This is a genomic window from Marmoricola sp. Leaf446, from assembly GCF_001424755.1.
Classification (GTDB): domain Bacteria; phylum Actinomycetota; class Actinomycetes; order Propionibacteriales; family Nocardioidaceae; genus Marmoricola.
The window spans coordinates 1,042,903-1,098,823 of the sequence record NZ_LMRF01000001.1; the positions used below are offsets into that span (position 1 = coordinate 1,042,903).

Sequence of the window (55,921 nt, forward strand, 5' to 3'; positions counted from 1 at the left end):
CGGCGTCCGGGGCGAGCGTGACCGTCACGGCGGCGCCGACCGGGTGACGCTCGCGTCCTGAGGTCCACACGCTCACGGTGCGTCCCGAGCGCAGCACCACCTCGTGGGTGGTGCGCGCGCCGACGTACTCCACCGACGTGACGTGGCCCGGGGCGCCGAGGAGGCCCGTCGTGGCCGCGAGGCGCAGCTCGTGCGGGCGCAGCATCACCTCGAGGCCGTCGCCGGCGCCGGCGGGCGGGTCGAGGGGCAGCGGGCCCAGCTCGCAGCGGACCTGGCCGTCCACGACGGTGGCCGGCACGAACGTGGCCTCGCCCAGGAAGGTCGCCACGAAGCGGCTCACGGGCCGCTCGTAGACCTCCTCCGGCGCTCCGACCTGCAGCGCCCGGCCGGCGTGCACCACGGCGACGCGGTCGCCGAGGGCCAGCGCCTCGGTCTGGTCGTGGGTGACCAGCAGCGCCGCGCTGCGCGAGCGCCGCAGCGCGGCCAGGGTCTCGGCACGGACCCGCGCTCGGAGGTTCTCGTCGAGGCTGGAGAAGGGCTCGTCGAGCAGCACCACCGAGGGCCGGGGCGCCAGTGCCCGGGCCAGGGCGACGCGCTGCTGCTCGCCGCCGGAGAGCTCGTGCGGCAGGCGGGAGCCCAGGTGGGGCAGGCCGACCAGCTCCAGCGACTCGGCCACCCGCGCCGCCCGGGCGGCGCGGGGGAGCCCGTCGAGCCCGAAGGCGACGTTGCGGTCGACGTCGAGGTGGGGGAACAGGGCGTGGTCCTGGAAGACCATGCCGACCCGGCGGCGCTCCGGCGGCCGGTGCCGGTGGCCGTCGTCGACGACCTCGCCCCCGACGCCGACCACGCCCGCGTCGGAGTGCTCCAGGCCGGCGACCAGCCGCAGCAGCGTGGACTTGCCGCAGCCCGAGGGGCCGACCACGGTCACCACCTCGCCGGGCGCGACGTCGAGGTCGAGCCCCCGCACGGCCTCGACCGCGCCGTAGGCCTTGCGGACCCCGCGCAGCGAGAGCGCGGCGTCGCTCCGCGCCGGGCCGGCGTGACCCGCGGTCACCGTCGACCACCGCCGGCGTGCCCGTGGCGCAGCAGCAGCGCGACCGGGACGACCGAGAGCGCCACGATCAGCAGGGCGGGCAGGGCCGCGCGCTCCCAGAAGCTCTCCGAGGCGAGCTCGAAGACCCACACCGACAGGGTGGTGAAGCCGAAGGGCCGCAGCAGCAGCACCAGCGGGAGCTCCTTGACCGCGTCCACGAGCACCAGGGTGGCGGCCACCGCCACGCCGGAGCGCACCAGGGGCAGGTGCACGCGTCGCAGCACCCGCGTCGGTCCCGCCCCCAGGGTGAGCGCCGAGGCGGTCAGCGAGGGCGGGACGTGGGAGAAGCTCGCGTCGAGGGCCTGGTACGCCGGGCCGGTGAACCGCACGACGTAGGAGACCAGGATGCCGAGCACCGACCCGGTGACGAGCAGGCCGGTCCCGCCGTCGACGCCCACGGCCTCCAGCAGGTCGTCGAGCCAGGCGAAGCCCGCGAGGACGCCGATGCCGATGACGGCGCCCGGCACGGCGTACCCGACCATCGTGAGCCGCGCCGCCCCGCCGACGACCCGGCCGCCGCCGAGCCGCTCGGCGTGGCTCATCACCAGCGCGACCAGCACGCACGCGACGGCGGCCAGCGCGGCCAGGGTGGCGCTGTTGGCCAGGTGATCGCCGAACCGCTCGTCGGCGAGCGTGCCGTCGACCCGCGCCGCCTCCAGCGCCCAGGCGACCAGCCGCGCGACCGGCAACACGAAGGCGGCCGCGACGACCGCGCCCGCGGCGGCGGTGGCGGCCCACCCCCGACGCCCGGTCAGCCGGCGCCGCGCGAGACCGCGCCCGGCCCCGCCGCGCTGGGCGAACCGCGCCCGGCCCCGCAGGCCGCGCTCCAGGGCCAGGACCGCCACCGCGAAGAGCAGCACGAGCACGGCGACCGCGACGGCCGAGCCGATGTCGAAGCTGCCCTTCCAGGTCAGGTAGACGCCGACCGAGACGGTGCGGACGCCGAAGTACTGCACGGTGGCGAAGTCGGTCAGCGTCTCCATCATCACCAGCGCCAGGCCGGCCGCCAGCGAGGGCCGGGCCAGGGGCAGCAGCACCTCGCGGAAGGCGCGGCCGGGGGAGGCGCCGAGCGTGCGGGCGGCGTCCGCCGCGGCCGGGGCCAGCTCGGCGCACGCGGCGCGGACGGTCAGGTAGACGTAGGGGTAGAGCGTGAGGGTGAGCACGACGACCGCGCCGCCGAGCGAGCGCACGGGCAGCGCCGGCGCCGCCTCGCCGAGCACCGCGCGCAGCGTGGACTGCACCGGACCGGCGAAGTCGAAGGTGGACAGGAACACGAAGCCGAGCACGTAGCCCGGCATCGCCAGCGGCAGCACGAGCAGCACCTCGAGCACCCGGCGACCCGGGAACTCGTGGGCCGCGACCAGCCACGCCAGGCCGGTGCCGAGCACCGCGGTGCCGAGGCCGACGCCGAGCAGCAGGCCGACGGTGGTGAGCACCATCGCGCCGATCCCGCCCGGCAGGTCGACCCGGCCCTGGGCCAGCGCCTGGACGGTGACGGCCACGACCGGGCTGGCGACGAGCGCGGCCAGGACGACCACCGCCAGCGACCACAGCGGCCTCCCGGAGCCGGCCGGCCGGCTCCGGCGTACGGGGGCGGGAGCGGGGTCCGCGAGCAGCTCAGCCACGACGCGGCGCGCCCGGGGTCACCGGTAGCCCGCCTCGTCGAGCAGCTCGACCGCCTCGGCGTTGCGCGAGCCGTACGCCGCCGCGTCGACCGGCATCCGGTCGAACTCGCCGAACCCGGCGATCAGCTCCTCGGGCTCGACCTCGGGGTTGACCGGGAACTCGTGGTTGCCGTCGACGAAGTCGCTCTGCCCGTCGGTGGCCAGCCACTCCATCAGCTCGCGTGCCGCCGCCGGGGCGTCGGAGCCCTCGACCACGCCGGCGCCGGAGATGTTGACGTGGGTGCCCTCGCCCTCCTGGCTGGCCCAGTAGGGCTTCACCCCGAAGTCGGGGTCCTCCTCCATCAGCCGGGCGAGGTAGTAGTGGTTGGTGATGCCGACCTCGCACCCACCGGCGTCGATGGTCTCGAGCAGCTCGACGTCGTTGCTCATGATCTGGACGTCGTTGGCGACCCAGCCCTCCACGGTCCGCAGCGCCTTGTCGCGGCCCTGGAGGTCGATCAGGCTGGCCACGAGCGACTGCACGTAGGACGAGGTCTCGTCGCGCATGCACAGCCGGCCCTTCCACTTCGGGTCGCCCAGCCCGGCGTAGCTGTCGACGGGGTCGAAGTCGGCCGGGTCGACCTGGTCGGGGTCGTACATCAGCGTGCGCGCGCGCATCGCCAGGCCGGCCCAACGGCCCTCCGGGTCGCGCAGGTCCTCGGGCACGGCCTGCTCGAGGACGGGGGAGTCCAGCGGCGCGAGGACGCCGTCCTCGCCCGCCTTCCACAGCATGCCGGCGTCGACGGTCACGAACAGGTCGGCGGGGGAGTCCTCGCCCTCGGCCTCGAGGCGCTGCAGCAGCTCGGCGTCGTCGCCGTAGAGGAACTCCACGGTGGTGCCGGTCTCCTCGGTGAAGTCGGCGAACGCCTTCTCCAGGTCGTAGTGCCGGGCCGAGTAGACCTGCAGGTCCGCGTCCTCGCCGCCCCCGGAGGAGAACACCCCGCACCCGGCGGTCGTCAGGAGCACGGGGGCAGCGGCGAACAGGGCCAGGAGTCGGGTGCGCATGCGGGTTCCTCGTCGACGGGGAGGGGCGGGGCCCCAGGGTAAGGCAAGGCTTACCTCGCTCGCAGCGGCGTACCCCTCCCCGTGGACGGCCGCGCCTGGCCGGGGGCACCACCGCCGGTGGGGGATGCTCACCGGTGTGGAGCGACGACTGGCCTGGGGTGCGGCGCTGTGGCTGGTGCGGCCGGCGTACGTCGTGCTGGAGCTGGTCGTGGCCGCCGCCACGACGGGCGACTACCGGCTGGGCCGCGACACCGTGAGCGACCTGGGCGCCCTGACCTGCGACCCCCGGTCCTGCTCGCCGTGGCACGACCTGATGAACGCCACCTTCGTCGGCACCGGGCTGCTGCTCGCGCTCGGGGCGGGACTGCTCGCCCCGCGACTGGGACGCGTCGTGACGGTGCTCCTGGTCGTGGCCGGGCTCAGCTCGGCGGCGGTCGGCCTGGCGCCGGTCGACCAGGACCCCGGGCTCCACTTCCTCGTCGCCGCGCCGCTGTTCGTCGCGCAGCCGCTCGCGCTGTGCCTGCTCGGGGTCCGGCTGCGACGCCGGCACCGCCTGCTCGCCGGGGCCGTGCTGGCCACCGGCGCGGTGACCGCGCTCGCCGCCCTCGGGTTCGTGCTCGGAGCGCCGGGCGCCGGGGCGCTGGAGCGGCTCGCGCTGTGGCCGGTGATCTTCGCGCTGGCGGCGGTGGGGTCGCGACGGGCCCGACCGGCGCGAGCGGGGGTGCGTGGGACGATGGGGGCGTGAGCGTCACCCCATGAGCGACCCGTCGTCCCGCCCCGTCGCGCCCAAGCGGTCGCGGCACCTGCTCGACCCCGCCGACCTGCACGCCCACCACCAGCGGTCGCAGGGGTCGATGGAGTCGCTGACGCGGGTGCAGACCTGGGTGATCTCGATCCTGGCCGTCTCCACGATCCTGCACCTGTCCGTCGGCGCGGTGTTCATCGCCTACTTCTCCGACGCCGACCGGCTCGACGCCCGGATCGGCGCCAACGTGATCGCCTCGCTGATCGGGGTGCTCGCCGTGGCCTGCGGGATGCTGATCCACCGGAGGTCGCCGATCTCCCCGTGGCTCGCGCTGGGGCTGCTCCCCGGGATCGTCGGGGCCGTGCTGACCTTCACGCGGGGGTAGGTGCGCCGGGGGTTCGCCGGTCAAAGGGGGTACGTGGCGGACATGACCTCCACCCCCTCCTCTTCCTCGTCTCCCGAGTCCGCCGGCCTGCTCGTCCTCGGCAGCGGCCCCGCCGGCGTCCACGCCGCCACCGCCTACGTCCGCGCCGGTGGGGCCGGCCCCGTCGTGCTGCTCTCCGCCGACCGCGACGAGCCCTACCAGCGCCCGCCGCTGTCGAAGTCGGTCCTCGCCGGCGAGGAGGCCCCCGAGCCGACGCCCGTGCTCGAGGACGACGAGGACCTCGCCGCGTTCGAGCAGGTCGACCTGCGGCTCGGCACCCGCGTCACCGGCGTCGACACCGGCAGCCGCCGGGTCAGCACCGACGACGGCGGGTCGCTGTCCTACGAGCGGCTCGTGGTGGCGACCGGCGCGTCCCCGGTCGAGCTCGACGGCGTCGAGGCCGGTGCCCGGGTGTTCCCGCTGCGCACGCTCGAGCACGGCAAGCAGCTGGTCGAGGCGCTCGGCTCGGCCTCCTCGGCCGTGGTGGTCGGCTCGGGCTTCATCGGGTGCGAGGCGGCGGCCTCGCTGGCCGGGCGCGGGGTGCGCACCACGCTGGTGACCCCGGAGCCCGCGCCCCAGGCGGCGCGGCTCGGCGACTGGGCGGGGGAGCGGATCGCGGGGTGGCTGCGCGACGCCGGGGTGGAGCTGCGCACGGAGCGCGAGGTGACCTCGATCGGCGCCCCCGCGACGGTGCGGCTCGACGACGACTCCGAGGTCGAGGCCGACCTCGTGCTCGTGGCCGTCGGGGTCGCTCCGTCGACCGGGCTGCTGGACTCGTCGCTGACGACCGAGGACGACCGGGTGCTCGTCGAGGCGTCGATGCAGTCCTCCGACGAGCGGGTCTGGGCGGCGGGCGACGTCGCCAAGTCGCAGCACCCGGTCGCGGGCCGGGCGCTGTCGGTCGAGCACTGGTACGACGCGGAGGCGATGGGCCGGACCGCCGGCCGCAACGCCGCGGCGTACGGCTCGGGCGAGGGGTCCTCGGACTCGCCGGAGGAGTGGTCGGAGGTGCCCGGCTTCTGGAGCGACATCGGCGAGCACACCCTGAAGTACTCCGCCTGGGGCGACGGCTACGACCACGCCGAGACCGTCGACCACGGTGACGGCGCGTTCACGGTCTGGTACGCCGACGCGGCCGGCCGGCTGGTCGGCGTGCTCACCCACGAGCGCGACGAGGACTACGAGCGCGGCGGCGAGCTGATGGCCGAGGGCGCGACGCTCGCCCAGGCCACGAGCGCCGGCTCCGGCTCCGGCTCGTGAGTGACCTCGAGCGGTTCGTCGCCGCGCAGGACGAGGGCGGCACCTACGACCGGGCGCTGGCCGAGCTGCGCGCCGGCCGCAAGACGAGCCACTGGATGTGGTTCGTGCTGCCGCAGGTGTCGGGGCTGGGGCACAGCGAGATGGCGCAGCGGTACGCCGTCGCCGACCTCGCCGAGGCCCGCGCCTACCTCGCCCACCCGGTGCTCGGCCCACGGCTGCGGGAGTGCTGCGAGGCGCTGCTCGCCCTCCCGCCCGACGCGACCGCCACGGGCGTGCTCGGCGGCATCGACGCGGTCAAGCTGCGCTCCTCGATGACGCTGTTCGTGCGGGCCGACCCCGAGGAGCCGCTGTTCGCGCAGGTCCTGGAGCGCTACTCCGACGGTCCCGACGCCGCCACCGACGCCCGCCTGGGTTAGGCCGGACGAGTCCCATCCGCACCTCAGCCCCACCCGCCACACCCGCCCCGGGTGTTCTTCTGCCGGACGCCTGCAGGAGGTGCGGGGTGGGGCTTGCGGTCTGCGCGTACGGGTACGTCTTCGCACCGGTCAGACCTGGGAGGGCTGTGGGATGAGGGAAGACGTACGTCGATGGACCGCCAGACGGTCCTACCGCTCGGACTCGTGGACCGCAGCACAGCTGGCCCGGGAGAAGGCAGGCACCCGCGTGAGCGTGGTGCTGCCGGCCCGGGACGAGGCCGCCACCGTCGGGCTCATCGTCACCGCCATCCGCGAGGCGCTGGTGGATGCGGTCCCACTCGTCGACGAGATCGTGGTCCTCGATTCCCACAGCGCCGACGACACCACTGCGGTGGCGCGGCGAGCCGGGGCGGTGGTCCACCACCAGGCCGACGTGCTGCCCGAGCTGGGCGACCGGACCGGCAAGGGCGAGGCGCTGTGGAAGGCGCTGCACGTGACGACCGGCGACGTGGTCGCCTACGTCGACGCCGACCTGCGCGACTTCGACCCCCAGTTCGTCGTCGGCCTGCTCGGACCCCTCCTGACCGACCCGGGCGTGGACTTCGTCAAGGCGTTCTACGACCGGCCGCTGCACTCCGGCGACGTCGTGCTCCCCGCCGGTGGCGGGAGGGTCACCGAGCTGGTCGCCCGGCCGCTGCTCAACCTGCACTGGCCGGTGCTCGCGGGTGTGGTGCAGCCGCTGGCCGGGGAGTACGCCGCCCGACGCGGGCTGCTGGAGCAGATCCCGTTCGTCGCGGGCTACGGCGTCGAGATCGCGATGCTGGTCGACGTCGTCGAGCGCGACGGTCTCGGTGCGATGGCGCAGGTCGACCTCGGCGTACGGCGGCACCGCAACTCCGACATCGACGCGCTGGGCCGGATGGGGGCGCAGGTCCACCTCGCGCTGCTGTCCCGCCTGGAGCGGCACGGCCGGATCGTGCTGGCCGAGGAGGTGTCGCCGCTGCTGACGCAGTTCGTGCGCGACGGCGAGGGGTTCCGGCCCGTCACGACCGACGTGTCGGTGGGCGAGCGGCCGCCCATGGCCACGGTCGCGGCCTACCAGCGCCGGACCCGGGCGCCGGCGTGAGCCAGGTGCGCAGCGTCCTGGTCAACGCGGGGCCCTGGCTCCCGGTGCCGCCGACGGGCTACGGCGGCATCGAGACGGTGGTGGCGACCCTGGTGCCCGAGCTGCGCCGGGCCGGCGTACGCGTCGTGCTCGCCACCGTCGGCACGAGCACCCTCGAGGCCGACGGCCACGTGTTCGGGCTGCCCGAGGGTCGGTTCGCGCAGGTGGCGGCGCCGTACAACCGGGTCTCGGGCATCACCCACGCCTACATGCACGCCGTCACCACGGCGCTGCGCGACCTCGAGGTCGACCTGGTGCACGACCACCTCGAGGTGGTCGGCCCAGCGGTCCTCGGCGCGATGGGCACGAGCGCCCCGCCAGTGCTGCAGACGCTGCACTGGGACCTGCGCAAGCACCCCGACTTCTACGAGACCTTCGACGGCCGCGGCCGGGTGCGGTTCGCCGCCGTCTCGCAGTCCCAGCTCGACCGGGCGCCGCGCCGCCTGCAGGAGCAGACCCTGGGGGTCGTGCCGCTGGCCGCCCCCCTCCCCGAGCCGTACGACGGCCCGACCGAGACCGGCGACCACGTGCTCGTGCTCGCCCGGATCACACGCGACAAGGGCCAGGACACCGCCGCCCGCATCGCCCGCGCCGCGGGCGTGCCCCTGGTGCTCGCCGGGCCGGTCGCCGGGATCGGCGACCCCGACGAGCTGGAGCGACGGCTCGCGGACGGCAGCCTCGACGGCCACCCCGACGCGGTCTACTGGCGCGACGAGGTCGCCCCGCTCGTCGACGGCGACGCGGTGCGCTGGGTGGGTGGCGTGGCAGGCGGCGAGAAGGAGCGGCTGCTGCGGACCGCCCGGGCGCTGCTCGCGCCCAACCGCTGGCCCGAGCCCGGCGCGACCGGTGTGGTGGAGGCGCTCTTCCGCGGCGTCCCGGTCGTCGCGACGCCCCAGGGCGTGCTGCCGTCATTGGTCGAGCACGGCGTCACCGGCTACCTCCACGACGACGAGGACGGGCTCGTCCGCGCCCTGGGCCTGCTGGACCGCATCGACCCCGACGACTGCCGCGCCGCGGCGGCGCCCTGGACGCCCGCCGCGATGGCGGCGAGCTACCTCGACCTCTACGACCTGCTGCTGAAGGAGAACCGATGACCGTGCGCGTGGCCATGCTGGGAGCCGGGGGAGTGGCCCGACGCCACGTCGAGGTGCTGTCCGCGCTGGACGGCGTCGAGGTGGTGGCGGTGGCCGACCCGGTGCGGGCCAGCGCCGACGCGCTGGCCGACCTCGCCGGCGCGCGGGCGTTCTCGGACGTCGAGGAGGCGCTGGAGGCCGGGCCGCTCGACGCGGCGTACGTCTGCGTGCCGCCGTTCGCCCACGGCGACCCCGAGCGGGCGGTGATCGCCCGGGGGCTGCCGATGTTCGTGGAGAAGCCGGTCGGCGCCGACCTCGCTGTCGCCCGCGAGCTCGCCGGGCTGGTCGCCGAGGAGGGACTCGCGACGGCGACGGGCTACCACTGGCGCTGCTCCGACGTGCTGCCCGAGGTGCGCGCGCGGCTGGCCGTCGCTCCGGCGTACCTCGCCGCGGGCTACTGGCTCGACAAGCGCCCGCCCGTCGGCTGGTGGGCCCACACCGACCGCTCCGGCGGCCAGGTGGTCGAGCAGCTGACCCACGTCGTCGACCTCGCCCGGCTGCTGCTGGGCGAGGTGACCGAGGTGTACGCCGCCGGTGTGCGGGTCCCGGAGAGCCAGCCGGTGCGCGACTTCGAGGGCGACCGAGGCGACGTCGACGACGCCACCGTGGCGACGTTGCGGTTCGCCAGCGGCGTGGTCGCCTCGCTGACCGCGACCTCGCTGCTCGACGCCAAGCACCGCGCCGCGCTGCACCTCTTCAGCCGTGGCCTGGTGACCGAGATCGACGAGACCGGGGCGGCGTTCGTGGACGCGGACGGCCGCACCGGGCGTACCCCGACCGAGGACCCCAAGCTGGTGGTCGACCGCGAGTTCGTCGAGGTGGTGCGCGGCGAGCGGGAGGCCGCCAGTGCGCCGTACGCCGACGCGCTGCGCAGCCACGCCGTCGCCTGGTCGGTCGCCGAGTCGGCCCGCACGGGCGCGCCGGTGCGGCTCGACGACGTGCTCGCGCCGGCGGGGGTGACCCGGTGAAGCGGCGCAACCTGGTGCTCTCCGCGCCCGGCCAGCTGGAGCTGGTCACCGAGGAGCTGCCCGACGTGCCCGAGGGTGGCCTGCTGCTGGAGACGGTCGCCACCGGGCTGTCGGCCGGCACCGAGCTGGCCTTCGTCAAGGGCGAGCACCCGGCACTGGAGTCGACCTTCGACCCCGAGCTCGGGTTGTTCGCGGCGGGCCACGACGCGGCGTACCCGGTGACCCGGCTGGGCTACATGGAGGTCGCCCGCGTCGCGGAGTCGCGCACGCCGGCCTTCTCGGTGGGCCACATGGTGGCCACGCCGTACGGCCACGCGACCGCGCACGTCAGCGACCCCGTCCGCGAGCACGTCGTGCCGCTGCCCTCGGACCTCGACCCGCTGCTGGGCGTGTACGTCGCCCACATGGGCCCGATCTGCGTCAACGGGCTGCTCCATGCGGCTGCCGACGTCGTGGGCCCGGGCACGACCGATCTCGGCGACGGCGTGCGCGGGCGGCTGGTGGTGGTGGTCGGCGCCGGCGTGATCGGTCTGTTCACCGCGCTGCTGGCCGCCGAGCACGGCGCGGCGGAGGTCGTGGTGGTCGACCCCGACGAGCGCCGGCTCGCGGTGGCCTCGGCGTTGGGCCTCGGGACGCTGCACGACGTCGAGGACGCGTCCTCCACCGACGACCCCGCCCGGACCTTGAAGACCCGCTGGCGCCACGGCCCCGGCGACCACGGCGCTGATGTCGTGTTCCAGTGCCGCGGCCGGTCCTTCGCCCTCGGCACGGCGCTCCGGGTGCTGCGTCCCCAGGGCACGGTCGTCGACCTGGCGTTCTACACCGGCGGCGCCGACGACGTGCGGCTCGGCACGGAGTTCCACCACAACGGCCTGCGCCTCGTCTGCGCCCAGATCGGCCGCGTGCCGCGGGGCGCTGCGCCCTTCTGGGACCGCGCCCGGCTCTCGCGGGAGACCGTGCGGTTGCTGCGGTCGCGGGCGAGCGACATCCGCGGACACCTGATCACGGACGTGGTCGACCTCGAGGAGGCCGCCGGCCTCATGGTTGCCGTCGGGGCCAGGGAACGGCACGTGCTGACGGCGGTGTTCACGGTGGGGGAGTGACGCGGTGGGGACCACGACGCCCCGCCCTCCCACCCCGCCGTCGCGCTCGGGTGGGAGAGTCGACAGGACGGCGCAGACCTCCTTTGGGAGGATGGCCCCATGTGCGCAGCCACCCCTCCCCACGACAGGTCGGCCCCGTGACGGGCCGGGTCACCCGCGGCTTCACGGGCAAGCGGCGGGGGCAGCAGGGCGACCGGCTGCCGCCGGGGCAGTACGACGTCGGCGACGGCTGGCCGACCCTGACGGCCGAGGCCACCCCGACCGTCAGGACCGAGCAGTTCGAGCTGGGCGTCGACGGGCTGGTGGAGCGGCCGAGCACCTGGTCGTGGGACGAGCTGCTGGCGCTGCCGCGGTCGACGTACGCCGGAGACATCCACTGCGTCACCACCTGGTCGAAGTTCGACATGACCTGGCGCGGCGTGAGCGTCGACGTGCTGCTGGAGCAGGCCGGCCCGCGACCGGAGGCGGCGTACGCGCTGGTGCACTCCAGCAGCGGCTACACCACCAACCTGCCGCTCGCCGACCTGCGCGGCGGCAGGGCGTGGGTGGCGTGGGAGGCCGACGGGCAGCCGCTGAGCCGCGAGCACGGCGGACCGGCACGGCTGCTGGTGCCGCACCTGTACTTCTGGAAGTCGGCCAAGTGGGTCTCCCGCATCGAGCTGCTCGACCACGACCAGCAGGGGTTCTGGGAGCGCAACGGCTACCACGACCGCGGCGACCCGTGGGTCGAGCAGCGCTACCAGGGCGACTGAGCCCGTGAGCGCGATCGACGAGGTGACGGCCCGGCCCACCGCCTGGACCGAGGCGCGGGTCGTCGAGGTCGACCGGCCGACGGCCGACACGGTGCGGCTCCGGCTCGAGCCCGACGAGCGGCAGCGGCACCGGCCGGGCCAGCACCACCTGGTGCGGCTGCGCGCGCCCGACGGCTACACCGCGCAGCGGTCCTACAGCCTCGCCTCGGACCCCGACGACCCGCTGCTCGAGCTGCTGGTCGAGAAGCTGCCCGACGGCGAGGTCTCGGAGTTCCTCGCCGAGGTGCTCGAGGTCGGCGACGTGCTCGAGGTGCGCGGCCCGCTCGGGCGCTGGTTCGCCTGGGACACCACCACCCCCGCGCTGTGCCTGGTCGGCGGCACCGGCGTCGTCCCGGCCGTCAGCATGCAGCGCGCCGCCCTCCGGCTCGGGCGCACCGACCTGCTGCGCGTGGTCGCGGTCGGGCGTGCCCCCGGCCACCTGCCGTACGCCGAGGAGCTGGCCGCCGCCGGCGCGAGCATCGCCTGGACCCGGGCGAACGTCGACGGACGTCGTGCGGGTGCGCCGACGGCCGAGGAGGTCACGCCGCTGCTCGCCGGCGTCGACGTGGCCTTCGTGTGCGGGTCGGCCCGGTTCGCGTCGTACGCCGAGACGCTGCTGCAGGAGTGCGGCCTGCCCCCCGACGCGATCCGGGTCGAGCGGTTCGGGCCGACGGGCTAGGTCCCAGCAGCACCACGCGACGTGACGAGCCGGTCAGCGGGAGCGGCGTACGTCGTCCACGGCGACCGCGACCTCGGCGGCCGAGGCGTCGAGGAGCGTGGGGTCGTCGAGGACCGCCGCCAGGGTGTCGTCGGCGAGCAGCTCGGGGTGACGGGCGCCTGCCTCGGCCACGTGGGCGAGGACCGACTCGAAGTCGGGTGCGCCGACCTGGTCGATCATGATCGGGGCCTCGCCGGGGCGCGACATCCGCAGCGTCCACACCGGGTGGGCGCCCTCGGCGCCGCGGAGCTCGCGCCGCAGCCGGATCTCGGTTTCCGGCTCCAGCGGCAGGGTCCGGTGGTGGCCGCCGACCTGCTGGGTGACCCGGTCGTCGTCCACGGTGTAGCGGTTGAGGCGCAGCAGCACGGCGCCGCCGACCAGGACGACGGCCAGCAGCGTGAGGAGGACGGTGCCGACGACGTCCGGCGCCGAGGACGTCACGGTGCCGCGGAGGTGACCCACCAGGCGCCACACCGCGGCCGCGCCGAACACGACCGCCACGACCAGCGTGACGCCCTGGCGCACGGGCGAGACGGTGTGCGTGTCGGGTTCCCGCCTGGCGGAGCTCTCCATCACGGCCCGGACACTAGCCCCGCCGCCCTACATTCGTCGCAGCTCGCCGATCGCAGGGAGAGACACGTGCAGCTGCCCACCCAGGCACACCATGACTGAGGCACGGCGCGTGCTCGCGGCCGGCGGCGTGGCCGCAGCGATGCTCCTCGGGGTCGGCTGCTCGGCGGGCAGCATGGGCAGCGACGTCGCCGGCGCGGTGGAGAGCACCCTAAGGCTGCGCGGGTGGGACGTCGAGGAGGTGTCGTGCCCCGAGGGGCTGGAGGCCGACGACGACTCCACCACCTGCCAGGTCACCGTCGGTGGCGAGGACTACCCGCTCGAGGTGACCTCGCAGGGCTCGGGCGGCGGCCGCGGCATCGACATCGACTTCGACGCCAGCGAGATCCCGAAGACGTAGCCGCCCACCCGGTCACCGACCGGGCAGCCGGGGCGAGGTCCCCGGGCTCGGCGTACGGCCCGCTCCGGCCGAGACTGGCCGCGAGACGTGACGCCGGTCACGTGGTCGGGAGGCAGGGGAGTGGACATCCAGCTCGGGAGGACGATGCGCGCGAGCGTGCTGCGCGGGACCGGCGACCTCGTCGTCGAGGACCGCCCGGTGCCGGAGCCCGGACCCCACCAGGTGCTGGTGCGGGTGGCCTCGGTGGGCGTGTGCGGGTCGGACGTGCACTACTACGAGCACGGTCGGATCGGCAGCTACGTCGTCGAGCAGCCGCTGGTGCTGGGGCACGAGGCGTCCGGCGTCGTGGTCGCGGTCGGGTCCGAGGTCACGCGGCGCCACGTGGGCCAGCGGGTCTCGATCGAGCCCGGTGAGCCGGACCTCGCCTGCCCGCAGTGCCTCGCCGGCCGCTACAACCTGTGCGAGGCGATGAGCTTCCACGCCACCCCGCCGGTCGACGGCTCCTTCGCCGAGGTCGTCGCGGTCCACGAGCTGTTCGCCCACCCGGTGCCGGACAACGTGAGCGACGACGCCGCCGCGCTGCTCGAGCCGCTCTCGGTGGCCGTCTGGGCGTGCCGCAAGGCGGGCGTGACCGCGGGGTCGCGCGTGCTGGTCACCGGCGCCGGCCCGGTCGGGCTGCTCGTCGTGCAGGTGGCGCGCGCCCAGGGCGCGGCCGACGTCGTGGTCACCGACGTCAACCCCGATCGCCTCGCCGTGGCCGGCGAGCTGGGAGCGACGGCCACGGTGAGCGCGCCCGAGGAGGCGCTGCCCGACGGGTTCCTCCCCGACGTGCTGGTCGAGTGCTCCGGCCACGGCCCGGCGCTGCTCGCCGCGCTGCCCGCCCTCGCCCCGGCCGCCCGGGTGGTGCTGGTGGGCATGGGCGGGTCCGACGTGGCGCTGCCGCTGTCGCTGATCCAGGAGCGCGAGCTCTGGGTGACCGGCGTCTTCCGGTACGCCGACACCTGGCCCACCGCCATCGCCCTCGCCGCCTCGGGGCAGGTCGAGCTCGACCGGCTGGTGACCGGCCGCTACGGCCTCGACCAGGTGGCCGAGGCGCTGTCGGCGGCCCGCACCGACCCCGGCACCATCAAGCCGGTGGTGCGGCCCGGCCCCGCCTGAGCACCTCCGCGCCGCGGCCCGCCGCGGTGGCGAAGACCTGGGGCGCGGTCCAGCCGCGCTCCTCGAACGCCGCGCCGACCGCCCGCGTCACGCGCTCGACCGACGCCGGCGGCACGAGCGCGACCGCCGAGCCGCCGAACCCGCCGCCCGTCATCCGGGCCGCGGTCGCCCCGGCGCCCCGCACGGTCGCCACCGCCAGGTCGAGCTCGGGGCAGGAGATCTGCAGGTCGTCCCGTGCCCCGGCGTGGCCGGCGTCGAGCAGCGGCCCGAGCGCGTCCCAGTCGCCCGCGTGCAGGGCGGCGGCCACGGCGCCGACCCGCGCGACCTCCTCGGTCACGAACCGGGCACGCCGGGCCAGCAGGTCGGGCAGGCCCGCGAGGCGGTCCGCGAGGTCGGGCAGCGCCGCCGCGTCCGCGAGCAGCCGTACGCCGAGCCGCCGGGCCGCCGCCTCGCACTCGGCGCGCCGCTCCCCGTAGCCGCCCACCCGCATGTCGTGGCGAACCCGCGTGTCGACGACCAGCAGCGCGAGCCCCGACCCGTCGGGCCGGCAGGGGAGCACCTCCCAGGTCGGTCGCTCGCCCGCGAAGTCCACCAGCAGCGCCCGGCCCGGCTCGGCGGCCAGGGAGACCAGCTGGTCGAGCCGACCGGTCGGGGCGCCGACCATCTCCGACTCGGCGCGGTAGGCGACCTCCGCCAGCTCGCCGCGTGACAGCCCGAGGTCGAGCGCCGCGTCGAGCGCCAGCGCGACCGCGCTCGACAGGGCCGCCGAGCTCGACAGCCCGGCACCGCTCGGCAGGTCGCTGCTGATCGCGACGTCGACCCCGCGGCGCACGCCGAGCGCCCACAGCACGCCCGCGGCGTACGCCGGCCAGCCGGGGACCGCGCCGGGCACCAGGTCGGTGACCGACCCCTGCCAGGTCCGTCGACCGCTGCGCACCAGGACCCGGTCGTCCCCGCGCAGGGTCACCGTGGCCGTCGTACGCCGCTCCAGGGCCAGGGACAGGCAGCGACCGCCCAGGTAGTCGAGGTGCTCGCCGATCAGGTTGACCCGTCCGGGGGCGGCGGCGGTCGCACTGGCCCCGGCGGTCACGGGCCCCACCCTAGGAGGCGGCGCCAGCCGGCGGTGGCGTCCCTTAGGGTGGCCCCACGCGTCTCGTGGACCCAGGAACCCGGTGTGACTCCGGGGCGGTTCCGCCACTGTGAGGCCGACCCGACAAGAGTCGGGCGGTCCAGCCAGACACTGGCCACGGGACTTCCGACCACCGGGGCGAGAACCCCGAGGAGGACCGTCCACGTGACCTCTCCGCGCATCGCGCTGCTCTCCACCTCCGACACCGACCTGCTCTCCGCGCGGGCCTCGGGGGCCGACTACGTCTGGGCCAACCCCTCCCGGCCCGGCCACCAGTCGATGGCCGAGGTGATCGAGGGCGCCGACCTCGTCGTCGGGCGCATCCTCGGCTCGCCGACCGACCTGTGCTCGGGCTTCGCGCGCATCCGCGCCACCGGCATGCCGATGCTGGTGCTGGGCGGCGAGCAGCAGCCCAGCGCGGAGCTGATGGAGCTCTCCACCGTGCCGATGGGCGTGGCCGCCGAGGCCCACCGCTACCTCGCCGAGGGCGGCCCGGCGAACCTCGCCCAGCTCCACGCCTTCCTCTCCGACACCGTGCTGCTCACCGGCGAGGGCTTCGAGGCGCCCGCCGAGGTGGCGGCGTGGGGGGTCGCCGAGCGGGTCTCGACGGGCTCGACCGGCGAGGGCGCGCGCGACCTGCCGCGGGTCGGCATCCTCTACTACCGGGCCCACGAGGTCTCGGGCAACACCGCGTTCGCGCACGCGCTGGCCGACGCGGTCGACGCGACCGGCCAGGCGGTCGGCGTGCCGATCTTCTCCTCCTCGCTGCGCACCGCCCCCGACGAGCTGTACGCCGCGCTCGGCAGCCTCGACGCCCTGGTCGTGACCGTGCTCGCGGCCGGCGGCAGCAAGCCCGCGACCGCCAGCGCCGGCGGCGACGACGAGGCGTGGGACGTGGAGCGGATGGCCGCGCTCGACATCCCGATCCTGCAGGGCCTGTGCCTGACCAGCAGCCGCGCCGAGTGGGAGGCCAGCGACGACGGCGTCAGCCCGCTCGACTCCGCCACCCAGGTGGCGATCCCCGAGTTCGACGGCCGCATCATCACCGCGCCGTTCTCGTTCAAGGAGATCGACGAGGACGGCCTGCCGCGCTACGTCGCCGACCCCGAGCGGGCCGCCCGGGTGGCCGGCATCGCGGTCGCCCACGCCCGGCTGCGCCACGTCCCCGCGCCCGAGCGGAAGGTGGCGCTGATGCTGTCGGCGTACCCCACCAAGCACTCCCGCGTCGGCAACGCCGTCGGCCTCGACACCCCCGTCTCCACGATCCGGCTGCTGCGCCGGATGCGCGACGCGGGCTACGACCTCGGCGGCCCGGGGGCGATCCCGGGGCTCGACCTCGAGGACGACACCGAGGCCGGCGACGCGCTGATCCACGCGCTCATCGCGGCCGGCGGGCAGGACGAGGAGTGGCTGACCAACGCGCAGCTCACCGACGCCCACGTCCGCATCACGCCCGAGCAGTACGCCGCCTGGACCGCCGACCTCGACGCCGGCCTCAAGTCCGGCATGGTCGAGGCGTGGGGCCCCGCGCCGGGTCGGCTGTTCGTCAACGACGCCGGCGAGATCGTGCTGGCCACCATCACGGCCGGCAACGTGGTGCTGCTGATCCAGCCGCCGCGCGGGTTCGGCGAGAACCCCGTCGCGATCTACCACGACCCCGACCTGGCGCCCTCCCACCACTACCTCGCGGCCTACCGCTGGCTGGCGGCGCGCCCGGAGGCGGGCGGGTTCGGCGCCGACGCCGTGGTCCACCTCGGCAAGCACGGCTCGATGGAGTGGCTGCCCGGCAAGAACGCCGCGCTCTCGGCCGCCTGCGCCACCGACGCCGCGATCGGCAACCTGCCGCTGATCTACCCCTTCCTGGTCAACGACCCGGGGGAGGGCGCGCAGGCCAAGCGCCGCGCCCACGCCACCATCGTCGACCACCTGATCCCGCCGATGGCGCGCGCGGAGTCCTACGGCGACATCGCGCGTCTCGAGCAGCTGCTCGACGAGCACGCCAACATCGCCGCGATGGACCCGGCCAAGCTGCCGGCCGTCCGCGGCGAGATCTGGCAGCTGATGCACGCCGCCGAGATGCACCGCGACCTCGGCCTGGACGAGCGGCCCGACGACGAGGAGTTCGACGACTTCATCCTCCACGTCGACGGCTGGCTGTGCGAGATCAAGGACGCCCAGATCCGCGACGGGCTGCACGTGCTCGGCCAGGCGCCCGAGGCCGGGGCCGAGGTCAACCTCGTGCTCGCGATGCTGCGGGCCTCGCAGGTCTTCGGCGGCGACTCCAAGGCGGTCCCGGGGCTGCGCTCCGCGCTCGGCCTCAAGGAGGGCGCCGAGGCGGTCACCGCCGTCGACGAGATCGAGGCCCAGGCGCGCGACCTGGTGCAGCGGCTCGCGGACGCCGACTGGTCGCCCGCGGCGGTGGCGGGGCTGCACGACGACCCGCTGGTCCAGGACGTGCTGTCCTTCGCCGCCACGCAGGTGGTGCCGCGGCTGCGGCGTACGACCGACGAGCTGGACGCCGTGCTGCACGCCCTCGACGGCGGCTTCGTCCACGCCGGGCCCTCGGGCTCGCCGCTGCGCGGGCTGGTCAACGTGCTGCCGACCGGCCGCAACTTCTACACCGTCGACCCGCGCGCGGTGCCCTCCAGGCTGGCCTGGGGCACCGGGCAGGCGATGGCCGAGTCGCTGGTGCAGCGCTACCTCGACGACACCGGCGGCTACCCCGAGTCGGTCGGCCTCTCGGTGTGGGGCACCAGCGCGATGCGCACCTCCGGTGACGACGTCGCCGAGGTGCTGGCCCTGCTCGGCGTACGCCCGGAGTGGGACGAGGCCTCGCGGCGCGTCAACGAGCTGCGCGTCGTGCCCCTCGACGAGCTCGGACGCCCCCGCATCGACGTGACGGTGCGGATCTCCGGCTTCTTCCGCGACGCCTTCCCGCACGTGGTGGCGATGCTCGACGACGCGGTTCGGCTCGTGGCCGCCCTGGAGGAGCCGGCGGACCAGAACTTCGTGGCCGCCCACGCCCGCGCCGACCTCGCCGAGCACGGCGACCAGCGGCGCGCGACGACGCGGATCTTCGGCTCCAAGCCGGGGTCCTACGGCGCCGGCATCCTGCAGGTCGTCGAGAACGGCAGCTGGCGCGACGACCAGGACCTGGCCGAGGTCTACACGGCCTGGGGCGGGTTCGCCTACGGTCGCGACCTCGACGGGGCGGCGGCCGCCGACGACATGCGCACCAACTACCGGCGCATCAAGGTCGCGGCCAAGAACATCGACACCCGCGAGCACGACATCGCCGACTCCGACGACTACTTCCAGTACCACGGCGGCATGGTCGCCACCGTCCGCGCGCTCACCGGCAGCTCGCCCGAGGCCTACGTCGGCGACTCGACCACGCCCGACGCGGTGCGCACCCGCACCCTCCAGGAGGAGACCAACCGGGTCTTCCGGGCGCGCGTGGTCAACCCGCGCTGGATCGGCGCGATGCAGCGCCACGGCTACAAGGGCGCGTTCGAGCTCGCCGCCACGGTGGACTACCTGTTCGGCTTCGACGCCACCACCGGCGTGGTCCACGACTGGATGTACGCCGCGCTGGCGCAGGAGTACGTCCTGGACGAGACCAACCAGGCGTTCATGAAGCAGTCGAACCCCTGGGCGCTGCGCGGCATCGTGGAGAAGCTCCACGAGGCCGTCGACCGCGGCCTGTGGGAGTCGCCCGACGCCGACCTGCTGGCGCAGATGCAGCAGGTCTACCTCGACCTCGAGGGCGACCTGGAGGACCGGGAGTCGTGAGTGCCACGGGGCGCTCCAGCGCCCTCTCACCCTCACGACCCGGCGCCGGTGGGGTGCGCCGGGTCCGGCTGATCGGGGTCGGGCCGGGCGACCCCGACCAGGTGACGCTCGAGGCGGTCCGGGCGATGCGCGAGGTCGACTTCTTCGTCGTCTCCGACAAGTCCGGGGCCGGCCACGACGACCCGCTGGTGGCGGCCCGCGAGCGGCTGCTCGAGCGTCACCTGGACGGCGCGGCGCGCGTGGTGCGCGTGGACGACCCGGTGCGCGAGCGCCGGCCCGACCGCACCGCCACCGACCAGGAGTACGCCGAGGTCGTGGCCTCCTGGCACGAGGCCCGCGCCGCCGCCTTCGAGCAGGCGCTGCTCGACCACGAGGGCGACGCGGGGTTCTTGGTGTGGGGCGACCCGGCGTTCTACGACTCGACCATCCGGGTGCTGGAGCAGGTCCGCGACCGGGGGCGGGTGCCGCTGGCGATCGAGGTGGTGCCCGGGATCTCCAGCATCCAGCTGCTCGCCGCCCGGCACGCCATCGTGCTCCACGAGGTGGGCCAGCCGATGCACGTCACGACCGGGCGCCGGCTCGCCGAGGCGGTCGCGTCGGGCCAGGACAACGTCGTGGTGATGCTCAACCGCTCGCTGGAGCTGGCCGGCCTCGACGACTGGTGGATCTGGTGGGGCGCCGACCTCGGCACCCCGCACGAGGAGCTGGTGTCGGGCCGGGTCGGTGACGTCCGCGGCGAGATCGACGCCGCGCGGGAGCGGGCGCGTGAGGCGGCCGGCTGGGTGATGGACGTGTTCCTGCTGCGACGGGTGTCGACGGGCTCGACCGACGACCCGGAGGTGGCGCCGTGACCCGGCCCGACCGCGACGTGATGCTGTGCCGCGACTGCTGCTGCGGCACGGACAAGCACCCCCGCACCGACCACGACGGCCAGCGCGACGCGCTGCTGGCGATGGACGGCGTCGCCGGCGTCCGGGTGCGGGTGGTCGACTGCCTCGACCAGTGTGACCGCAGCAACGTGGTGCTGGTGCGTGACTTCACCGGCGGCCGGCGGCCGGTGGACACCTGGCTCGGCGGCGTGCTCGACCCGACGGCGACCGAGCGGGTGGTCGGCTGGGTCGGTGAGGGCGGCGAGCTGCCGCGCGAGCTGGAGCCGCACCGGTTCGGGCAGAACCGCCGGGGGCGGTGAGGAGGGCCGTGGTCTCGACGGGCTCGACCGACGGGGGAGGGCCGTCCGGCGGGGGCCGCGCCGGGGCGCTGCTGGTCGCGGGCACGACCTCCGACGCCGGCAAGAGCGTCGTCACGACCGGGCTGTGCCGGGCGCTGGTGCGGCGGGGGCTGCGGGTGGCGCCGTTCAAGGCGCAGAACATGTCCAACAACTCGATGGTCACCCGCGACGGCGCCGAGATCGGCCGGGCCCAGTGGGTGCAGGCGCTGGCCGCGCGGGCCGAGCCCGAGGCGGCGATGAACCCCGTGCTGCTCAAGCCCGGAGGCGAGATGCGCAGCCACGTCGTGGTGATGGGCCAGCCGGCGGGCGAGGTGTCCTCGCGCGACTTCGTCGACGGTCGGCGCCACCTGGCGCGCGCGGCGTACGACGCCTTCGACGACCTGGCCTCGCGCTTCGAGGTCGTCGTCGCCGAGGGGGCGGGCAGCCCGGCGGAGATCAACCTGCGGGCCAGCGACTACGTCAACCTGGGCCTGGCGCAGCACGCCGGGATGGCGGCCGTCGTGGTCGGCGACATCGACCGCGGGGGAGTCTTCGCGGCCATGCTCGGCACCGTCGCGCTGCTGGAGCCGGCCGACCAGCGACTGGTGTCGGGGTTCGTGGTCAACAAGTTCCGCGGCGACCGCAGCCTGCTCGAGCCCGGGCTGCGCCAGCTCGAGGAGCTGACCGGGCGCCCGGTGCACGGCGTGCTGCCGTGGGACCCCGACCTGTGGCTGGACTCCGAGGACGCGCTCGACCTCGAGGGGCGGCGGGCCGGGTCGGAGGCGGCTCTGAAGGTGGTGGTCGTGCGGCTGCCGCGGATCAGCAACTTCACCGACGTCGACGCCCTCGGGCTCGAGGTCGACCTCGACGTCGTCTTCGCCAGCGATCCCCGCGACGTCGCGGACGCCGACCTCGTGGTCTTGCCGGGCACCCGGGCGACGATCAGCGACCTGGCCTGGCTGCGCTCGCGCGGCCTGGACCGCGCGGTGCTCGCCCACGCGGCGGCGGGTCGACCGGTGCTCGGCATCTGCGGCGGGTTCCAGATGCTGGGGCGCACCGTCGCCGACCCGACCGGGGTCGAGGGCACCGCGGGTGCGTCGGTCGAGGGGCTGGGCCTGCTCGACGTGCGCACCGACTTCGCGGCCGACAAGGTGCTGCGCCTGCCCGCGGGGTCGGCCCTGGGGGCGTCCACGCAGGGCTACGAGATCCACCACGGCCGGATCACCCGCGGCGCGGCCGAGGAGTTCCTGGGCGGGGCGCGGGAGGGCGCGGTGTTCGGCACGATGTGGCACGGCAGCCTGGAGGGCGACGCGTTCCGGCAGGCGTTCCTCGGCGAGGTGGCGCGGGCGCTGGGCGGTGCGCGAGCCCCGTCGACGGTCAGCTTCCCGGCCAGCCGGGAGCGGCGGCTCGACCTGCTCGGCGACCTGGTCGAGGAGCACCTCGACGTCGGCGCGCTGCTGGCGCTGGCGCTCGACGGCCCGCCGGCGGGGCTGCGGCTGCTCGAGCCGGGGGCGTCGCGGTGAGCGTGCTGCTGCTCGGGGGCACCGGCGAGGCCCGCGCGCTGGCGGCGGCCCTCGTCGACGCGGACGTCGCGGTGCTGTCGTCGTTGGCGGGGCGCGTCGTACGGCCTCGGCTGCCGGTGGGGGAGGTGCGGATCGGCGGGTTCGGGGGGACCGCCGGCCTGGTCGCGCACCTGCGCGCCACCGCGCCGACGGTCGTGGTCGACGCGACCCACCCCTTCGCGGCCACCATCTCCGAACACGCGGCGCAGGCCTGCGCCGAGGTCGGGGTGCCGCTGCTGCGGCTGGCCCGGCCCGGCTGGGAGCCGACGCCCGGCTGGCACCTGGTCGGCTCCCACGACGAGGCGGCCCGGGTGACGGCGTCGCTGGGGAGGCGGCCGTTCCTGACCGTGGGGCGGCAGTCGCTGGGGTCGTTCACCGGCCCGCTGGGGTCGGCGGCGGCCCTGGTGCGGGTGGTCGACGAGCCGTCGGTGGCGCTCCCGGAGACGTGGACGCTGCTGCGCGACCGCGGTCCCTACGAGCTCGACGGCGAGCTGGCGCTGCTGCGCTCCCACGCCGCCGACGTGCTGGTCACCAAGGACTCGGGCGGGTCGCACACCCACCCCAAGCTCGACGCCGCGGCCCGGCTGGGCGTTCCCGTGGTCGTCGTACGCCGTCCGCCGCCGCCCCCGGGCGTCACGTCCGTCGCAGCGGTGGACGAGGCTGTGGCCTGGGTGCTGTCGACGTCAGGGGTCCGCTCGTGAAGGTGCTGGTGACCGGTGGGGTGCGCTCGGGCAAGTCGCGCCACGCGGAGGAGCTGCTGTCCGGCGCGCCCGCGGTGACGTACGTCGCCCCCGGCCCGACGACCGACGAGGACACCGACCCCGACTGGGCCGACCGCGTCGCCGCCCACCGCGAGCGCCGCCCGGCGTCCTGGACCACGCTGGAGTCGCGCGACCTCGGCGCCGCGCTGGCCGTCGGGGGCGCCGTGCTCGTCGACTGCCTCGGCACCTGGCTGACCGCCGTGCTCGACGAGGCGCAGGCGTGGGAGCAGCCGTCGGCCGACGTGCACGCCCTGGTGTCGGCCCGCCTGACCGTCGCCGTCGCGGCGCTGGCGGCGGCCGACGGGCCAGTCGTGCTGGTGACCAACGAGGTCGGCCTCGGCGTGGTGCCCTCCCACCGGTCCGGTCGTCTCTTCCGCGACCTCCTCGGCACCGTCAACCAGACCCTCGGCGCCGCGTGCGACGAGGTCCACCTCGTCGTGGCCGGTCGGGTGCTGGTGCTCTGAGGCCGGTGCGCGCCCGACCGACGATCAGTTCGGCCACCCGACCGTCGCGCCCACGCTCGGCGGCGGCAGACCGGCCGCGAGCTGATCGTCGTCCGGGCGTGCTGCTTGGATGACCGCGTGACGTACTCCCCGGACGAGCGCGACGGGGTGCCGTGGGCGATGCAGGTGGTGGTGCGGGTCGAGAAGGACCCGGCACCCGACCACCTGGCGGTGCTGCGGTCGGTGGGCTCGGCAGTGGCGCTGGCGCTAGCCGCGTTCACCGGCCCGAACGCCGAGGAGGAGGTGCGTGAGCGCACCGAGGAGTGGCGGTCGGGCCCGATCCGCAAGGTCGTACGCCGCGCCCGCGGCGCCGGCTGGACCCGCCAGCTCGCCGTCCCCGGGGTGCTCGTGCACGCGGGCGAGGTCGACGTGGCCGTCCACGTGCCCGGTCGCGTCGACGAGGTCGATCCCGAGATCGCCCGGCTGCAGGTGGGCGGGCTGGTGCTCGAGGCCACGGACGAGCCGGAGCGGACCGCCCCGGTCGACGTCGTGCTCAACCCCCACGTGGAGATGACCACCGGCAAGGCCGCGGCCCAGGTCGGGCACGCCGCCCAGCTGGTGCTCCAGGCGCTGCGGCCGGAGACCGCCGCGGCGTGGCTGGCCGACGGCGCGCCGGTCTCGGTGCGGACCGCGGCCGACGACGCGTGGGAGCGGCTGCTCGCGACCGCACCGGTCGTGGTGGCCGACGGCGGGTTCACCGAGGTCGCCCCGGGCACCGTCACGGTGGTCGCCACCCACGGGTGGTGAGGCGGCCGTGACGACCTCCAGTTCGCCGCCCCCGGGCGCGGAGACCGGCCCCGAGGCGCGAACTGCAGGTCGTGGTGGCCGCGTCCTGCTGGTCCACGGCCTCTGGGCCGGACCGAGCACCTGGTGGCGGGTCGGGCCGATGCTCGAGGAGCGCGGCTGGCAGGTGGAGCGGGCGACGCTGGCGGGGCACGGCGGCCGGCCCCTCGGCGCGGTCCGGTCGGTGGCCGACCTGGCCGACGACGTGGTCGAGCACCACGCGGCGGGCGCCCTGGTCGTCGGGCACTCGCTGGGGGCGGTGGTGGCGCTGGAGCTGGCCGCGCGGGCGTCGTACGCCGTGGGGGTGCTGCTCGAGGACCCGCCCGGGCCCGGTCGCACCCGGCGCAGCCGCGAGGACGCCGAGCAGCGGACCCGCGAGGACGCCGCCGCCCGGACGGACCCGCACACCGCCGTCACCGAGCTGCTCCACGGCCATCCGACCTGGACCCGTCGCGACGCCCGCACGGTGGTGGAGGGGCGACTGCGGTCGGATCCTGCGCTGCAGCGGTTCTCGGCGCGGCACCTGTCGTGGGACCTGCCGGCCCGCGTGGCGGCCAGCCCGGTGCCGGTCGGGCTGCTGGTGGCCGTGGGGCGATACTCCGCGCTGGCCGAGCCCGACCGCAGCGCACTGACCGGCTCGCTCGCGCACGTCACCGAGGTGGGGGCGGGCCACCACGTCCACCTCGACGCCCCCGAGCGCTGGGTGGCGGCGGTCGACGCCTTCGGGGCCTCGCTCAGCCGCGGTGGGCCACCACGTTGAAGACGTTGCCGTCGGGGGCGCGGACGAAGAAGCGGCGTACGCCCCAGGGCTCGTCGGTCAGCGGGTGCACGATCTCGTGGCCGAGCCGCCGGGCCTCGTCGTACGCCGCGTCGACGTCGTCGGTGTGCAGCGTGGCCACCGAGTCGACCGGGGCGGTGGCGTCGCCGCTGACGAGCTGGACGTGCGCGCCCGTCTCGGGCGAGGTCTGCCGGGCGACCCAGCCGAGGTCGAGCTCGGTGGTGCTCAGGCCGAGGAAGCCCGCGTAGAAGTCGCGCGCCGCCTCGACGTCGTCGACGGCGAGGTTGGTGGTGATGCGGATGACGTGCACGGGTCCTCCCGGGGTCTCGTCCCGATGCTGGCCCGGACCGGCCGCGGTGTCGACCCCGGAGTCGACCCGGCGTCAGCAGATCCGGCCGGCGAGCGTGGCGACCCCGGGACCGGTCAGCTCGGGCAGCACGACCGGCCGGCCGCTGACGGCCAGCGCCAGCGCCTCGCTGGCGCCGCGGACCTCGGCTCCATGGCCGTGGGTCCACTCCTGGTCGGTGGCGACCAGTCGCAGACCGCGCAGCCGTCCCATCGGCACGAAGCCGGACGCCCGTCGCCCCGACACCACGAAGTCGAGCACCGGGCGCCAGCCGTCCGGGTCGGGCCCGACGTCGCGGCCCAGCGGCCGGGCGGCGTCGCGCAGGTGGATGGCGCTGTCGGCGAGCGGCCCGAGCGCCCCGACCACGGGCGCGCTGAGCGGCGTGGCCGCACGCTCGCGCAGCTCGCGGATCAGCTCCTCGACGGGGCGCTGCGCGTCCCGCCGCGTGGTGGTGTCGACCATCCGGTGCAGGTCGCCCCGAGCCCGTACGACGTCGCGCAGCAGCCGCCACGGGGAGTGACCGCCCTCCGGCGGCACGAGGTGGGCGAGCACCTCGCGCACCGTCCACCCCGCGCACAGGCTGGGCGTGCGCCACTCGCCGGCGGTGAGCCCGTCGAACAGGTCCGCGGCCAGCAGCCGGTTGGCGGTGGCCAGGGCGAAGATCTCGTCGCGGGAGGTGTCCACGCGGCCCACGGTAGGCGCCGGATCAGGTCGTACGCCGCGCCAGCAGCGTCGAGTCCTCGATGTCGAAGCTCTCCCCGTCGCGCTCGACGGTGCGCGGACGCTGCTCGACCACGACCGCCTCGAAGCCCTCCGGCAGTCCGGGCAGCAGCTCGGCGGCCTCCCACATCGCCCGGCGGTGGCTCTCGCTCAGCTGGGTGTGGTGCGCCGACGGCGCGTGGCCGACGACGAGCAGGTGCCCGCCGGGCGCCACGGCCTCGGCGAGGCGGCGGGTGACCTCGACCATGCCGTGGTCCGGCGGGTGCAGGAAGTGGGTGGTGACGAGGTCGAACCGCCGGCCCTCCGCGGCGAAGGCACGCGCGTCGACCTGCCACCAGTCGGTGCAGTCGGCGACGCCCGCCTGCTCGGCGTGCCGGGCGGCCCGGGCGAGGCCGTTGGCGGAGAAGTCGGCACCGGTCACGTACCAGCCCTGCTGAGCGAGCCAGACCACGTCGCCGCCCTCGCCGCAGCCGACGTCGAGCGCGGTGCCGGGGGTCAGCCGGCCGGCCTCGGTGACCAGCTGGGGGTTGGGCCTCCCGCTCCACATCGCGTCGTCGCCGACGTAGCGCTCCTCCCAGCCCGCGGGCTCGAAGAAGTCCGTTTCGGTGGGGTCGTGCTCGTGCTCGCTCATGGCACCAGGGTGGACCCGAGGGCCACCGGACGACAAACACTCTTGCCGGATCGGCAAGTCAGCCGGCCGGGCTCCAACCGAGCGCCGGACCGAGCCGGGTGGCGACGTCGGTCAGGATCTGGACGTGGTCGTCGTGCTCGAAGGAGAACGGCAGCGCGAACGCGACCTCGTCGACCTCCCGGAACCCAGCGTGGACGTGGAGCCGCTCGGCGATCTCCTCGGCCGTGCCGACCAGGTCGGGGGCGAACAGCAGCCCGGCCGGGCCCTGCGGGGTGGTGGTGCGGGGGAGCCGCGCGGCGGCGTACGCCTCGTAGCGGGCGCGCTGCTCGGCGCTCGCGCCGTCGGTGGGGATGACGACGAGGCCCTGGGAGACGCGGGCGCGGTGGCCGTCCGGGTGGTGCTCGCGGAAGCGGCGCACGTGCGCCGCCTGGATCTCGGCGAAGTCGTGCCGCTCGGCGTCGGGTTCCTCGGCCTTGACGACGCTGCTGGTCAGGAAGTTCATGCCGTGCTCGCCGGCCCACTGGGCCGAGCGGAGGCTGGTGCCGCCGTACCAGAGCCGGCTCGCGAGACCGGGGGAGTGCGGCTGCACCCGGTCGGAGAACTCCTCGATGCCCACCGTGCCGCGGAACGGGCTGACCACCTCGCCGCGCACCATCCGCAGCAGCCGCTCGACGCGCGCGTAGGAGAAGTCCTCGACCTCGGCGGTGTCGGGGTAGAGCGCGTCGCGGACGTCGTCCCAGCGCATCGGCGGTCCGACGCTGACGCCGGGGTTGAGCCGGCCGCCGGAGAGCAGGTCGACGGTGGCGAGGTCCTCGGCCAGGCGCAGCGGGTTCTCCCAGCCGAGCGGAATGACGGCCGTGCCGAGCTCGATGCGCTGCGTGCGCTGGGTGGCCGCGGCCAGCAGCGCGACGGGGGAGGAGATGCCGTGCTGGAGGTGGCGGTGCCGCACCCAGGCGCTGTCGAAGCCGAGCTGCTCGCCGAGCTCGATCACCCGCAGCGTCGACTCGTGGCCGGGCGCCGGGTCGGCGGGGTCGAACAGGCCGATGGTCAGGAAGCCCAGGCGGCGCAGCGGTCGGGACGGGTCGGGCACGGGGCCGAGCCTACGGGCGTGTCGTGGGTCCTCGGCGCGCCTCGATCGCGTCCAGGTCGCGGACGGCGAAGCGCTGGTGGTCCCACTCCTCCCGGAGGACCACGTGCAGGCAGGCACGCACGCTCACCTCGCTCGCGGGGTTCCAGGGGTGGCGTACGGATGCCGCCAGCTGCTGCTCGGTGGTGGTGGCCAGCAGGTCGCGGACCTGCTGCTGGCGCTCGCGGCGGACGACCAGCACCTCGGCGTACGACGGGGAGGGGGTGCTGAAGACCGCGGTGTCGTAGCCGTCGGTGGCGTACTCCGCGTTCGGCACGCCGATCGGGTGGTAGGGCTGCTCGAGCCCCAGCACGCCGCGCCCGAGCCAGGTGTCGGTCGCCATCACCAGGTGCCGCAACGTCTGCGCGAACGACCACTCCCCGTCCACCGAGACGTCCGGCGTGCCGGCGGGCATCGCCGCCACCCGCGCGAGCACCGCGTCCCACGCGTCCTCCACCGCCGACCAGGCGGACCGGAGCCCTTCGGGGTCCTCCGCCGTACGCCGCTCCCGGCCCGGGAAGCGGCGGCACAGCTCGCCCTCGACGTGCGCCGCCACGTCGACGCCGTTGACCAGCAGCGAGCCGTCGGCCAGCCAGGGGGCGTCGATGTCGGCGCCGTCGACCTCGACCGCGCGCATCACCGCCCCGGACAGGTCGGCGCGGACGAAGCGCGCGCCGCGCAGGTCGGCGTCGACGAACCGCCGGGGTCTGTCGGGCGCGGGCGTGGACGTCACGGGGCCTCCTGGGTCGGGGAGTCCTTGCTACCCCGCGTCGCGGGGTCGGCGCCAGGGTCGCGCGTGCCGGGACCGACCACGGCGAGCAGCGGAGCCGGCACCCGGTCGAGGTCGAGCGCCTCGACGAACAGCCGGGCGTAGCGCGCCTTGCGGCCACCCTGGGAGGTGAGGAACCGGCGCAGCACCGCCTCGCGCGGCCAGTCGCGCTGCACCGGCATCTGCGCCAGCAGCCGCAGCGACCGGCCGTCGCCCGCCGCCTCGATCACGGCCTCGGCCCGGTCGGCCCCGAGGGCTCGCAGCAGCTCGTCCTCGAGGTCGACCTCGCAGCGGTGGAACCCGAGGTCGGCGAGGTTGCGGCCCTCGACGACGAGGCCGGCCCGGCGCAGGCCGCGCCGCAGCTGCGGCTCCTCCGGCGCGTCGTACAGGCCGGTGAGGGTGACGCCGGCGCCCGACCACCGGACGGCGTGCGAGCGGACGTTGGTGATGCCGCCCATCGCCACCACCTCGACGCCCTCGGAGGCCAGGTCGCGACCCAGGCGGGCGGCCAGCGCGAGCAGCGCGACGCGGTCGCTCTCGCCCTCGACCAGCACCACGGTCCGCTGCGTCTCCACCCGACCACCCTCGCACCGGGTCGTGAGGGTGAGGGGGCGGTCCAGCGCCCTCTGGGGCTCACGACCCGCTCCGTAGGCTCGCCGCGTGGACTCCCCAGCGCCGGCCGACCGTCCCTCCCGAGGCCGGGTGCTGGTCACCGGCGCCAGCATCGCCGGGCCCGCGGCGGCGTACTGGCTGGAGCGGATCGGCTACGAGGTCACCGTCCTGGAACGCAGCCCCGAGCCGCGCCTCGGCGGGCAGAACATCGACGTCCGCGGGCTGGCCAAGCAGGTGCTGGAGCGGATGGGCCTGCGCGACGCGGTGCTGGCGGCCAACACCGGCGAGGTCGGCACCCGGTTCGTCGACGCCGAGGGAGCGACGGTCTCGGAGTTCCCCGCCGAGGCGGGCGAGGGCGACGGACCCACCGCCGAGCTGGAGGTGCTCCGCGGCGAGCTGGCCCGGATCCTCACCGAGGCGTGCGGCGACGGCGTCACCTGGTGGTCGGGCGACCACGTGGTGGCGCTCGACCAGACCGACGACGCGGTGACGGTCACGCTGGCCGGCGGCGACGAGCACGCCTTCGACCTGCTCGTGGTCGCCGAGGGCCCGGGATCCCGCACCCGCGGACTGGTGCTCGGCGAGGAGCAGCCGGAGCTGAAGCGGCTCGGCATGTACATGGCCTGGGCGACGATCCCGCGCACCGACGCCGACGACGACTGGTGGCGCTGGATGACGGTGCCGGGCTCGCGGTCGGTCACGCTGCGGCCCGACAACCTGGGCACGACGCGGGCGACGCTGGGGTTCATGAGCGACCCGGTCGGCTTCGAGGAGGGCACGCGCGAGGAGCAGGTGGCCGAGCTGCGGCGCCGCTTCGGCGACCTCGGCTGGGAGGTGCCGCGGGTGCTGGACGCGCTGGAGGCCGGCAGCGAGCTCTACGTGGAGGACCTTACCCAGGTGATCGCCCCGACCTGGAGTCGCGGTCGGGTGGTGCTGCTCGGCGACGCCGCGTGGTGCGTCACCCCGATCGCCGGAGCCGGTACGTCGCTGGCGCTGGTCGGCGCCTACGTCCTCGCGGTCGAGCTGTCGCGGCTCTCGCCGGGGCGGCCGCCCACGGACGCCTTTGCCCGGTGGGAGGACTGGATGCGGCCGATGGTCGAGGACGCGCAGGACCTGCCGCCCGGCACGCCGCGCCTGGCCAACCCCGAGACCCGGCTGGGCACCGCGCTGCTCCGGGTCGGCACCAAGGTCGCCGCGTCGCGGCCGGTGCGCTCGCTCGCCGGCCGGCTCACCTCGGGGCCCGACGACGAGCGCGGGCTGCCCGACCTGCCGGCCTGACACGCCCCGTCCGCGCGACCTAGGCTGCGGCCGTGGTGCTGGACGAGGGGCCGTTCTTCCACGGCACGGTCGCCGACCTGCGGGTCGGCGACCTGCTCACGGCCGGGCGCCGGTCCAACTACCGGCCCGAGGTCGTGATGAACCACGTCTACTTCACCTCGGTGGCCGACGGGGCCGGCCTCGCGGCCGAGCTGGCCGCGATGCTCCGCGGGGGCGACGCCGTGCCACGCGTGTACGCCGTGGAGCCAACGGGCGCGTTCGAGGACGACCCCAACGTGACGGACAAGAGGTTTCCCGGCAACCCGACACGGTCCTACCGCAGCGCCGAGCCGCTCCGGGTGCTGGGTGAGGTGCACGGGTGGACCCGGCTCACCCCCGAGGCGCTGGAGGCGTGGCGCGGCCGGCTGGCCGCGATCGAGGCGGCGCGCGGCGAGATCCTCAACTGACCGCCGCCGCACCTGCCGTGGCTCAGGCGGGCGTGGAGCCGCCCGCGACCTCGTAGTTCCAGACCTCGCTGTGGGTCGAGACCGGTGCCGGGGCTTCGCCGCCCGCGCGCTCGACGGCCGAGCGGTGGCCCTCGGAGAAGCCGGGGGAGCCGAGCCAGCCCTGGAACGACTCCTCGTCGCGCCAGCGGGTGATGACGAGCCACTGCGTGCGGTCGTCGGTGGGGCGGAGCAGCTCGAAGCCCTCGAACCCGTCCGCGCCGTCGACGGCACCGGCGCGTGCGGCGAAGCGGTGGGCGAGCTCGTCGCCCGAGCCGGCGGGGACGGTGATGGCGTTGATCTTGATGACGGTCACGGGTCCAGCGTGCCAGGGGGCGGGTCGGCGGAGACTCGCCGGGGGATCTGGTTCTGTCCGCCACCTGGCCATGCTTCGTCCACATGTTCGAATACAGGCTTTACGCGGTCTTCCGACGGGCGGAGGATGGAGGCATGACCAGCGAGCCGCTCCCAACCACGCACCCGGTGCTGGAGCTCGCGCGGCGCATGGACCAGCGGCTCGGCGAGGTGCTGGAGGTGCCGGTCTGGTCGATGACCCCGGCCGAGCAGCGCGAGGCGCTCCGGGTGCTCGCGTCGGCGCGGTCGCGGCTGGAGGCGCTGTCGCTGGCCGTGCTGGCCGAGGCGGACCGCAGCGGCGCGACCGAGGTCGACGGGGCGGCGTCCGCGGCCGACTGGCTGGCCGTCGAGACCCGCCGGCCGCGGCGGGACGCCCGGGCCGACCTGCACCTCGCCCGCGCCCTGGAGCGCCACGACCACGTGCGGCGGGCGGTGGGACGCGGGGATGTCGGGCTCGAGCAGGCCCGGGTCGTCGTGCGGTCGCTCGACCGGCTGCCGACATCGGGGGAGCTCGCGGTCGCGCCCGAGGAGCGCGAGCGCGCGGAGCGGCACCTGGTGGCGCAGGCGGCCCACTTCGACGCCGCCTCCCTGACCCGGCTGGGTCGGCGGGTGTTCGAGGTGATCGCGCCGGAGCGGGCCGAGGAGTTCGAGGGCCGCGTGCTGGCGGCCCAGGAGTCGGCGGCTGCCCGGCGTACGACCTTCGTGATGCGCGAGGACGACGCCGGCACCTGCCACGGCCGGTTCCGGATCCCGACCCTGCACGGCCACCTGCTGCGCAAGATGCTGCTGGCCATCGCCTCACCGGCCCGGCCGATCGAGCCGCCGGCGGAGGCGGTCGACCTGCCGCCCGGGGAGCGGGTCCCGACCGACGTGGCGCATGGTCTGGCCTTCTGCACGCTGCTGGAGGCGATCCCCGCGAAGAGCCTGCCGCGGGCCGGAGGGGTGGGGGCGACCGTCGTGGTGACCATGACGCTCGAGCAGCTCACCGCCTCGCTCTCCGCCCACGGGGTGTGCACCCTCGACACCGGTGCCGAGATCACTGCCGGCGAGGCCCGACGGCTCGCGTGCGGCGCCGGCATCGTGCCCGCGGTCCTGGGTGGCCCCAGCGTCGTGCTCGACGTCGGCCGACGGCGTCGGCTGCACGGCCACCACCAGCGCGTCGCGATGGGCCTGCGGGACCGGGGGTGCACCGCCGTGGGCTGCGACCGGCCACCTGCGATGTGCCACGCCCACCACGAGGTGCCCTGGTCGCAGGGAGGTGGGACCAGCGTCGCCGGGGGGCGGTTGCTGTGCGGCCACCACCACCGACGCATCCACGACCCGGCCTACGAGCACCGCCGGGAGCCCGACGGACGGGTCAGCTTCCACCGGCGGGTGTAGGTCGTGCACGAGTGGAGCGTGGTCTCGACCGCCCGGGGCCACCCCTGGACGGGCCTGCCTGACCGGCGCATGCTGGAGGGACGCCTGGTCCGTGGCGGGCCGATCTCGGTGGGGTGGGACTGGGGAGGTCCCCATGACCGTCGTGCTGGCCCTGGCCGCCGTCGTGTGCCTGCTGCTCGCGCTGGGCGGGTGGTACGACCTGCGACATCGCGCCAGCGGCGACCGACGGCACGTCGACGGCAGGCGGCGGGCCAGGCGGGCGCACCTCGAGGTCCACCACGGCCGGGCGAGCACGTCGCGGGCGTGGGACCTCGACTGGTTCTAGACCGGTGGTCTCGACCAGGCACCACCGCTCCTGGATCCGGGCGTGAGGTGAGCGCATCCTGGAGCTGTGCCGGGTCCGCGGCGGGCCGGTCTCGGAGGCGGGGACGAGGGAGGTCCCATGACGTTCGTGCTGGTGCTGGCGGGCGCGGTCTGCGCGCTGCTGGCGGTGGGGGCGTGGTACGACCTGCGCCACCGAGCACGGGGTGAGATCACCTCGATCCCCGGACCGCGGGCGATGCGGGTCGAGCAACAGACGTGGGCCAGCCGGGTGCTCGGCCCGGGTGACGGGCCCTAGCGGGGCCGCCGGCGTGCTGCTGCCACGGCCACGGCCACGGTCGCCGCGCCGAGGTCGACGCGGCGGGCGAGGCGCAGCGCGGGGCTGACGTCTCCGGCCGCCGGGGGGCGGCCGGAGCCCATCACGGGGCGGTGCTCGACGCGGGGGCCGTAGGTGTTGGTGCCGCCCAGCTGCAGCCCCAGGGCGCCGGCGAACGCCGCCTCGACGGGGCCGGCGTTGGGGCTGGGGTGGCCGGCGGCGTCGCGGCGCCATGCGGCCAGGGCGCCGCGGGTGTCGGGGCCGAGCAGGGCGGCGAGCAGGGCGGAGAGACGGGAGCCGGGCAGGTTGAGGAGGTCGTCGAGGCGGGCCGAGGCCCAGCCGAAGTCGGCGTACCGCTCGTTGCGGTGACCCACCATCGCGTCCAGCGTGTTGGCGGCGCGGTAGCCCACGAGTCCGGGCACCCCGGCCACGGCGCCGAGGACGAGCGGGGCGACGACGGCGTCGGAGGTGTTCTCGGCGACCGACTCGACCACCGCGCGCGCCACCTCGCCGGAGGTGAGGGTGCGGGTGTCGCGGCCGACGAGGTGGGTCAGCCGCTGCCGGGCCTCGGGCAACCGGTCCGCCTCCAGGAGGGTGGCGACCGCGCGGCCCTCGCGGTCCAGCGAGGTGCCGCCCAGCACCGCCCACGTGGCGAGGCCGGTGACGGCCGTGTGGGCCCAGGGGTGCGGTCGCGTCGTGCGCTCGGCCAGCACGCCGAGGCCGGTGGTGCCACCCACCAGCACCAGCGAGTACGCCGCTCCCCGCCGCCGCGACGGCGCCCACGTCCGGGACTCGAGCGCCGCGGCGACCCGGCCGAACCCCGCGACCGGGTGCCAGCGCGCGGGGTCGCCGAGCAGCCGGTCGGCGGCGAAGCCGAGGGCGAGGCCGAGGGCGCGTGGGGGTGGCCTCACAGCGCCACGAGCTCGGTGTACGCCGCTCCGGTCGCCACCGCGACCAGCAGGGTCGCGAGCGCCAGCTCGACGGCCGCGCCGAACACGTCGCCGGTGACGCCCCCCAGGCGGCGGGTGGTGCGCCACACCAGGAGCAGGACGACGACGACGGCGAGGACGACCGCGACCGCCGCGTGCGGGACGCCCACCTGCGACCAGCGGGCGGCGGCGACGACGGCCACCCCCGCGACCAGCCAGGACGCGACCGCGGCGGTCGGCGACACCGACCGCGTGAAGGCCGCCCCCAGGCCGTCGGGGCGGGCACCGGGGACCGGGGAGACGCAGGTGAGGGCGAGGGCGCAGCGCGACACGCACACCAGCACGCCGACGAGCCACGGTCCGGCGGGCAGGCAGACCAGCGACGCGACCGACGCGGCCTGGACCCCCAGCACGACCAGCACGGCCACGCCCCCGGCCGGGCCCGACGTGCCGCTGTGCATCACCTCCAGCGACCGCTCCCGGTCGTAGGAGGCGGTGAGCCCGTCGGCGGTGTCGGAGAGCCCGTCGAGGTGGAAGCAGCGGGTGCCGAGCGCCAGCACGGCCACGGCGAGGAAGCCGAGGGCGAGCGGCGGGGTGCCCAGCCGCAAACCGAGCCACAGCAGCAGCGCCACCGCCGCACCGAGCGGCAGCACGGCGAGGGGCGCGAGCAGCACCGCCCGGCCCGCCGTACGCCGGTCGACCACCCGGGGCGGCGGCACCCGCAGCACGGAGAGCGTGCCCAGGGCGAGCCGCCAGGCGTCGCTCACGCCGTCACAGCGACGTGGCCAGCTCGCGACGGCGCTGACGGGCGACGGCCCGCTCGTGGTCGACCCCGACGAACCCGGCCAGCGCCACGCCCAGGGCGGCCCACAGCGTGGCCAGGGTGAGGAGCGAGGCGCGGCGGAAGAACCACAGCGTGTCGGCCGGGAAGTCGCCCACCTCGTCGACCGTCGGCATCAGGGTGCCGGCGACCATCACGACGAGGAGGTACGCCGAGACGCCGGCGATCGTGCCGACGTAGGCCCCCGACGACGCGGCGATCCGGCGCCCGACCAGCACCGCGACGAACGCCGCGGCGAGCGAGATCGCGACGAAGCCGAAGTAGAGGGCGGTGCGGTCGCCGATGGTCTCGCCGCTGCCGACGGCGGGCGGGGTGGCGGGGTACTTCAGGAAGGGCACGAGGGCGAAGGCCACGAACCCGACCAGCGCCACCAGCCCGGTGGACTGGCGCGGCGTGAGCCGGCCGATCCGGCCCACGGCCGCGGCGGAGGCGAGGCCGACCAGGCCGCCCAGGGCGATGCCGACGGCGAGGTTGCCGGTCAGCAGCCCGACGGTCGACTGGACGGTGCGGGAGACCACCGCGTCCTCGTCGCCGTGCGAGTGCTCGGCCGGCGTGCCGGGGGCGTGGTCGTGCGGTGCGGTGGCCGGGTCGGCGGGGGAGCCGGTCGCGGACTGCTCCAGGCCGATGGCGGTCTCGACCTGCGGCTCGCCCACGACGTAGGCGACGGCGAAGGCGGCGAGACCGGCGATCAGCCCGGCGAGGAGTCCGCGGACCAGGAAGGTGCGTGCGGTCATGACGGGTCCGTTCGAGGGGACCGGTCACCGGGCGTGGTGCGACCGCCCGGAGACCGGGACGAGAGGAGGCGCGTGGTCCCGGAGGACCGGGCGATCAGTGGCAGGGGAAGGCCAGCAGGTGCCGGCCGTCGTGCACGAACTCGTGGACCAGCGTGCCGGAGGACAGCGAGAACGCACCCTGCTCGGCGCCGACGAAGAACAGGACCATGGTGGCCAGCAGGCCGAAGAAGAGGGCCCAGGGGGCCAGCTCGGCGAGGGGGATCGACGGGAGGTCGATCTCGACGGCGGGGGATGCGGCGGTGCTCGACATGAGTCCTCCAAGGGATGCGTGCGTCCCTGGTAGATGGGGTGGTGGACGGACTCGAGGGTCTGACTCCACCGCCGCCCGACGATCGTGATGACCGTCTGGAGGAGGTGTCACAGTAGCGCGACTGTGCCGGATTCCCACCGGCTTCCTCGTGCCCGCGCGCTCACCCTAGGGCATCAGGAGGCCCCGTGGGGGAGCGCGTCCAGCGCGGCGAGCAGCTGGGTCGTCGCGGGCTCCGGACGCACGGCGATCCGCACCCACGACGGGCCCAGCCCGGGGAAGGTGTCGGCCCGGCGTACGGCGATCCCGGCGGCGCGCAACGCCCCGTGCACGCTCTCGCCCACCTCGGCCAGCACGAACGACGTCGACGACGGCACGTGGGTGATGCCGCGGTCGGCGAGGCCCTTCTCCAGGGCCGTGCGCCACCCGGTGATCGTGCGGGCGCGGCGCTCGGACTCCTCCGCGGCGGCCGGGCTCGTGCAGGCGGTCGTCACGGCCGCGGCGGTGCTCGAGACCGACCACGGCGTCTGCGTCGCTCGCAGCGCGGCGACCACGTCGGGCGCGCCCAGCAGGTAGCCCGCCCGCACGCCCGGGATCGCCCAGTGCTTGGTCAGGCTGCGGAGCACGACGAGGCCGGGGTGGGTCGTCCCCGTCAGCGAGGCGCCCTCGCCCGGCACGGTGTCCATGAACGCCTCGTCGACCACGACCAGCCGACCGGGACGGAGCAGCTGCCAGACGACCTCGGCGGGGTGGAGCACGCCGGTCGGGTTGGTGGGGTTGCCGACGACCACGAGGTCGGCGTCCTCGGGCACCGCGGCGGGGTCGAGTGCGAACCCGCTCGCCCGGGTGCAGAGCACCGTGGTGACGGCGTGGCCGGCCTGCTCGAGCGCGGCGTGCGGCTCGGTGAACTGCGGGTGCACCACGACGGGCCGCCGCCAGGGGCGCAGCCGGGCGACCAGGGTGAACGCCTCCGCCGCGCCGGCGGTGGCGAGCACGTCCTCGGGCGCCCGGCCGTGGCGCTGGGCGACGGCGGCCTCGGCGGCGGTCGGCGAGGGGTAGCGGTCGACCAGCTCCAGGCTCTCGTGCAGGGCCGCGTCGAGCCAGGGCGGTCGCGGCCCGGCGTACACGTTGACGGCGAGGTCGAGCAGCCCCGGCTCCGCCTCGGCGTCGCCGTGGTGGCGCAGGGGGTCGGGCAGCGGGTCGGGCAGGGTGTCGGGCCGAGGGGCGGGGAGGGGCTGCTCCGCGGCAGCGGTGGTGACGGCGTGCGGCGGCGCCGGTGCCAGGGTCGCCGGGCGGCCGGCGTGCGGGTGCGCCGCGTGGACGGCGTCGGCGAACCGCTGCGCGAGGTGGGGGTGGCCGGCCCAGTGGGTGTGGAGGTACGACGCGTGCACGGTCTCGCTGGCGAAGCCGGTCGCCTGGTCGTCGATCGTCCAGGCCGCGACGTCGCCGGCGGGCGGGTCGGTGCGGGTGCGGTGGAACTCGTGGCCGGTGACCTCCTCGCCGACGCGGGTCAGCAGCGAGTCGGCGGTGGCCGTGGCGCGCGGGTAGCGCAGCGTCAGGCGCGGGGTCATCTCGGCGGTCGCCGACAGCGCGCCGACCATGGGGGAGTCGTCGACGGCGTCGCAGAGGTAGAGCAGGCCGGCGCACTCCGCGACGGTGGGCACGCCACCGGCGACGGCCGCGCGCAGGTCCTCGCGCAGCGAGGCGTTGGCCGTCAGCGTCTCGGCGTGGACCTCGGGGAAGCCGCCACCGAGGTAGAGCCCGCTGGTGCCCTCGGGCAGGTGGGCGTCGGTGAGCGGGTCGAAGGCGACGACGTCGCAGCCGGCGGCCCGCAGCAGCTCCTCGGTCTCGGTGTAGCGGAAGGTGAAGGCGCGGCCGCCGGCCATGGCGACGACGGGGCGCGCCTGGGAGACGGGGGCACGGACCTCGGCGGCCGGGTCCCACGGCGTCTCGTCGAGGTCGGGGGCGGAGGCCGCGAGCTCCATCAGCGCCTCCAGGTCGACGCTCTCGGCGACGTGCTCGGCGAGCCGGTCGAGCGCGTGGGCGGCCTCGTCGCGCTCGGCGGCGGGCACCAGCCCGAGGTGGCGCGAGGGCGCGGAGAAGGCGTCGTCGCGGCCGATGGTGCCCAGCACCGGGACGCGGACCGAGCTGCGGACCTCGGCGACCTGGCGGGGCGAGCCGGCCTTGTTGAGGATCACGCCGGCGACGGTGACGTGCGGGTCGAAGGTGCTCATGCCGTGCACGACCGCGCCGATCGAGCGCGAGGACCGGGAGATGTCGACGACCAGCACGACCGGCGTACGGGTGAGGCGGGCGACGTGGGCGGTCGAGGAGAAGCCCTCGCCGCCCATGCGGCCGTCGAAGAGCCCCATCACGCCCTCGACCACGGCGACGTCGGCGCCGGCGGCGCCGTGCAGCAGCAGCGGGGTGACGCGCTCCTCGCCGACCAGGTGCGGGTCGAGGTTGCGGCCGGGCCGGCCGCTGGCCAGGGCGTGGTAGCCCGGGTCGATGTAGTCCGGGCCGACCTTGTGGCCGCTGACCTCGTGGCCGGCGCGCGACAGCGCGGCCATCAGCCCGGTCGCGACCGTGGTCTTGCCCTGCCCGGTGGACGGGGCGGCGACGACGAACCGGGGCAGCCGGGTCGTCCCTGACGGGGGCCGCGACGTCACCACTCGATGCCCTTCTGGCCCTTCTGGCCGCGGTCCATCTGGTGCTTGACCTTGGTCATCTCCGTCACCAGGTCGGCGACCTCGACGAGGCGGGGGTGGGCGCGGCGGCCGGTGACGACGACGTACTGCCGCCCCGGCCGGTTCGCGAGCGACTCCACGACGTCGTCGACGTCGACCCAGCCCCACTCCATGGGGTAGGTGAACTCGTCGAGCACGAGCAGGTCGTGGGTCTCCTCGGCGAGCCGGCGCTTGACCTCGGCCCAGCCCTCGGCGGCCTCGACGGCGTGGTCGGTCTCGGAGCCCTCCTTGCGCGACCAGGACCAGCCGGCGCCCATCTTGTGCCACTCCACGGGCCCGCCCTCGCCGGTCTCCCGGTGCAGCTCGCCGAGCCGCTCGAGCACGGTCTGCTCGCCGATGCGCCACTTGGCCGACTTCACGAACTGGAACACCCCGACGTCCCACCCCTGGTTCCAGGCGCGGATGGCGAGGCCGAAGGCGGCGGTCGACTTCCCCTTGCCGTCGCCGGTGTGCACCATCAGCAGCGGCTGCTGGCGGCGCTCGCGCGTGGACAGCCCGTCGTCGGGCACGGTCAGCGGCTTGCCCTGCGGCATCAGGCGGCTCCTTCGTCGGTGGGGGTGTGGGCGGGGCGGGCGCGGTGGACCAGCGCCGTCAGCCCGTCCGCGCTGACCTCGGCGACGGGCACGTGTTCGGCGCGCAGGTGCTCGGCCAGCACCCCGGCGAGGCCGAGCCGCATCGCCCCGCTCTCGCAGTCCACGACGAGCGCGTCCACGCCGTCGGCGGCGAGGTGGGCCGCGACCCGGCGGGACCGGGCGACGGCGTCGGCGCCGGAGGTGGCCCGGCCGTCGGTGACGACCACGAGCAACGGGCGGCGACGGGGGTCGCGCACCTTCTCCAGGCGCAGCACGCGGGCGGCCTCGAGCAGGCCCTCGGCGAGCGGCGTGCGGCCGCCGGCCGGCAGGTCCTGGAGCCGGGTGGCGGCGATGTCGACCGACCGGGTGGGCGGCAGCGCGAGGTCGGCGCCGTGGCCGCGGAACGTGACCAGGCCGACCTTGTCGCGACGGCGGTAGGCGTCGAGCAGCAGCGAGAGGATCGCGGTCTTGACCTGCTCCATCCGGCGGCGTGCAGCCATCGAGCCGGACGCGTCGACGCAGAACAGCACCAGGTTGGACTCCTGGCCCTCCCGGGTGGCGACGCGCAGGTCGTCGCCGCGGAACAGCAGCCGGCCCGTCGTACGGCCGCGGAGGACCTGGTGCGGTGCCGCCGCCCGGACGGTCTCGGCGAGGTGGAGGGAGCCCGCGCCGTCGGAGCCGCCGAGGCTGCGCCGCGATCCCGTACGTCGACCCGACTCGGTCACCGCCCGGCTGCGCTTGCCGGCCTCGCCGGCGCCCGTGCCGCGAACGGTGAACAGCCGGGTGCGGTAGGGCTCGCTCGCCGCGTGCACGGTGCCGGGGGGTTGCTGGTCGCCCGGTGCGTCGTGCGCGCCCGCCGGCGGGGGCATCGCCTCGGAGGAGGCGTCACCCGCCTCGGGGGCGGGACCGTCCTGCTGCTGCGGGACGTCATCGAGATCGTGGTCTCCAGGCCCCGCTGGTGATGACGTCCCGGGCGGAGGAGCGTCGGTGGGGGCGTCCGTCCCGTCGCCGGCGTCGTCGGTCCCCTCGGTGGGGCCCTGGGGCTGCGGGTCCTCCGGCGGCTCCGGGGGCTCCGGGTCGGGCTCGTCGTCGCCGAGGATCCGGTCGAGCAGGTCCTCGTCGAGGCCGGGGGCGTCGAAGGGGTTGCGGCGGCGGCGGTGGGGCAGCGCCAGCCGGGCGGCCGCGCGGATGTCCTGGACCAGCACCCGGCGACGGCCGTACCAGGCGGCGTGGGCCACGGCGGTGCGGGCGGTGACGATGTCGGCGCGCATGCCGTCGACCTCGAAGGCGGCGCACACCTCGGCGATCTTGAGCAGCGCCCCGTCGCCGAGCACGACGGCGGCGACCTGCTCCTGCGCGGCGCGGATGCGCTCGGTCAGCGCCCGCTCGTCCTCGTCGTAGGCCGCGGCGAACGCGTCGGGGTCGGCGTCGAAGGCCAGCCGGCGGCGTACGACCTCGACGCGGAGCGCCGGGTCGCGCGGTGCCGCGACCTCCACGGTCAGCCCGAACCGGTCGAGCAGCTGCGGGCGCAGCTCGCCCTCCTCGGGGTTCATGGTGCCGACGAGCACGAACCGGGCGGCGTGCTCGACCGAGACGCCGTCGCGCTCCACCGTCGAGCGGCCCATGGCGGCGGCGTCGAGCAGCAGGTCGACGAGGTGGTCGTGGAGCAGGTTGACCTCGTCGACGTAGAGGATCCCGCGGTGGGCGCGGGCGAGCAGGCCGGGCTCGTACTCCGCCCTGCCCTCCGACAGCGCGCGCTCGAGGTGCAGCGAGCCGAGCACGCGGTCCTCGGTGGCGCCGACCGGCAGCTCGACGAGGCGGACCGGCCGCGACTCGACGGGCGCGTCGGCGGCGAACGGCCCGTCGGGCGAGAGCGGCGCGCGGTCGCGCGGGTCGGTGGAGAACCGGTCGCCGGCGACGACGTCGATGGCGGGCAGCACCGAGGCGAGCGCGCGCACGATCGTCGACTTGGCGGTGCCCTTCTCGCCGCGGACCAGCACCCCGCCGACGTCGGGCGAGATGGTGGTGAGGACGAGGGCGAGCGCCATGTCGTCGGACCCGACGACGGCGCTGAAGGGGAACTGCTGTGGCACGGAGGCTCCCGCTCGTGGCCAGAGGAAAAAGTGGCGCGAGGCCGGTCTTCGGACTTCCCGGGTCCACGTCTCGCGACGCGTCCCGGGTCACCGCAGCGGGCCTGTGCCGGAGTCTCACCGGCTTCCCAGATTCTCCCGTCGGGACGCGGTGGGGCTGGGTCGTGCTGCGTCCGTCGGGGCACCTCGTGCCTGTCGGGCGTCACGATAGCGTCTGCCCTCGTGACCTCCGGAGCCCGACCGCGCGTGACGGCCGTCGGCCTCGGCGCGGACGGCTGGGACGGCCTCCCCGAGCGGCTGCGCGAGGTGGTCGCCTCGGCCCCGGTCGTGCTCGGCGGGCAGCGCCACCTCGACCTGCTGCCGCCCGTGGCCGGCCAGGTCCGCGAGCCCTGGCCCTCGCCGCTGCGCGACGGCCTGCCCGCGCTGCTGGCGCGCCACTCCGGCGCGGTCGTCGCGCTGGCCTCGGGCGACCCGCTGGTCTCCGGCATCGGCAGCACCCTGGTCGACCTGCTCGGCGCCGACGCGGTGCGCGTCGAGCCGGCGGTCTCCTCGGTCGCGCTGGCGCGCGCCCGGCTGGGCTGGTCGGCGGAGGCGAGCGAGGTCCTCACGCTGGTCGGCCGCGACCCCCACCTGCTGCTCCGGGCGCTCGCCCCGGGCCGCCGGCTGCTGGTGCTGTCCTCCGACGAGCACACGCCGGAGGCGGTGGCCGCGCTGCTGGTCGGGCAGGGGTACGCCGCGTCGCGCGTCGTCGTGCTGGGCGACCTCGGCGGCCCCGAGGAGTCGCGGCGCGAGGGCACGGCCGGCGCCTGGTCGGGACCCTCGCCCCGGCTGCACGTGCTGGCCCTGGAGCTCGCCGGGCCGGTGGTCGGGTCGTGGGCCGCCGGGCTGCCCGACGCGGCGTACGAGCACGACGGGCAGCTGACCAAGCGCGACCTCAGGGCCTCGGCCCTGGCCCGGCTCGCGCCGCAGCCCGGGCAGCTGCTCTGGGACGTCGGCGCCGGCGCCGGGTCGGTCGGGATCGAGTGGGCGCGTGCCCACCCGACCTGCCGCACCGTGGCCGTCGAGGCCCACCCCGAGCGGGCCGCCCGGGTGGCGCGCAACGCGGCCGCGCTCGGCGTCCCGGGCGTGGTCGTGGTCGAGGGCCGCGCGCCCGACGCGCTGGCCGGCCTGGAGGCCCCGGACGCGGTCTTCGTCGGCGGGGGAGCGACCCGACCCGGCGTCCTGGAGGCCTGCCTCGAGGCGCTGCGCCCGGGAGGCCGTCTCGTCGTCCACGGCGTCACGCTGGAGACCGAGACCCTGCTGGCCACGGCGTACGCCGCCCACGGCGGCGAGCTGACCCGTCACGCCGTCGAGACGGCCGCGCCGATCGGCGGCTTCACCGGCTGGACCCCCGCCCGCGCCGTGGTGCAGTGGGCCCACGTGAAGCCGTCCGAGCCCGACCCCGTTCCGTCCTCCGAGCCTGTCGAGGAGACCCCGTGACCGTCCACTTCGTCGGCGCCGGACCGGGCGCCGCCGACCTGATCACGCTGCGCGCCGCCACGATGCTGGCCGCCGCCGACGTGGTGCTCTACCCCGGCACCTACCTCGACGCCGAGGTGCTCGGCCACGCCCGCCCGGACGCCCGGCTGGTCGACACCCAGGACCTCGACCTCGACCAGATCACCGTCGAGCTGGTCGCCGCCGACGCCGCCGGGCTCGACGTGGTGCGGCTGGTCTCGGGCGACCCGTCGCTCTACTCCGCCGTCGCCGAGCAGGCGCGCCGGCTCGACGCCGCCGGGGTCGGCTGGGACGTCACCCCCGGCGTCCCGGCGTACGCCGCCGCGGCCGCCGCCGTGGGCCGCGAGCTCACGGTCCCGCTGGTCGCCCAGTCGGTCGTGCTGACCCGCGCGCAGGCCCGCTCCACGGCGATGCCGGAGACCGAGGCGCTGGGACGCTTCGCCGCGACCCGGGCGACGCTGGCGCTGCACCTCGCGATCACGCGGACGCGGGAGCTGATGACCGAGCTGCAGGGCGAGTACGGCGCCGACTGCCCCGTCGTCGTCGTCCACCGCGCCAGCCAGCCCGAGGAGCAGGTGCTGCGCGGCACCGTCGCCGACATCGCCGACCAGGTCGAGGCGGCCGGGCTGAGGCAGGCCGCCGTCGTGCTGGTCGGTCGCGCGCTGGACCCGTCGGGCGGGGGCGAGTCGTTCCTCTACGACCCGGCCCGCGACCGGAGCAGCAAGCGGCGCTAGCCGGTCAGGACGGCGTCGAGCGCGCGGTCCACACCGCGCCGGAGGCCGAGCGGCGGGTGCCGGTGCAGCCGACGACGAGCAGGCACTTCATGTCGACCGCACCCGCGTCGAGGTCGGCCAGCGTGGTCACCGTCAGCGACTCCTCGGCGCGGCCGACGTCGCGACCGACCACCACCACGGTGTCGGCGGGCCGGTGCTCGAGCAGGATCTTCTGGGCCTCGACGACCTGGTCGGTGCGCGAGCGGGAGGCGGGGTTGTAGATCGCGAGCACCAGGTCGGCGTCGGCCACGGCCCGCAGCCGCCGCTCGATCAGCGACCAGGGCTTGAGCCGGTCCGAGAGGCTCATCACCGCGAAGTCGCCGCCGATCGGCGCGCCCGCCCTCGCCGCCACGGCCTGCACGGCGCTGACGCCCGGCAGCACCCGCACCGCGACCCCGTCGTACGCCGGGTCCTCGGCCGCCTCGTAGACCGCCGCCGCCATCCCGAACACGCCCGCGTCGCCGCCCGAGACGACCGCGACCCGCTCGCCGGCCAGCGCGAGGTCGAGCGCCAGCCGCGACCGGTCGAGCTCGACGGTGTTGCCCGACGCGTGCCGGGTCAGCCCGGCGCGCTGCGGGACCCGGTTGACGTAGGGCGCGTAGCCCACGACGTGGTCGACGCCCGCCAGCGCCTCGGTCACCTCGGGGGTCACCCAGCGGTCCGGACCCGGGCCGAGCCCGACGACCAGCACCTCGCCGGCCGGTCGGTCGGTCGGTCGACCGGTCGCGCCCGGGGTCGTGGCCAGCACGGGCGGACGCCGCCCCGCCGGGTCGGCCGCGGCGCTGTCGCCGGCGACCACGATCAGCGAGAAGTAGGGCACCGTCCCGGGGTCGACGTCGGCCACCGGCAGCCACCGCTCGGCGGGCATCGAGGCGCGCTCGACGTAGACCGCGTGCTCCAGCCGGCCGGCCTGCGCCAGGGCCGAGCGCACGGCGGGGAAGGTGCGGCCGAGCTTCATGATGATGGCGCCGTCGGTGTCGGCCAGGCGACGTGCGAGCTCGGCCTCGGGCAGCGTGCCGGGCAGGATCGTCAGCACGTCGGTCTGCCGCACCAGCGGCGCGGCGACCGAGGCGGTGGCCGCGGCGAACGCGGGCACGCCCGGCACCACCTCGGTGGGAAATCGGTCGGCCAGCCGGTCGTGCATGTACATGTAGGACCCGTAGAACAGCGGGTCGCCCTCGGCCAGCAGCACCACGGTGCGGCCCGCCTCCAGGTGGGCGGCCAGCCGGGCGGCGGAGTCCTCGTAGAAGGCGGCGATCGCCCCGGCGTACCCGCCCGGGTGGTCGGTGGCGCCGGTCGTCACCGGGTAGCGCAGCTCCTCCTCGACGACGCCGTCGGGGATGAGGTCGGCGGCGATGCGGCGCGCGTTGGACTGCTTGCCGACGCCCGCGTGGTAGGCCACGACGTCGGCCGCGCCGATCAGCCGGGCGGCCTTGAGGGTGACCAGCTCGGGGTCGCCGGGGCCCAGGCCGACGCCGTAGAAGCGCCCGAGGGGCCGGCTGGTCGTCTCGGTGCTCACTCCGCCTCCTGGGCCAGCGCGTTGATCGCCGAGGCGGTCATGGCCGAGCCGCCGCGGCGGCCGCGGACGGTCAGGAACGGCACGTCGATGCCGTGGTCGGCGGCCAACGAGGCCAGCGCGTCCTTGGACTCCGCTGCCCCGATGAACCCCACCGGGCAGCCCACGATCGCGGCCGGTCGGGGGGCGCCGTCGATGAGCATCTCGAGCAGGTGGAACAGCGCGGTGGGGGCGTTGCCGATGGCCACGACGGCGCCCTCGAGGTGCGGCTCCCACAGCGAGACCGCCGCCGCGGAGCGGGTGGTGCCCCAGTCGCGGGCCAGGCTCGGCACGGCCGGGTCGCGCAGCAGGCACACCACGTCGTTGTCCTTCGGCAGCCGGGCGCGGGTGACGCCCGAGGCGACCATGTGGGCGTCGGCGAGCACCGGTGCGCCGGCCTCGAGCGCGGCCCGGGCGGCGGGCACGAGGTCGGGGTGGAAGACGAGGTCGTGGACGAGGTCGGTCTGGCCGGTGCCGTGCACCATCCGCACCGCCACGGTCGGGGCGCCGTCGGGCAGGCCGTCCAGCGCGGTCTCGCGGCGGATGGTGGCGAAGGAGTCGACGTAGATGGCGGGGCCGGAGTCGACGTACTCGTAGCGGCGCGGGGGGCGCTTCAGCACGCTCATGCGGCGACCCCCGGTGAGGTCGGGGCGGGCACGACGACGCCGTGCCACGGCGTCACGACCAGCTCGCGGCCCGGCGCGACCAGCCGGTCGACCAGGCCACGGTCGAGGACGCCGTCGGGGACGGCGACGTGGTCGCCACCGGCCTGGGGCCCGTACGCCGCCCGCGCACCCGCCGCGGGCACCCGCGGGTCGCGCTGTGTCGCGGCGAGCAGCGGGGCGTCGAGCTCCTCGACGTGCCACGGGGCGGTCCGCCCGGACCCGCGGGTCGCCAGGAAGCGCGACGCCAGGTCGGCCAGCCGCCGCGGCGCCTCGTCGAGCGCGACCACGGGCCCCCAGGCGTCGCCGACGCGCAGCTGGCCGTCGTGCTCGTCGAGCGCCACGAGCCCGAGGTCGGTGCCGCGGTCGACCAGGTCGCCGCGGCCGTCGTCGAGCACCTGCAGGAAGCGGCCCGGCAGGTCGGCCAGGGCCGCGTCGGCGCGGAGCAGCGCGTCGAGCTCGTCGGCCACGGGCCGCAGGTCGGCCCGGCCGCCCGCCAGCCCGCTGAACGGCGAGACCATCACGTTGCGACCGAGCTCGTGGGTGCGCGAGGGCAGCAGGCCGGTCGCCTCGACCGCGGCCACGACCTCGTCGGGCAGGGCGCCGCCGGCGGGGTCGGCCCAGGGGAGGGCGCGCAGCTGCAGGTTGGCCCGGCCGGTGAGGTGCAGCCGGCCGTCGCCGTACGTCCGGGCGACCTCGGCCAGCCCGGCCAACGACGCGGCGGGGACACGTCCCCCGACCAGCCGGACCCGGACCAGGGCGCCGTCGTCGGCCGACCACGGGCGCAGCACGCCGGGGCACAGGTCGCGCCGGGAGCGGGTGGAGGTGGGGGTCACCGGGTGGTCCTCGGGGGTCAGGGGCCCGTGCGCGTGGCCCTGCAACGACCCCGCGGCTGTTGCCGCGGAGGCCAGCAGGTCTTCGGACTCGGGTTCCACCGGGGAGGAGCGCCTTCCCGGACGACCTCGTCCAGTGGCTGTCGTGAGACCTGCTCCGCCCGTCACCCACACCGCTGCGCGTCAGTCCCGGACTCTCACCGGGTTCCCTCGACTGGCACGCGCACGCTACCAACCGTTCGCCGTTCCCGGCACCCGCCGTGCCCGGCCTACACTCCCCGCCCATGGGCCCGACGACGTGGAACCGGCCGGTGCCGCTGATCGGCGACCGGACCTCGGCGGCCGAGCGGGCCGAGGACGTGGCGGCCTGGGCGTTCCCCGAGCCGGCGCGGCAGGCGTTCCACGACGTGGTCGCCGCGCGGCGCGACATCCGGCGCTACCGGCCCGACGCGGTCGACCCCGAGGTGCTGCAGCGGGTGCTGGCGGCCGCGCACGCCGCGCCGTCGGTCGGTCACAGCCAGCCGTGGCGGTTCGTGGTGGTCTCCGAGCCGACGACGCGCGAGCGGGCCGCGCGCATGGCCGACGAGCAGCGGTTGCGTCAGGCGGCCCAGCTGGAGCCCGACGCCGCCCGCAGGCTGCTCGACCTCCAGCTCGAGGGCATCCGGGAGGCGCCGCTGGGCGTGGTGGTGGCGTGCGACCGGCGTACGCCGGCGGCCGGGGTGCTGGGCCGCGCCACCTTCCCCGACGCCGACCTGTGGTCGTGCGCCTGCGCCATCCAGAACCTGTGGCTGGCCGCGCGCGCCGAGGGGCTCGGCGTCGGCTGGGTGACGCTGTTCGACCCGGCCGACCTCGAGAGGCTGCTCGGCCTGCCCGACGGCGTCGTCACGCTGGGCTGGCTGTGCCTGGGCTGGCCCGACGAGCGGCCGCCCGCGCCCGGCCTGGAGCGGGCCGGCTGGTCGCGGCGGCAGCCCGTGGCCGACGTCGTGATGGCCGAGCGGTGGACCGAGGCCGACGCCACGCCCGCGCCGCCGCCCTCCCACCTGCGCGCCCCCGGTCGCACCGAGGTGGTCGACGTGCGGGACCACGCCGACGCCATGCTCACCCCGCCCGGCTCGCTGGGCCTGCTGGACCGCGCGGTCGACCGGCTCGAGGCCACGGTCCGGCTGCGCGCCGACTCCGGTCCGCCGCCCGAGCGCCCGGGCGTCCTGCTGCTGGTCGCCGGGCGGCACCCGGTGACCGCCCTCGGCGTGAGTGCGTACGCCGCGACGGTGACCGACGACGTCCTGGCCGCGTCGCTCGCCGGTGAGTCGGCGGGTGCCGTCGCGGCGGCGGCCGCGCACCTCGACCTCGAGGTCCAGGACGCCGGCACCGCCACGGGCGACCTGGTGCACGCGGACGCCCTCGCCGGCGACGCGGCCGCGAGGCTCGTCGACCACGGCCGTGCCCTGGGCGAGCAGCTCGCCCGGGACCACGTGGTGCTGGCGCTCGGCGAGGTCGGCGTCGGCAACACCACCGTCGCCGCCGCGCTGGCCGCGCTGCTGCTCGATCTCCGGCCCGACGACGTCGTCGGCCTGGGGTCGGGCGCCGACTCGGCGATGCTCGACCGCAAGCGCGAGGTGGTCGGCCGGGCGCTGGACCGGGCGCGCGCGGCGGGGTCCACGGGGCCGCTCGACGCGCTCGCCGCGGTCGGCGGGCCCGAGCTCGCGGTCCTCGCCGGTGCCGTGATCGGGGCCGCCGAGGGCGGCGCGGTGACGGTGCTCGACGGCCTGGCCACCAGCGTCGCCGCGGTGGTGGCGACCCGGCTGGAACCCGGCGTGTCGGCCTACCTCGTCGCGGGGCAGCGCAGCCGCGAGCGCGCGCACGCGCGGGTCCTGGAGCACCTCGGCCTGGAGCCGCTGCTCGACCTGCGGCTGCGGGCCGGCGAGGGCGTCGGCGCGGCGCTGGCCTCGGCCACGCTGCTCAGCGGCTGGGAGCTGCGGCGCGGCATCGGACGCACCGGCGCGGTCGGGACGACTCCCGCGAACAGCTGAGGCCGCGACCCCGCGTGGTGCGGGGTCGCGGCCTCGGGCCGTGTCAGACGGGGCTCGCGCCCCGGGGCGTCACTTGCCGGCGGTCGCGTTCTTGAACGCGGTGGCGGCCTTGAAGCCGGGGACCGTGGTGGCAGCGATCTTGATCGTCTCGCCCGACTGCGGGTTGCGACCCTCGCGCGCCGAACGGGCGCGGGGCTCGAAGGTGCCCAGGCCGGGGATCTGCAGCTTGTCGCCCCCGGCGACGGTCGAGGTCACGGTGTCGACCAGCGCGGCCAGGGCGCGGTCGGCGTCGGCCTTGCTCAGCTCGGCCTTGTCCGCGATGGCGGCGACCAGCTCGTCCTTCTTCACGTTTGTCTCCTAGCGATGTCCGGTGTGGGCGGCTCTGCCCGGCCTCGACCCTAGGTGGTCGGGAGCGGCATGACCACGCCCGGTGGGGGGCCCAGCGTGTCGCGGCGGGCTCGCGACGGCTTCCCGACGGGGGCCGGACCCGTGCGCGCGGTCGCCGGACGGGGAGGTCGGTGGCGGGTCAGACTGGGCGCGTGAGGACCTCCCGCGCACGTCTCCTGGTGCCGGCGCTGCTGCTCGCCGTGACCGGGTCGTCGTGCGCCTGGGCGGCGGGGGAGGCGCAGGCCGAGCGCTTCGAGGAGTGGTACGCCGCGCACCCGGTCGACGACGTCGAGCTGGAGCAGGTGGAGGGCGAGGACGTCGTCCCCGTCATCGGGGGCGCCGCCGAGGTGCGCGCCCGGCTGACCACGAGCGACCCCGACGTCCCGGACCTGACCCGGGCGATGCGCGAGCTGTGCCGGTTCGAGGAGGTGGCCGACTCCGGGGTGCAGGTGACCTACGTGCTCCTGGTGGACGTCGCCGAGGTCGAGTTCCCCTGCCGTGCCCGCGGCGACCTCCGGTCCGCGGTGCTGTGGGAGCAGCTGCCCCGGGGCGAGGGCGTCGAGCAGGTCACCGTGGGGGCCGAGGAGGCCACGATGGTGACCGACGACGCGCACGTGGTGGCCGCGACCCGGACGCTCGTCGGCGCCCTGGCCGGCACCGACCGGTGGCCGGACCTCGGGGTCGCCGTCACCGCCGAGCGCGCCGGGGTCCGGCTCGGGTCGGCCGCCGAGGTGCCGGTGCTGACCCAGGTGGAGCACGCGCTGGACCTGCCCGCCCGCGACCGGGTCGTCTCGGTGCGGGCCGACGACGGAAGGACCGCGGTGACCAGCGACCTGGGGCCCGAGCAGCTGCGGCGCCTCGACCGGGAGCTCCGGGCCCACGCCCGCGCCGAGGGCGGGGGCCCGATCGAGGTGCTGCCCGGGAAGGTCAGGACCCTCGCCGGCTACGCGACCTCGGGGCTGCCGCCCGCCGTGCGCGGGCTGGCCGACGAGCTGTCGCGGCGCGCGAGGGTGACGGGGGTGCGGCTCGGCGCCGACCGCGTCGAGCTGGTCACCGCCACCGTGCCCGACGCGCGGGGCCTGGTGGGCGAGCTGGTGCAGGATCCCCGTGCCCGGGGGGTCGGTCGCCTGGTCGTCGAGGTCGACGGCATGGCCGGGGAGGTGGGCCAGCGCACCTGCCGCACCGGCCTCGCGTCGTCCGACGGCGCCGCAGCGGCGGCGTACGTGCTGCTCGACCTGTGCGACGTGCCCGGGGTGACGATGGTCGACGACGCGGCGGTGCTCGAGGTGGTGCACGAGGCACCCGACCTCGCCCCCCTCGTGGCGCAGCTCCGACGTCTGCCGCAGGGACGCGCGGTGACGCTGCTGGTCCTCGACGACTCGGCCGACGGCCGGTCGACGGTGCGCTTCGCCGTGGCCGACCGGCCGCGGTTCGAGCCCGCCGGTGGCGACGAGGCCCTCGCGCGGGCGATGGCCGCGGCCTGGGACTAGCGCCGACCGGGCCCTCGGCCCCGTGCGAGCAGCCCGCCCGGCCCGAGCGCGAGCCGCGCGAACCGCTCGCCGATCAGGCGGTGGGTGGCGGCGTCGGGGTGCAGGCCGTCGGGCAGCGGGAACTCACCGGCGTCGGCCTCGCCGTAGAGCTCCCGGCCGTCGAGGTAGGCCAGGTGGGGGTCCTCCGCGGCCCGCTCGGCCACCACCCGGGCCAGGTCCTCGCGGACCCGCTCCAGGGTGAGCCGGGTGGGGTCGGCCGGGTCGCCGCTGGCCAGGAAGGCCACCCGCCCCTCGGCGAACGCCGCGGCGTCGGGCAGCAGCGGGCCCGGGGTCCGCTCGTGCAACGGGCACAGGATCGGGGAGACCAGCAGCAGCGGTGTGTCGGGGTGGCCGTCACGGACCGTGTCGAGGAAGCCGTGCACGGCGGGGGCGAAGGCCCGGCGCCGCACCAGGTCGGCGTTGACGACGTTGATCCCCAGCTTGAGGCTGACGAGGTCGGCGGGGGTGTCGCGGACGGCGCGGGCGACGAACGGGTCGAGCAGCGCCCCGCCGCCGAAGCCCAGGTTGACCAGCTCGACCCCGGCCGCGGCCGCCGCCAGCGCCGGCCAGGTGCCGGTGGGGGCCCCGGCGTTCGAGCCCTGGCTGACCGAGCTGCCGTGGTGCAGCCAGGTGGGCCGCCCCCGCGTGGGCGCCGGCGCCACGGGGGCGTCGGCGCGCAGCGCCACCAGCTCGGTGGTCTCGTCGTGGGGAAGCCAGAGCACGAGGTCCTTCTCGCCGGCCGGGAGGCCGTCGAAGCGGAGCGTGGCGACCGGCCCCTCGATCCGCTCGAAGCGGCCGGTGCCCAGGTCGATGCGCAGCGTCCGCCCGCCGGTGGCCGTCGCGCCGGCCACGACCCGGCCCTCGAGCACCAGCTCGTGCACGCCGTCGGGTCGGGGCGGCGCGCCGACGTAGACCCGCTTGGTCGGGAGCACGTCGAGCTCGAGGACCGTGGCGGCGGTCCGCAGCGCCAGGCGTACGCCGGAGGGCTGCGCCTCGGCCATCGCGAGCTGCTCGTCGGGGATCCGCGCCCGGGCCCGCGCGGGCAGCCGGTGGGGCAGCAGCCCGTGCTCGGTGCGCTCGAGGTCGAGGGCGCCCCGCACCAGGTCGGGGACGAGTGGCACGTCGTGGAGCGGGGTGGTCACGGGATCTCCCGGTCGTCGTGGGTCTGTGGCTCGGTGGGTCGGTGGGTCGGTGGGTCGGTGGGTCGGTGGGTCGGTGGGGTCGGTGGGGTCGGTGGGTGGTCGTCGGTCGGACCGGGTCGCGGGGGACGTGCTCGGGGCACCTCCTCAGGCGGCGTCGCGCTCCACCGCGGCCGGCGGGCCGCCCGGCGAGCAGTGGTGGTCGGGCGGGCAGGCCGCGCACTCCTCGCGCCGGGGCTGGCGCGCGGGCACGGCGACGCACGACAGCAGGCCCGCCACGACGAGCAGGGCCGCGGCGGCGCCCATCACGGTGCCGAACCCGTCGACGATCCGCGCGGGGTCGGTCAGCCCGCTGCCGCCCAGCCCGCCCACCAGCGGCACGGCGGCCACGGCGACCAGGCCGGCGGTCCGGGCCGCGGCGTTGTTGACGCCGCTCGCCAGCCCGACCAGGTCGTCGGGCGCGGAGGCGAGCACGGTCGCGGTCAGCGGCGTCACCATCAGGGTCAGCCCGAGGCCGAAGACCGTGGCCGGGGCGAGCACGTCGACGGCGTACGACACCTCGGCGTCGATCCGGCTCAGCCACACCACGCCGACGGCGGCCAGGAGCGGCCCGGCCGTCATCGGCAGCCGGGGGCCGAGCCGGTCCGAGAGGGCGCCGGCGCGCGAGGACAGCAGCAGCATGCACAGCGTCACCGGCGAGAGCGCGAGGCCGGCGAGCAGCGGGGAGTAGCCCGCCCCCACCTGGACGGCGATGCCGACCGAGAAGAAGACCGCGCCCAGGGCGGCGTACGCCAGGAGGGTGACGGTGTTGGTGACCACGAAGACCCGGGAACCCAGCAGCGCGCCCGGCACCAGCGGCTCCCGGGCGCTGCGCTCGCGCACCACGAAGCCGGCCGCCGCGAGCGCGCCGAGGCCGAGACCGAGCAGGACGCGCCCGTCGGTGAGGCCGTACGACGCCCACGCGGTGAGCGCGTAGGAGACCAGGCCCAGCGCCGCCGCGAGCCACAGCGCGCCCGGCCAGTCGAGGTGCCCGGCCGTGCGGCTGGGCGCGATGTCGGGCACGTGCCGCCGGGTCACCACGACCACGAGCAGCGCCAGCGGCAGGTTGACGAGGAACGCCCACCGCCAGTCACCGACCGCGATCAGCCAGCCGCCCACGAACGGCCCGATCGCGCCCGCGACCCCGGTCAGGCCCGACCACGAGCCGATCGCCCGGGCCCGGTCGCCCGGGGCGAAGCTGTGCTGCAGGATCGCCAGGCTGCCCGGCGTCAGCAGTGCCGCACCGACGCCCTGGACGGCCCGGCTGGCGATCAGTGTGCCGACGTCGGGCGCCAGCCCGCACGCACCGGAGGCGACGGCGAACAGGGTGACGCCGAGCAGGAACACCCGTCGCTGGCCGAAGGTGTCCCCGAGCGCGCCGCCGACCAGCACCAGCGCCGCCAGGGCGAGCGCGTAGGCGTTGACGACCCAGGTCAGCGACTGCGACCCGGCGCCGAGCTCCTCGCCGATGCGGGGCAGCGCGAGGTTGACGACGGTGGCGTCGATGAACGTGAGCGCCGCGCCGAGGACGGTCGCGGCCAGCACCCAGCGGGCGCGGGGCTCACCGGACCGGAGCGCCCCGGTCGGCGGAGGTGTCGGTGGCGTCGGTCCGGGCGGCGTCGGGCCGGGTCGGGTGCTCACGAGTCCGCACGGTACGCCGCTCCCGGCGCCGGGCGGGCGGGGCGAGCGCGTGCGCGATCCCCCCCACCACGGCGGCCAGCAGGACGGCCGCGACCACGTCGCTGGGCCGGTGCCAGCGCAGCATCACCGTGGCGGCGCCGGCCACCCCGGCGGCGGCCGCGCCGGCCAGCAGCGCGGTGCCGTTGAGCAGCCGCGGCACGGCCAGCACCAGCCCCGCGGCCAGCCCCGCCACCGCCGCGGTGTGACCGCTCGGCAGCGAGTTGCCGGCCGCGCCACCGACCAGCTCGGGGCGGTCGAGCAGCAGCTTCAGCAGCCGCGCGAGCACCGGCGTCGCGCCGACCGTGGCGACGACGGCCACCGCGCGCCGGGGGCCGTGGACGACCAGCGCCAGCAGGCCGAGCGCCAGCCCGGCGAGCAGGACGGTGCCGGCCGAGACGAGCGCGAGCACCTCCGCGGAGGTGCTGCGGCCCGGGAGGGTGTCGGCGGCCCAGCGCATCAGCCGGTCGTCGAGGTACTGGCCCTCCGGCGTGAGCACCGCCGCGGCGTACACCCCGGCGAGCGCGAGCGCCGCCACCACGGCGAGCCCCACGCCCCGGCGCACGTCACGGCCGTGCCCGGTGGTCGCGGGGGAGCGGTCGTGCGTCACGGGACCTCCTGGGCCGGTCGGGGTCGTCGATCCTCCCCGGTCGACCTGAGACGACCCTGTGGGGCTGCGAAGGGCTTGCTCGAAGAACACTCACGATATATCGTCGACATATCAAGAACGTGTCGCTCAGTCCGTGACATCCGCCGGACCCGACACCCCCGACGAAGGAGATCCATCATGAGACACCCCCTCTTCAACCCCGAGGACGAGCCCGTACGCCGCCAGCGCGGCGGCAGCGGGCGAGGTCGCGGCCACCGCGGCCACGACGGCTGGGCCGGCCCCTGGGGCGCCGCCCTCGGCGGTCCGCCGCCGTGGGTCGCGCAGATGTTCGGCCCCGACCTGACCGGGATGCACCGCCGTGGCGGCGGCCCCGGTGGCGGTCGTGGCCGGCCGCGCGCCCGCCGGGGCGACGTGCGCTCCGCCATCCTGGACGTGCTGGCCACCTCGCCCGAGGGCATGAACGGCTACCAGGTGATCCAGCAGATCGCCGAGCGCTCCCACCACCAGTGGAAGCCCAGCCCGGGGTCGGTCTACCCGACCATCTCGCAGCTGGAGGACGAGGGCCTCGTCGAGGACGCGCCCGCGGGCCGCAAGGCGCTGCAGCTGACCGCCGAGGGCCAGGCCTACGTCGTCGACCACCCCGAGGAGCTGGCGGCCGTGTGGGCTCCGTTCGTGCCCGAGGAGGACGACCACGAGGCCGTCAACTTCAAGCAGGTCATCGGCCAGACGGTGGGCGCGATCGTGCAGGTGGTCAGCACCGGCACGCCCGACCAGCGCGAGAAGGCGCTGCACATCCTCGCCGAGACCCGGCGCCAGATGTACGGCCTGCTCGCCGAGGGCCCGGACGATCTCGAGGACGATCTCGAGGACGACCTCGACGGGTCCGACGAGCTCGACGAGACCGGCGACGGCACGGACCCGCGGGAGCGGTGATGGCCGAGCTGCGCATCGGTGACGGCGAGCGCGAGTCCGCGGTGGCGGCCCTGGGGGAGCACTACGCCCAGGGCCGCCTCACCAAGGACGAGTACGACGAGCGCAGCGACGCCGCCTGGACCGCCCGCACCGCAGGCGACCTGCGACCGCTGTTCGCCGACCTGCCCGCTTCCGCAGCGGGGCCGGTCGCCCCGCGCCCGGGGGCCGGCGAGGTGGTGGCGCCGCCACCTCGCCGCCAGGTGCCCTGGAAGGCGCTGCTGGTCGCGCTGGCCGTCCTCGGCGTCCTCACCAACGGCAAGCTCGTCCTGGTCGCGCTGCTGCTGTGGTTCGTGCTCGCCCGGCACCACCGGGTGCCGCACCCGCCGTGGGTCCACCGCGGCCCCGGCGCCACGCCGCCGCCGCCGTGGGGCAGTGGAGGTGGTCACCGCCGCTGATCGCTGCCAGGGTGGGCGGGTCCCGACCGGGACGCGTCCCGCAAGGAGCACCCCGTGGCACAGACGGCAACCACCGACGCCCCCGCCGAGCGCGGGCTCGCGCGCTTCGCCCAACGACTGGCCGGCTGGACCGAGCGGTG

58 protein-coding genes and 4 riboswitches (1 of these 62 cut by a window edge) are annotated in these 55,921 nt (G+C 76.2%); of the genes, 32 read left to right on the top strand and 26 right to left on the bottom strand.

All coding sequences use genetic code 11. The features are described 5' to 3' along the window. From ASG49_RS18160 to ASG49_RS04860, 3 genes are all read right to left on the bottom strand, one after another. Window positions 1-1,054: ABC transporter ATP-binding protein (locus ASG49_RS18160; protein WP_082533916.1), on the bottom strand; the 1,054-nt coding region annotated here is incomplete at its 3' end. Then, window positions 1,051-2,718 carry an iron ABC transporter permease gene (locus tag ASG49_RS04855; RefSeq protein ID WP_056537761.1) on the bottom strand — a complete coding sequence of 556 codons (1,668 nt, stop codon included), beginning with the start codon at window positions 2,716-2,718 and terminating at the stop codon, window positions 1,051-1,053. The genes ASG49_RS18160 and ASG49_RS04855, both read right to left, overlap by 4 nt. A gap of 18 nt (window positions 2,719-2,736) precedes the next feature. Further along, window positions 2,737-3,762, bottom strand: a complete 1,026-nt coding sequence (locus ASG49_RS04860; protein WP_056537764.1) for an extracellular solute-binding protein — start codon at window positions 3,760-3,762, stop codon at window positions 2,737-2,739. 136 nt (window positions 3,763-3,898) lie between these two features. On the opposite strand from ASG49_RS04860, the gene ASG49_RS04865 reads away from it, so the two are divergent. The 10 genes from ASG49_RS04865 to ASG49_RS04910 all read left to right on the top strand — a co-directional run bounded on the left by ASG49_RS04865 (window position 3,899) and on the right by ASG49_RS04910 (window position 12,446). Next, the gene (locus tag ASG49_RS04865; RefSeq protein WP_162244494.1) at window positions 3,899-4,507 is read left to right on the top strand and encodes a DUF998 domain-containing protein; all 609 of its coding nucleotides are present in this window, start codon (window positions 3,899-3,901) and stop codon (window positions 4,505-4,507) included. Window positions 4,508-4,517: 10 nt separating this feature from the next. Further along, window positions 4,518-4,892: a hypothetical protein gene (locus ASG49_RS04870; RefSeq protein ID WP_056537770.1), complete on the top strand. Its 375-nt coding sequence runs from the start codon at window positions 4,518-4,520 to the stop codon at window positions 4,890-4,892. Between the two features lie 42 nt (window positions 4,893-4,934). Next, window positions 4,935-6,191, top strand: a complete 1,257-nt coding sequence (locus ASG49_RS04875; protein WP_056537773.1) for an NAD(P)/FAD-dependent oxidoreductase — start codon at window positions 4,935-4,937, stop codon at window positions 6,189-6,191. Beyond that, entirely contained in the window at window positions 6,188-6,607 is a 420-nt protein-coding gene (locus tag ASG49_RS04880) for a DUF1810 domain-containing protein (protein WP_056537776.1), read from the top strand. The genes ASG49_RS04875 and ASG49_RS04880 overlap by 4 nt, the downstream gene beginning before the upstream one ends. Window positions 6,608-6,758: 151 nt before the next feature. Then, window positions 6,759-7,733 carry a glucosyl-3-phosphoglycerate synthase gene (locus ASG49_RS04885; protein WP_056537780.1) on the top strand — a complete coding sequence of 325 codons (975 nt, stop codon included), beginning with the start codon at window positions 6,759-6,761 and terminating at the stop codon, window positions 7,731-7,733. Then, window positions 7,730-8,866 (top strand): glycosyltransferase, encoded by a 1,137-nt coding sequence (locus ASG49_RS04890; protein ID WP_200936199.1) that lies wholly within the window; start codon window positions 7,730-7,732, stop codon window positions 8,864-8,866. The genes ASG49_RS04885 and ASG49_RS04890 overlap by 4 nt, the downstream gene beginning before the upstream one ends. Further along, window positions 8,863-9,873, top strand: a complete 1,011-nt coding sequence (locus tag ASG49_RS04895; RefSeq protein ID WP_082533785.1) for a Gfo/Idh/MocA family protein — start codon at window positions 8,863-8,865, stop codon at window positions 9,871-9,873. The genes ASG49_RS04890 and ASG49_RS04895 overlap by 4 nt, the downstream gene beginning before the upstream one ends. Then, window positions 9,870-10,976 carry a zinc-binding dehydrogenase gene (locus ASG49_RS04900; protein WP_056537782.1) on the top strand — a complete coding sequence of 369 codons (1,107 nt, stop codon included), beginning with the start codon at window positions 9,870-9,872 and terminating at the stop codon, window positions 10,974-10,976. Before ASG49_RS04895 ends, ASG49_RS04900 begins: the two co-directional genes overlap by 4 nt. 137 nt (window positions 10,977-11,113) lie before the next feature. Further along, entirely contained in the window at window positions 11,114-11,728 is a 615-nt protein-coding gene (locus ASG49_RS04905) for a sulfite oxidase-like oxidoreductase (RefSeq protein ID WP_056537786.1), read from the top strand. 4 nt (window positions 11,729-11,732) lie between these two features. Next, window positions 11,733-12,446, top strand: a complete 714-nt coding sequence (locus tag ASG49_RS04910) for an FAD-binding oxidoreductase (protein ID WP_235561902.1) — start codon at window positions 11,733-11,735, stop codon at window positions 12,444-12,446. Window positions 12,447-12,479: 33 nt separating this feature from the next. Here ASG49_RS04910 and ASG49_RS04915 read toward each other — a convergent pair whose 3' ends face one another. Beyond that, window positions 12,480-13,010 (bottom strand): hypothetical protein, encoded by a 531-nt coding sequence (locus tag ASG49_RS04915; protein WP_156384189.1) that lies wholly within the window; start codon window positions 13,008-13,010, stop codon window positions 12,480-12,482. A 139-nt stretch (window positions 13,011-13,149) separates the two neighbouring features. On the opposite strand from ASG49_RS04915, the gene ASG49_RS04920 reads away from it, so the two are divergent. Together ASG49_RS04920 and ASG49_RS04925 are read left to right on the top strand one after the other, a co-directional pair. Further along, on the top strand, window positions 13,150-13,455 hold the full coding sequence (locus ASG49_RS04920; RefSeq protein WP_082533786.1) for a DUF4333 domain-containing protein: 306 nt from the start codon (window positions 13,150-13,152) through the stop codon (window positions 13,453-13,455). A gap of 120 nt (window positions 13,456-13,575) precedes the next feature. Next, window positions 13,576-14,613, top strand: a complete 1,038-nt coding sequence (locus tag ASG49_RS04925; RefSeq protein WP_235561903.1) for an NAD(P)-dependent alcohol dehydrogenase — start codon at window positions 13,576-13,578, stop codon at window positions 14,611-14,613. Here ASG49_RS04925 and ASG49_RS04930 read toward each other — a convergent pair. Next, complete coding sequence (locus ASG49_RS04930; protein WP_056537795.1) at window positions 14,582-15,703, bottom strand: galactokinase family protein; 1,122 nt, start codon at window positions 15,701-15,703, stop codon at window positions 14,582-14,584. The genes ASG49_RS04925 and ASG49_RS04930 overlap by 32 nt on opposite strands. Before the next feature lie 32 nt (window positions 15,704-15,735). Continuing rightward, window positions 15,736-15,877: riboswitch (cobalamin riboswitch) on the top strand. Between the two features lie 30 nt (window positions 15,878-15,907). On the opposite strand from ASG49_RS04930, the gene ASG49_RS04935 reads away from it, so the two are divergent. The 8 genes from ASG49_RS04935 (at window position 15,908) to ASG49_RS04970 (ending at window position 25,110) form a co-directional block, all read left to right on the top strand. Continuing rightward, a complete protein-coding gene (locus ASG49_RS04935; RefSeq protein WP_056537799.1) occupies window positions 15,908-19,534 on the top strand; it encodes a cobaltochelatase subunit CobN in 3,627 nt (1,208 codons plus the stop codon). Next, a complete protein-coding gene (cobF, locus tag ASG49_RS04940) occupies window positions 19,531-20,385 on the top strand; it encodes a precorrin-6A synthase (deacetylating) (protein WP_235561904.1) in 855 nt (284 codons plus the stop codon). Before ASG49_RS04935 ends, cobF begins: the two co-directional genes overlap by 4 nt. Then, on the top strand, window positions 20,382-20,723 hold the full coding sequence (locus ASG49_RS04945) for a hypothetical protein (RefSeq protein WP_235561905.1): 342 nt from the start codon (window positions 20,382-20,384) through the stop codon (window positions 20,721-20,723). The genes cobF and ASG49_RS04945 overlap by 4 nt, the downstream gene beginning before the upstream one ends. Before the next feature lie 8 nt (window positions 20,724-20,731). Next, complete coding sequence (locus ASG49_RS04950; protein ID WP_056537805.1) at window positions 20,732-22,264, top strand: cobyric acid synthase; 1,533 nt, start codon at window positions 20,732-20,734, stop codon at window positions 22,262-22,264. Next, window positions 22,261-23,004 carry a cobalt-precorrin-6A reductase gene (locus tag ASG49_RS04955; RefSeq protein ID WP_056537808.1) on the top strand — a complete coding sequence of 248 codons (744 nt, stop codon included), beginning with the start codon at window positions 22,261-22,263 and terminating at the stop codon, window positions 23,002-23,004. Before ASG49_RS04950 ends, ASG49_RS04955 begins: the two co-directional genes overlap by 4 nt. Then, window positions 23,001-23,528: a bifunctional adenosylcobinamide kinase/adenosylcobinamide-phosphate guanylyltransferase gene (locus ASG49_RS04960; RefSeq protein WP_056537812.1), complete on the top strand. Its 528-nt coding sequence runs from the start codon at window positions 23,001-23,003 to the stop codon at window positions 23,526-23,528. Before ASG49_RS04955 ends, ASG49_RS04960 begins: the two co-directional genes overlap by 4 nt. A 117-nt stretch (window positions 23,529-23,645) precedes the next feature. Further along, window positions 23,646-24,314 (top strand): peptidyl-tRNA hydrolase, encoded by a 669-nt coding sequence (locus tag ASG49_RS04965; RefSeq protein ID WP_056537815.1) that lies wholly within the window; start codon window positions 23,646-23,648, stop codon window positions 24,312-24,314. A 7-nt stretch (window positions 24,315-24,321) separates the two neighbouring features. Then, window positions 24,322-25,110 carry an alpha/beta fold hydrolase gene (locus tag ASG49_RS04970; RefSeq protein ID WP_082533787.1) on the top strand — a complete coding sequence of 263 codons (789 nt, stop codon included), beginning with the start codon at window positions 24,322-24,324 and terminating at the stop codon, window positions 25,108-25,110. Here the strand turns inward: ASG49_RS04970 and ASG49_RS04975 are convergent. The 6 genes from ASG49_RS04975 to ASG49_RS05000 all read right to left on the bottom strand — a co-directional run bounded on the left by ASG49_RS04975 (window position 25,085) and on the right by ASG49_RS05000 (window position 29,295). Next, window positions 25,085-25,438, bottom strand: a complete 354-nt coding sequence (locus ASG49_RS04975; RefSeq protein WP_056537819.1) for a VOC family protein — start codon at window positions 25,436-25,438, stop codon at window positions 25,085-25,087. The genes ASG49_RS04970 and ASG49_RS04975 overlap by 26 nt on opposite strands. 72 nt (window positions 25,439-25,510) lie before the next feature. Then, on the bottom strand, window positions 25,511-26,158 hold the full coding sequence (locus tag ASG49_RS04980; protein WP_162244495.1) for a maleylpyruvate isomerase family mycothiol-dependent enzyme: 648 nt from the start codon (window positions 26,156-26,158) through the stop codon (window positions 25,511-25,513). Between the two features lie 22 nt (window positions 26,159-26,180). Next, window positions 26,181-26,825, bottom strand: a complete 645-nt coding sequence (locus ASG49_RS04985) for a bifunctional 2-polyprenyl-6-hydroxyphenol methylase/3-demethylubiquinol 3-O-methyltransferase UbiG (protein ID WP_056537826.1) — start codon at window positions 26,823-26,825, stop codon at window positions 26,181-26,183. Between the two features lie 58 nt (window positions 26,826-26,883). Continuing rightward, a complete protein-coding gene (locus tag ASG49_RS04990) occupies window positions 26,884-27,915 on the bottom strand; it encodes an LLM class flavin-dependent oxidoreductase (protein ID WP_056537829.1) in 1,032 nt (343 codons plus the stop codon). A gap of 10 nt (window positions 27,916-27,925) precedes the next feature. Then, entirely contained in the window at window positions 27,926-28,684 is a 759-nt protein-coding gene (locus tag ASG49_RS04995) for a DinB family protein (RefSeq protein ID WP_056537831.1), read from the bottom strand. Beyond that, window positions 28,681-29,295, bottom strand: coding sequence for a TOPRIM nucleotidyl transferase/hydrolase domain-containing protein (locus tag ASG49_RS05000; RefSeq protein WP_056537834.1), 615 nt, complete (start codon window positions 29,293-29,295; stop codon window positions 28,681-28,683). The genes ASG49_RS04995 and ASG49_RS05000 overlap by 4 nt, the downstream gene beginning before the upstream one ends. A gap of 85 nt (window positions 29,296-29,380) precedes the next feature. On the opposite strand from ASG49_RS05000, the gene ASG49_RS05005 reads away from it, so the two are divergent. Then, the gene (locus ASG49_RS05005) at window positions 29,381-30,610 is read left to right on the top strand and encodes an FAD-dependent monooxygenase (RefSeq protein WP_235561906.1); all 1,230 of its coding nucleotides are present in this window, start codon (window positions 29,381-29,383) and stop codon (window positions 30,608-30,610) included. Window positions 30,611-30,642: 32 nt separating this feature from the next. Then, window positions 30,643-31,056, top strand: a complete 414-nt coding sequence (gene arr / locus ASG49_RS05010) for an NAD(+)--rifampin ADP-ribosyltransferase (RefSeq protein ID WP_056537842.1) — start codon at window positions 30,643-30,645, stop codon at window positions 31,054-31,056. 22 nt (window positions 31,057-31,078) lie between these two features. On the opposite strand, the gene ASG49_RS05015 is transcribed toward arr, so the two are convergent. Continuing rightward, on the bottom strand, window positions 31,079-31,408 hold the full coding sequence (locus tag ASG49_RS05015) for an antibiotic biosynthesis monooxygenase (RefSeq protein WP_056537846.1): 330 nt from the start codon (window positions 31,406-31,408) through the stop codon (window positions 31,079-31,081). A 134-nt stretch (window positions 31,409-31,542) separates the two neighbouring features. On the opposite strand from ASG49_RS05015, the gene ASG49_RS05020 reads away from it, so the two are divergent. From ASG49_RS05020 to ASG49_RS18520, 3 genes are all read left to right on the top strand, one after another. After that, the gene (locus tag ASG49_RS05020; RefSeq protein WP_056537849.1) at window positions 31,543-32,826 is read left to right on the top strand and encodes an HNH endonuclease signature motif containing protein; all 1,284 of its coding nucleotides are present in this window, start codon (window positions 31,543-31,545) and stop codon (window positions 32,824-32,826) included. 133 nt (window positions 32,827-32,959) lie between these two features. Then, the gene (locus ASG49_RS05025) at window positions 32,960-33,151 is read left to right on the top strand and encodes a hypothetical protein (protein ID WP_056537852.1); all 192 of its coding nucleotides are present in this window, start codon (window positions 32,960-32,962) and stop codon (window positions 33,149-33,151) included. 117 nt (window positions 33,152-33,268) lie between these two features. After that, complete coding sequence (locus ASG49_RS18520) at window positions 33,269-33,445, top strand: hypothetical protein (protein ID WP_156384190.1); 177 nt, start codon at window positions 33,269-33,271, stop codon at window positions 33,443-33,445. Here ASG49_RS18520 and ASG49_RS05030 read toward each other — a convergent pair. From ASG49_RS05030 to ASG49_RS05060, 7 genes are all read right to left on the bottom strand, one after another. Then, on the bottom strand, window positions 33,442-34,374 hold the full coding sequence (locus ASG49_RS05030) for a cobalamin biosynthesis protein (protein WP_056537855.1): 933 nt from the start codon (window positions 34,372-34,374) through the stop codon (window positions 33,442-33,444). The genes ASG49_RS18520 and ASG49_RS05030 overlap by 4 nt on opposite strands. After that, window positions 34,371-35,159, bottom strand: a complete 789-nt coding sequence (locus ASG49_RS05035) for an adenosylcobinamide-GDP ribazoletransferase (RefSeq protein ID WP_056537858.1) — start codon at window positions 35,157-35,159, stop codon at window positions 34,371-34,373. Before ASG49_RS05035 ends, ASG49_RS05030 begins: the two co-directional genes overlap by 4 nt. 4 nt (window positions 35,160-35,163) lie before the next feature. Continuing rightward, window positions 35,164-35,967: a CbtA family protein gene (locus ASG49_RS05040; protein WP_056537860.1), complete on the bottom strand. Its 804-nt coding sequence runs from the start codon at window positions 35,965-35,967 to the stop codon at window positions 35,164-35,166. 94 nt (window positions 35,968-36,061) lie between these two features. Then, entirely contained in the window at window positions 36,062-36,277 is a 216-nt protein-coding gene (locus ASG49_RS05045) for a CbtB-domain containing protein (RefSeq protein ID WP_056537862.1), read from the bottom strand. Window positions 36,278-36,311: 34 nt separating this feature from the next. After that, window positions 36,312-36,471: riboswitch (cobalamin riboswitch) on the bottom strand. Then, window positions 36,451-38,946 (bottom strand): cobyrinate a,c-diamide synthase, encoded by a 2,496-nt coding sequence (locus ASG49_RS05050; RefSeq protein ID WP_056537865.1) that lies wholly within the window; start codon window positions 38,944-38,946, stop codon window positions 36,451-36,453. Its footprint overlaps the riboswitch before it by 21 nt. Continuing rightward, entirely contained in the window at window positions 38,940-39,554 is a 615-nt protein-coding gene (cobO, locus tag ASG49_RS05055; RefSeq protein ID WP_056537868.1) for a cob(I)yrinic acid a,c-diamide adenosyltransferase, read from the bottom strand. Before cobO ends, ASG49_RS05050 begins: the two co-directional genes overlap by 7 nt. Continuing rightward, window positions 39,554-41,686, bottom strand: a complete 2,133-nt coding sequence (locus ASG49_RS05060) for a VWA domain-containing protein (protein WP_235561908.1) — start codon at window positions 41,684-41,686, stop codon at window positions 39,554-39,556. The genes cobO and ASG49_RS05060 overlap by 1 nt, the downstream gene beginning before the upstream one ends. Window positions 41,687-41,707: 21 nt before the next feature. After that, window positions 41,708-41,850, bottom strand: a riboswitch (cobalamin riboswitch). 55 nt (window positions 41,851-41,905) lie between these two features. Between ASG49_RS05060 and cbiE the strand changes: the two genes are divergently transcribed. After that, window positions 41,906-43,162 carry a precorrin-6y C5,15-methyltransferase (decarboxylating) subunit CbiE gene (gene cbiE, locus ASG49_RS05065; protein WP_235561909.1) on the top strand — a complete coding sequence of 419 codons (1,257 nt, stop codon included), beginning with the start codon at window positions 41,906-41,908 and terminating at the stop codon, window positions 43,160-43,162. Then, entirely contained in the window at window positions 43,159-43,914 is a 756-nt protein-coding gene (locus tag ASG49_RS05070; protein WP_056537870.1) for a cobalt-precorrin-4/precorrin-4 C(11)-methyltransferase, read from the top strand. Before cbiE ends, ASG49_RS05070 begins: the two co-directional genes overlap by 4 nt. Before the next feature lie 4 nt (window positions 43,915-43,918). On the opposite strand, the gene ASG49_RS05075 is transcribed toward ASG49_RS05070, so the two are convergent. From ASG49_RS05075 to ASG49_RS05085, 3 genes are read right to left on the bottom strand one after another with little or no spacing between them, the layout of a single operon-like run. Continuing rightward, a complete protein-coding gene (locus tag ASG49_RS05075) occupies window positions 43,919-45,472 on the bottom strand; it encodes a precorrin-2 C(20)-methyltransferase (RefSeq protein WP_056537873.1) in 1,554 nt (517 codons plus the stop codon). Next, window positions 45,469-46,134, bottom strand: a complete 666-nt coding sequence (locus ASG49_RS05080) for a precorrin-8X methylmutase (protein ID WP_056539816.1) — start codon at window positions 46,132-46,134, stop codon at window positions 45,469-45,471. The genes ASG49_RS05075 and ASG49_RS05080 overlap by 4 nt, the downstream gene beginning before the upstream one ends. Further along, the gene (locus ASG49_RS05085) at window positions 46,131-47,006 is read right to left on the bottom strand and encodes a nitrite reductase (protein ID WP_056537876.1); all 876 of its coding nucleotides are present in this window, start codon (window positions 47,004-47,006) and stop codon (window positions 46,131-46,133) included. Before ASG49_RS05085 ends, ASG49_RS05080 begins: the two co-directional genes overlap by 4 nt. Window positions 47,007-47,061: 55 nt before the next feature. Continuing rightward, window positions 47,062-47,237, bottom strand: a riboswitch (cobalamin riboswitch). Between the two features lie 50 nt (window positions 47,238-47,287). Here ASG49_RS05085 and bluB point away from each other — a divergent pair. Then, entirely contained in the window at window positions 47,288-49,033 is a 1,746-nt protein-coding gene (bluB, locus tag ASG49_RS05090) for a 5,6-dimethylbenzimidazole synthase (RefSeq protein WP_056537879.1), read from the top strand. Between the two features lie 69 nt (window positions 49,034-49,102). On the opposite strand, the gene ASG49_RS05095 is transcribed toward bluB, so the two are convergent. Next, window positions 49,103-49,381 carry an HU family DNA-binding protein gene (locus ASG49_RS05095; protein ID WP_056537882.1) on the bottom strand — a complete coding sequence of 93 codons (279 nt, stop codon included), beginning with the start codon at window positions 49,379-49,381 and terminating at the stop codon, window positions 49,103-49,105. Window positions 49,382-49,572: 191 nt separating this feature from the next. Here ASG49_RS05095 and ASG49_RS05100 point away from each other — a divergent pair, with 191 nt between their 5' ends. Continuing rightward, window positions 49,573-50,910 carry a hypothetical protein gene (locus ASG49_RS05100; protein WP_156384191.1) on the top strand — a complete coding sequence of 446 codons (1,338 nt, stop codon included), beginning with the start codon at window positions 49,573-49,575 and terminating at the stop codon, window positions 50,908-50,910. Here the strand turns inward: ASG49_RS05100 and ASG49_RS05105 are convergent. From ASG49_RS05105 to ASG49_RS05115, 3 genes are all read right to left on the bottom strand, one after another. Then, window positions 50,907-52,091, bottom strand: coding sequence for a GDSL-type esterase/lipase family protein (locus ASG49_RS05105; protein ID WP_056537888.1), 1,185 nt, complete (start codon window positions 52,089-52,091; stop codon window positions 50,907-50,909). The genes ASG49_RS05100 and ASG49_RS05105 overlap by 4 nt on opposite strands. Before the next feature lie 144 nt (window positions 52,092-52,235). Further along, window positions 52,236-53,768 (bottom strand): MFS transporter, encoded by a 1,533-nt coding sequence (locus ASG49_RS05110; RefSeq protein WP_056537891.1) that lies wholly within the window; start codon window positions 53,766-53,768, stop codon window positions 52,236-52,238. Further along, window positions 53,689-54,414 carry a phosphatase PAP2 family protein gene (locus tag ASG49_RS05115; RefSeq protein WP_056537894.1) on the bottom strand — a complete coding sequence of 242 codons (726 nt, stop codon included), beginning with the start codon at window positions 54,412-54,414 and terminating at the stop codon, window positions 53,689-53,691. Before ASG49_RS05115 ends, ASG49_RS05110 begins: the two co-directional genes overlap by 80 nt. Before the next feature lie 177 nt (window positions 54,415-54,591). Between ASG49_RS05115 and ASG49_RS05120 the strand changes: the two genes are divergently transcribed. The 3 genes in view from ASG49_RS05120 to ASG49_RS05130 are tightly spaced (at most 54 nt apart) and all read left to right on the top strand, a layout consistent with a single transcriptional unit that may run on beyond the window. Then, window positions 54,592-55,347, top strand: coding sequence for a PadR family transcriptional regulator (locus ASG49_RS05120; RefSeq protein WP_056537897.1), 756 nt, complete (start codon window positions 54,592-54,594; stop codon window positions 55,345-55,347). Next, a complete protein-coding gene (locus ASG49_RS05125; RefSeq protein WP_056537899.1) occupies window positions 55,347-55,781 on the top strand; it encodes a DUF1707 domain-containing protein in 435 nt (144 codons plus the stop codon). Before ASG49_RS05120 ends, ASG49_RS05125 begins: the two co-directional genes overlap by 1 nt. A gap of 54 nt (window positions 55,782-55,835) precedes the next feature. After that, window positions 55,836-55,921 carry the start of a short-chain fatty acid transporter gene (locus tag ASG49_RS05130; protein ID WP_056537902.1) on the top strand. 1,348 nt of this gene lie beyond the right edge of the window, so the window shows 86 of its 1,434 coding nt (coding positions 1-86); the start codon lies at window positions 55,836-55,838; its stop codon lies beyond the right edge, outside the window.

Excerpts from the sequence above, each read along its gene's own strand:
- ASG49_RS05045 (WP_056537862.1), bottom strand. The coding sequence starts at position 36,277 with ATGTCGAGCACCGCCGCATCCCCCGCCGTCGAGATCGACCTCCCGTCG.
- ASG49_RS04875 (WP_056537773.1), top strand. The coding sequence starts at position 4,935 with ATGACCTCCACCCCCTCCTCTTCCTCGTCTCCCGAGTCCGCCGGCCTG.
- ASG49_RS04895 (WP_082533785.1), top strand. The coding sequence starts at position 8,863 with ATGACCGTGCGCGTGGCCATGCTGGGAGCCGGGGGAGTGGCCCGACGC.
- ASG49_RS05025 (WP_056537852.1), top strand. The coding sequence starts at position 32,960 with ATGACCGTCGTGCTGGCCCTGGCCGCCGTCGTGTGCCTGCTGCTCGCG.
- ASG49_RS04885 (WP_056537780.1), top strand. The coding sequence starts at position 6,759 with ATGAGGGAAGACGTACGTCGATGGACCGCCAGACGGTCCTACCGCTCG.
- ASG49_RS05040 (WP_056537860.1), bottom strand. The coding sequence starts at position 35,967 with ATGACCGCACGCACCTTCCTGGTCCGCGGACTCCTCGCCGGGCTGATC.
- ASG49_RS05120 (WP_056537897.1), top strand. The coding sequence starts at position 54,592 with ATGAGACACCCCCTCTTCAACCCCGAGGACGAGCCCGTACGCCGCCAG.
- ASG49_RS05125 (WP_056537899.1), top strand. The coding sequence starts at position 55,347 with ATGGCCGAGCTGCGCATCGGTGACGGCGAGCGCGAGTCCGCGGTGGCG.
- cobO (WP_056537868.1), bottom strand. The coding sequence starts at position 39,554 with ATGCCGCAGGGCAAGCCGCTGACCGTGCCCGACGACGGGCTGTCCACG.
- ASG49_RS04870 (WP_056537770.1), top strand. The coding sequence starts at position 4,518 with ATGAGCGACCCGTCGTCCCGCCCCGTCGCGCCCAAGCGGTCGCGGCAC.
- ASG49_RS18520 (WP_156384190.1), top strand. The coding sequence starts at position 33,269 with ATGACGTTCGTGCTGGTGCTGGCGGGCGCGGTCTGCGCGCTGCTGGCG.
- ASG49_RS05080 (WP_056539816.1), bottom strand. The coding sequence starts at position 46,134 with ATGAGCGTGCTGAAGCGCCCCCCGCGCCGCTACGAGTACGTCGACTCC.
- ASG49_RS05020 (WP_056537849.1), top strand. The coding sequence starts at position 31,543 with ATGACCAGCGAGCCGCTCCCAACCACGCACCCGGTGCTGGAGCTCGCG.
- ASG49_RS04920 (WP_082533786.1), top strand. The coding sequence starts at position 13,150 with ATGACTGAGGCACGGCGCGTGCTCGCGGCCGGCGGCGTGGCCGCAGCG.
- ASG49_RS04985 (WP_056537826.1), bottom strand. The coding sequence starts at position 26,825 with ATGAGCGAGCACGAGCACGACCCCACCGAAACGGACTTCTTCGAGCCC.
- ASG49_RS04860 (WP_056537764.1), bottom strand. The coding sequence starts at position 3,762 with ATGCGCACCCGACTCCTGGCCCTGTTCGCCGCTGCCCCCGTGCTCCTG.
- bluB (WP_056537879.1), top strand. The coding sequence starts at position 47,288 with ATGGGCCCGACGACGTGGAACCGGCCGGTGCCGCTGATCGGCGACCGG.